Source organism: Pedobacter agri, from assembly GCF_032678665.1.
Classification (GTDB): Bacteria; Bacteroidota; Bacteroidia; order Sphingobacteriales; family Sphingobacteriaceae; genus Pedobacter; species Pedobacter agri_A.
This window is the reverse complement of sequence record NZ_JAVTSH010000010.1, coordinates 1-57,671: the sequence shown is the minus strand read 5'-3', so window position 1 is coordinate 57,671 and position 57,671 is coordinate 1. Positions and strand designations below refer to the sequence as shown.

Annotated in this window: 47 protein-coding genes and 1 riboswitch (1 of these 48 running past the window's edge); of the genes, 31 read left to right on the top strand and 16 right to left on the bottom strand. The window is 38.3% G+C overall.

Annotated features, from left to right (window positions below):
* Positions 1 to 1,215 carry the 5' portion of a PAS domain-containing protein gene (locus R2Q70_RS19045; RefSeq protein WP_316809137.1) on the bottom strand. The gene continues 339 nt to the left of window position 1, outside the view, so only the first 1,215 of its 1,554 coding nucleotides appear in the window; it begins with the start codon at positions 1,213 to 1,215; its stop codon lies off the left edge, out of view.
* Positions 1,216 to 2,042: 827 nt separating this feature from the next.
* Here R2Q70_RS19045 and R2Q70_RS19040 point away from each other — a divergent pair.
* Entirely contained in the window at positions 2,043 to 2,219 is a 177-nt protein-coding gene (locus R2Q70_RS19040) for a hypothetical protein (RefSeq protein ID WP_316809136.1), read from the top strand.
* A gap of 506 nt (positions 2,220 to 2,725) precedes the next feature.
* On the opposite strand, the gene R2Q70_RS19035 is transcribed toward R2Q70_RS19040, so the two are convergent.
* Positions 2,726 to 3,496, bottom strand: coding sequence for a DNA-formamidopyrimidine glycosylase family protein (locus tag R2Q70_RS19035; protein ID WP_316809135.1), 771 nt, complete (start codon positions 3,494 to 3,496; stop codon positions 2,726 to 2,728).
* 61 nt (positions 3,497 to 3,557) lie between these two features.
* On the opposite strand from R2Q70_RS19035, the gene R2Q70_RS19030 reads away from it, so the two are divergent.
* The 8 genes from R2Q70_RS19030 (at position 3,558) to tssD (ending at position 11,492) form a co-directional block, all read left to right on the top strand.
* Positions 3,558 to 3,896, top strand: coding sequence for an MGMT family protein (locus tag R2Q70_RS19030; RefSeq protein ID WP_316809134.1), 339 nt, complete (start codon positions 3,558 to 3,560; stop codon positions 3,894 to 3,896).
* Between the two features lie 229 nt (positions 3,897 to 4,125).
* Positions 4,126 to 4,581 (top strand): JAB domain-containing protein, encoded by a 456-nt coding sequence (locus tag R2Q70_RS19025; protein ID WP_316809133.1) that lies wholly within the window; start codon positions 4,126 to 4,128, stop codon positions 4,579 to 4,581.
* Between the two features lie 670 nt (positions 4,582 to 5,251).
* Complete coding sequence (locus tag R2Q70_RS19020; RefSeq protein WP_316809132.1) at positions 5,252 to 5,827, top strand: hypothetical protein; 576 nt, start codon at positions 5,252 to 5,254, stop codon at positions 5,825 to 5,827.
* Between the two features lie 172 nt (positions 5,828 to 5,999).
* Positions 6,000 to 6,176, top strand: a complete 177-nt coding sequence (locus R2Q70_RS19015; protein WP_316809131.1) for a hypothetical protein — start codon at positions 6,000 to 6,002, stop codon at positions 6,174 to 6,176.
* Between the two features lie 5 nt (positions 6,177 to 6,181).
* Positions 6,182 to 7,246: a DUF932 domain-containing protein gene (locus R2Q70_RS19010; RefSeq protein ID WP_316809130.1), complete on the top strand. Its 1,065-nt coding sequence runs from the start codon at positions 6,182 to 6,184 to the stop codon at positions 7,244 to 7,246.
* 540 nt (positions 7,247 to 7,786) lie between these two features.
* Positions 7,787 to 8,281 carry a nucleoside deaminase gene (locus R2Q70_RS19005; RefSeq protein ID WP_316809129.1) on the top strand — a complete coding sequence of 165 codons (495 nt, stop codon included), beginning with the start codon at positions 7,787 to 7,789 and terminating at the stop codon, positions 8,279 to 8,281.
* Positions 8,282 to 9,419: 1,138 nt separating this feature from the next.
* Positions 9,420 to 10,514, top strand: a complete 1,095-nt coding sequence (locus R2Q70_RS19000) for a hypothetical protein (protein WP_316809128.1) — start codon at positions 9,420 to 9,422, stop codon at positions 10,512 to 10,514.
* Positions 10,515 to 11,087: 573 nt separating this feature from the next.
* The gene (gene tssD / locus R2Q70_RS18995; protein WP_316809127.1) at positions 11,088 to 11,492 is read left to right on the top strand and encodes a type VI secretion system tube protein TssD; all 405 of its coding nucleotides are present in this window, start codon (positions 11,088 to 11,090) and stop codon (positions 11,490 to 11,492) included.
* Between the two features lie 137 nt (positions 11,493 to 11,629).
* Here tssD and R2Q70_RS18990 read toward each other — a convergent pair whose 3' ends face one another.
* Positions 11,630 to 11,857 (bottom strand): hypothetical protein, encoded by a 228-nt coding sequence (locus tag R2Q70_RS18990; RefSeq protein WP_316809126.1) that lies wholly within the window; start codon positions 11,855 to 11,857, stop codon positions 11,630 to 11,632.
* Between the two features lie 540 nt (positions 11,858 to 12,397).
* On the opposite strand from R2Q70_RS18990, the gene R2Q70_RS18985 reads away from it, so the two are divergent.
* The 3 genes from R2Q70_RS18985 (at position 12,398) to R2Q70_RS18975 (ending at position 15,763) form a co-directional block, all read left to right on the top strand.
* Entirely contained in the window at positions 12,398 to 13,093 is a 696-nt protein-coding gene (locus tag R2Q70_RS18985) for a DUF3667 domain-containing protein (protein WP_316809125.1), read from the top strand.
* Positions 13,094 to 13,775: 682 nt separating this feature from the next.
* Positions 13,776 to 13,841: riboswitch (Fluoride riboswitch) on the top strand.
* Positions 13,842 to 13,871: 30 nt separating this feature from the next.
* Entirely contained in the window at positions 13,872 to 15,176 is a 1,305-nt protein-coding gene (locus R2Q70_RS18980; RefSeq protein WP_316809124.1) for a voltage-gated chloride channel family protein, read from the top strand.
* Positions 15,177 to 15,622: 446 nt separating this feature from the next.
* Positions 15,623 to 15,763 carry a hypothetical protein gene (locus R2Q70_RS18975; RefSeq protein WP_316809123.1) on the top strand — a complete coding sequence of 47 codons (141 nt, stop codon included), beginning with the start codon at positions 15,623 to 15,625 and terminating at the stop codon, positions 15,761 to 15,763.
* Between the two features lie 315 nt (positions 15,764 to 16,078).
* Here R2Q70_RS18975 and R2Q70_RS18970 read toward each other — a convergent pair whose 3' ends face one another.
* From R2Q70_RS18970 to R2Q70_RS18960, 3 genes are all read right to left on the bottom strand, one after another.
* Positions 16,079 to 17,185, bottom strand: a complete 1,107-nt coding sequence (locus tag R2Q70_RS18970; RefSeq protein WP_316809122.1) for a hypothetical protein — start codon at positions 17,183 to 17,185, stop codon at positions 16,079 to 16,081.
* 690 nt (positions 17,186 to 17,875) lie between these two features.
* Positions 17,876 to 18,241 carry a glyoxalase gene (locus tag R2Q70_RS18965; RefSeq protein ID WP_316809121.1) on the bottom strand — a complete coding sequence of 122 codons (366 nt, stop codon included), beginning with the start codon at positions 18,239 to 18,241 and terminating at the stop codon, positions 17,876 to 17,878.
* A 67-nt stretch (positions 18,242 to 18,308) separates the two neighbouring features.
* Positions 18,309 to 18,878, bottom strand: coding sequence for a hypothetical protein (locus R2Q70_RS18960; protein WP_316809120.1), 570 nt, complete (start codon positions 18,876 to 18,878; stop codon positions 18,309 to 18,311).
* A gap of 316 nt (positions 18,879 to 19,194) precedes the next feature.
* Here R2Q70_RS18960 and R2Q70_RS18955 point away from each other — a divergent pair, with 316 nt between their 5' ends.
* Complete coding sequence (locus tag R2Q70_RS18955; RefSeq protein ID WP_316809119.1) at positions 19,195 to 20,403, top strand: FAD-dependent monooxygenase; 1,209 nt, start codon at positions 19,195 to 19,197, stop codon at positions 20,401 to 20,403.
* A gap of 645 nt (positions 20,404 to 21,048) precedes the next feature.
* Here R2Q70_RS18955 and R2Q70_RS18950 read toward each other — a convergent pair.
* On the bottom strand, positions 21,049 to 21,519 hold the full coding sequence (locus tag R2Q70_RS18950) for an Lrp/AsnC family transcriptional regulator (protein WP_316809118.1): 471 nt from the start codon (positions 21,517 to 21,519) through the stop codon (positions 21,049 to 21,051).
* 276 nt (positions 21,520 to 21,795) lie between these two features.
* Here R2Q70_RS18950 and R2Q70_RS18945 point away from each other — a divergent pair, with 276 nt between their 5' ends.
* From R2Q70_RS18945 to R2Q70_RS18900, 10 genes are all read left to right on the top strand, one after another.
* Complete coding sequence (locus tag R2Q70_RS18945; RefSeq protein WP_316809117.1) at positions 21,796 to 22,806, top strand: hypothetical protein; 1,011 nt, start codon at positions 21,796 to 21,798, stop codon at positions 22,804 to 22,806.
* Between the two features lie 164 nt (positions 22,807 to 22,970).
* Positions 22,971 to 23,261, top strand: a complete 291-nt coding sequence (locus R2Q70_RS18940) for a helix-turn-helix domain-containing protein (RefSeq protein WP_316809116.1) — start codon at positions 22,971 to 22,973, stop codon at positions 23,259 to 23,261.
* A gap of 325 nt (positions 23,262 to 23,586) precedes the next feature.
* The gene (locus R2Q70_RS18935) at positions 23,587 to 24,345 is read left to right on the top strand and encodes a metallophosphoesterase (RefSeq protein WP_316809115.1); all 759 of its coding nucleotides are present in this window, start codon (positions 23,587 to 23,589) and stop codon (positions 24,343 to 24,345) included.
* Between the two features lie 363 nt (positions 24,346 to 24,708).
* Positions 24,709 to 25,263 (top strand): RNA polymerase sigma-70 factor, encoded by a 555-nt coding sequence (locus R2Q70_RS18930; RefSeq protein ID WP_316809114.1) that lies wholly within the window; start codon positions 24,709 to 24,711, stop codon positions 25,261 to 25,263.
* Positions 25,264 to 25,302: 39 nt separating this feature from the next.
* Positions 25,303 to 25,944, top strand: coding sequence for a hypothetical protein (locus tag R2Q70_RS18925; RefSeq protein WP_316809113.1), 642 nt, complete (start codon positions 25,303 to 25,305; stop codon positions 25,942 to 25,944).
* A gap of 11 nt (positions 25,945 to 25,955) precedes the next feature.
* Positions 25,956 to 27,158, top strand: coding sequence for a DUF4374 domain-containing protein (locus R2Q70_RS18920; protein ID WP_316809112.1), 1,203 nt, complete (start codon positions 25,956 to 25,958; stop codon positions 27,156 to 27,158).
* A gap of 90 nt (positions 27,159 to 27,248) precedes the next feature.
* Complete coding sequence (locus R2Q70_RS18915) at positions 27,249 to 29,633, top strand: TonB-dependent receptor (protein ID WP_316809111.1); 2,385 nt, start codon at positions 27,249 to 27,251, stop codon at positions 29,631 to 29,633.
* A gap of 32 nt (positions 29,634 to 29,665) precedes the next feature.
* Positions 29,666 to 30,868, top strand: a complete 1,203-nt coding sequence (locus R2Q70_RS18910) for a DUF4374 domain-containing protein (protein WP_316809110.1) — start codon at positions 29,666 to 29,668, stop codon at positions 30,866 to 30,868.
* 13 nt (positions 30,869 to 30,881) lie between these two features.
* A complete protein-coding gene (locus R2Q70_RS18905) occupies positions 30,882 to 32,003 on the top strand; it encodes a PepSY-associated TM helix domain-containing protein (RefSeq protein WP_316809109.1) in 1,122 nt (373 codons plus the stop codon).
* A gap of 11 nt (positions 32,004 to 32,014) precedes the next feature.
* A complete protein-coding gene (locus tag R2Q70_RS18900) occupies positions 32,015 to 34,507 on the top strand; it encodes a TonB-dependent receptor domain-containing protein (RefSeq protein ID WP_316809108.1) in 2,493 nt (830 codons plus the stop codon).
* Positions 34,508 to 34,652: 145 nt separating this feature from the next.
* On the opposite strand, the gene R2Q70_RS18895 is transcribed toward R2Q70_RS18900, so the two are convergent.
* Together R2Q70_RS18895 and R2Q70_RS18890 are read right to left on the bottom strand one after the other, a co-directional pair.
* On the bottom strand, positions 34,653 to 35,171 hold the full coding sequence (locus R2Q70_RS18895; RefSeq protein WP_316809107.1) for an RNA polymerase sigma factor: 519 nt from the start codon (positions 35,169 to 35,171) through the stop codon (positions 34,653 to 34,655).
* 221 nt (positions 35,172 to 35,392) lie between these two features.
* Positions 35,393 to 36,022 (bottom strand): nitroreductase family protein, encoded by a 630-nt coding sequence (locus R2Q70_RS18890; RefSeq protein WP_316809106.1) that lies wholly within the window; start codon positions 36,020 to 36,022, stop codon positions 35,393 to 35,395.
* 102 nt (positions 36,023 to 36,124) lie between these two features.
* On the opposite strand from R2Q70_RS18890, the gene R2Q70_RS18885 reads away from it, so the two are divergent.
* A complete protein-coding gene (locus tag R2Q70_RS18885; RefSeq protein WP_316809105.1) occupies positions 36,125 to 36,487 on the top strand; it encodes a helix-turn-helix domain-containing protein in 363 nt (120 codons plus the stop codon).
* Between the two features lie 602 nt (positions 36,488 to 37,089).
* On the opposite strand, the gene R2Q70_RS18880 is transcribed toward R2Q70_RS18885, so the two are convergent.
* Together R2Q70_RS18880 and R2Q70_RS18875 are read right to left on the bottom strand one after the other, a co-directional pair.
* The gene (locus R2Q70_RS18880; protein WP_316809104.1) at positions 37,090 to 37,278 is read right to left on the bottom strand and encodes a hypothetical protein; all 189 of its coding nucleotides are present in this window, start codon (positions 37,276 to 37,278) and stop codon (positions 37,090 to 37,092) included.
* Positions 37,279 to 37,727: 449 nt separating this feature from the next.
* Positions 37,728 to 38,141 (bottom strand): helix-turn-helix domain-containing protein, encoded by a 414-nt coding sequence (locus R2Q70_RS18875; protein WP_316809103.1) that lies wholly within the window; start codon positions 38,139 to 38,141, stop codon positions 37,728 to 37,730.
* Between the two features lie 187 nt (positions 38,142 to 38,328).
* Between R2Q70_RS18875 and R2Q70_RS18870 the strand changes: the two genes are divergently transcribed.
* Together R2Q70_RS18870 and R2Q70_RS18865 are read left to right on the top strand one after the other, a co-directional pair.
* The gene (locus R2Q70_RS18870) at positions 38,329 to 39,096 is read left to right on the top strand and encodes an SDR family oxidoreductase (RefSeq protein WP_316809102.1); all 768 of its coding nucleotides are present in this window, start codon (positions 38,329 to 38,331) and stop codon (positions 39,094 to 39,096) included.
* Between the two features lie 8 nt (positions 39,097 to 39,104).
* The gene (locus R2Q70_RS18865; protein WP_316809101.1) at positions 39,105 to 40,106 is read left to right on the top strand and encodes an NADP-dependent oxidoreductase; all 1,002 of its coding nucleotides are present in this window, start codon (positions 39,105 to 39,107) and stop codon (positions 40,104 to 40,106) included.
* A 336-nt stretch (positions 40,107 to 40,442) separates the two neighbouring features.
* On the opposite strand, the gene R2Q70_RS18860 is transcribed toward R2Q70_RS18865, so the two are convergent.
* From R2Q70_RS18860 to R2Q70_RS18840, 5 genes are all read right to left on the bottom strand, one after another.
* Entirely contained in the window at positions 40,443 to 42,371 is a 1,929-nt protein-coding gene (locus tag R2Q70_RS18860) for an LTA synthase family protein (protein ID WP_316809100.1), read from the bottom strand.
* Between the two features lie 279 nt (positions 42,372 to 42,650).
* Positions 42,651 to 43,406, bottom strand: coding sequence for a phosphatase PAP2 family protein (locus R2Q70_RS18855; protein ID WP_316809099.1), 756 nt, complete (start codon positions 43,404 to 43,406; stop codon positions 42,651 to 42,653).
* A gap of 51 nt (positions 43,407 to 43,457) precedes the next feature.
* Positions 43,458 to 43,868, bottom strand: a complete 411-nt coding sequence (locus R2Q70_RS18850; RefSeq protein ID WP_316809098.1) for a hypothetical protein — start codon at positions 43,866 to 43,868, stop codon at positions 43,458 to 43,460.
* A gap of 76 nt (positions 43,869 to 43,944) precedes the next feature.
* The gene (locus R2Q70_RS18845; protein ID WP_316809097.1) at positions 43,945 to 45,195 is read right to left on the bottom strand and encodes a sensor histidine kinase; all 1,251 of its coding nucleotides are present in this window, start codon (positions 45,193 to 45,195) and stop codon (positions 43,945 to 43,947) included.
* Positions 45,192 to 45,869 carry a response regulator transcription factor gene (locus tag R2Q70_RS18840; protein ID WP_316809096.1) on the bottom strand — a complete coding sequence of 226 codons (678 nt, stop codon included), beginning with the start codon at positions 45,867 to 45,869 and terminating at the stop codon, positions 45,192 to 45,194. The genes R2Q70_RS18845 and R2Q70_RS18840 overlap by 4 nt, the downstream gene beginning before the upstream one ends.
* Positions 45,870 to 46,273: 404 nt before the next feature.
* Between R2Q70_RS18840 and R2Q70_RS18835 the strand changes: the two genes are divergently transcribed.
* The 5 genes from R2Q70_RS18835 (at position 46,274) to mnmE (ending at position 57,480) form a co-directional block, all read left to right on the top strand.
* The gene (locus R2Q70_RS18835; RefSeq protein ID WP_316809095.1) at positions 46,274 to 48,697 is read left to right on the top strand and encodes a TonB-dependent receptor domain-containing protein; all 2,424 of its coding nucleotides are present in this window, start codon (positions 46,274 to 46,276) and stop codon (positions 48,695 to 48,697) included.
* Between the two features lie 353 nt (positions 48,698 to 49,050).
* A complete protein-coding gene (locus tag R2Q70_RS18830) occupies positions 49,051 to 50,133 on the top strand; it encodes an efflux RND transporter periplasmic adaptor subunit (protein ID WP_316809094.1) in 1,083 nt (360 codons plus the stop codon).
* 24 nt (positions 50,134 to 50,157) lie between these two features.
* On the top strand, positions 50,158 to 53,328 hold the full coding sequence (locus R2Q70_RS18825) for an efflux RND transporter permease subunit (protein ID WP_316809093.1): 3,171 nt from the start codon (positions 50,158 to 50,160) through the stop codon (positions 53,326 to 53,328).
* Positions 53,321 to 54,754 carry a TolC family protein gene (locus R2Q70_RS18820; protein ID WP_316809092.1) on the top strand — a complete coding sequence of 478 codons (1,434 nt, stop codon included), beginning with the start codon at positions 53,321 to 53,323 and terminating at the stop codon, positions 54,752 to 54,754. Before R2Q70_RS18825 ends, R2Q70_RS18820 begins: the two co-directional genes overlap by 8 nt.
* Positions 54,755 to 56,121: 1,367 nt before the next feature.
* On the top strand, positions 56,122 to 57,480 hold the full coding sequence (gene mnmE / locus R2Q70_RS18815) for a tRNA uridine-5-carboxymethylaminomethyl(34) synthesis GTPase MnmE (RefSeq protein ID WP_316809091.1): 1,359 nt from the start codon (positions 56,122 to 56,124) through the stop codon (positions 57,478 to 57,480).
* Positions 57,481 to 57,671 lie beyond the last annotated feature (191 nt).

The following is a 57,671-nucleotide window of genomic DNA, read 5'->3' as shown; positions in this document are numbered from 1 at the left end:
AATTTGTGATTCATCTCCAGGTACCGTCTGCCTTGTCTGTCCTTCAAAGGTTAGTGTATGATCCTGATGTGCTTCTTGGAAGTCTTCAAGCATCTCCTTAATAAGGATATTCATGTCAATTGATTCTGCATCCAACACCAATTTGCCGGATTGTATTCGTGACATTTCAAGTAAACTGGTAATGATGTTTTGTAACCTGTCGATTTGTTTGCCAGACTTATTTACCATTATGGGTATTTTTGGATTTATGTCAGCAGGCAACAATTTTAAAATCGTTTGGTTATATCCCTTTATGGTGGTGAGTGGCGTTTTAAGTTCATGACTAGATACGGACAGAAAATCGTCTTTCCTATTCTCTGACGCCCGAATCTCTGAAATATCTTCGATTGCAATCAAAATTCTATCTTTAAAACTGCCTTCCAATTCAATTCTATGGGCATTGAGCAGCATGAGTTTTCTGCCAATATGGGGAAATTCGTGATCAACCTCAAAATCCAGTACAGGGTTATTACTAGGTAGTATTTTCTCCAAAAGTTCTCGCAATTGTTTGATATCCCATTGCCCATTTCCCAGATCATATAATGATCGGCCGATGGTATCCCGTTTTTCGACCTTAAAAGTTTTATAGAAAAAATCATTGGCTGATATAACCTTGTATTCAGGATCCAAAACAATGAGCCCCTGACGGATAGTTTGTATAATACTATCTAGGTACTCCCGATTTTCGTTTAATTCTCTGGTTCTTTTTTCAATTTTAAGCTCGACCTGCTCCCGTTCATGCTGTAAGTTTTCTTCTGCATTTTTTCTTCTGGTAATGTCATTCTGTACACCGATAAAGTGTGTGACCTTGCCATCATCCCCTGTTATTGGGGAAATATAAAGTTCATTCCAGAACAACTCTCCACCCTTCCGGTAGTTTCGAAGTTCTACAGTAATAGACTCGCCACCTATAACTGCTTTTCTAATGCCGTCTCTTGCCTTCTGATTACGTTCGTTTCCCTGAAGAAATCGGCAGTTTCTGCCGATGACTTCTTCACGAGCATATCCTGAGAGTTTTTCGAAAGCTTTATTGCAATATATAATTGGATTATCGAACTGCGTGTTATCTGTGATGATAATGCCTGAAATTGATGAATCCAGTGCGGACTTTAGCAGTTTAATATTTGCGGGATCATTACCAGATAAAGGTAGATCATATCCTTGGTCTATGGTCAAAGTGTAGTAATATTTTTAGGAAGTGTTTATCTATAACATTTACAAATGCCCAATTGTTTGCTATATTGGAAAGTAAAAATGACTTATTATATTGTATAATTTGTTTAATGAATTTGATCGGATTAGTAGCACACATGCGTAATTAAGCTATTGATGAGGCGTTAAATAGAAATCTTTTCATTATCTGCGGCATCACAAAAAATAGTGAATATTATTAGTATCAAAAATATACTTACATTCTTAAACATCCTACCATTATGAGATGCACGTCCAAAGCTAAAGTCATAACTATTAAAATACGAAATACCTATAATTTGGGGCGGATTATTTTCCGGTAGCTGTAATTATTGTATTAAACTTTCAGTAGAAGAAATATATATAATGGGGTGGGAGATATCTTTGTTTATAGACCTCTATAAGTCTGTTACTTCCTTGGTGCTTATTCCGTAATCTTCATCAAAAATTTATCTAAAGGGAAACGATAGACATTTAAAGACTTAAATAATTGAATTGGTGTTCTTTTCTTATGTCTTACCTAATATAAACCGATGGAATCGCAATTACTCGGCATTAAGATTAGGAATAAGCTGTGAAAACTAAAATCTGCTGTGAAAGCAGTTCAAAGCTTTGACTTTTCTAAACTAGAAGATTATATTAATATGGAGAAGGTAGAATCTGCACCTGCTTATCAGGGTTTTGAAGCTAGTAATTAATAAGATAAACAACGAAATTGAGAAAAGTGAATTAAACTTGCAGAACCACCACCACCAGCTACCTGGGGAACTCGAACCCTTACTCCTAAATCATCCTTACTATACCCAGGAAGTGTGGCTGCAAAACAAATTGAGGCAAAAAAATCCCATCTGAAATCAAAAAATATCAGCTTTGAAGATGTCAAAGGCCTTCCGAATGTAAAGCCCTTAACAGATGCGTATGCTTTAGAGGAGCAATTGCGTGAGAAAGCAACTTCCTTTATGAATGCACGCGAAGTGTATGATACCTGATGGCCATCATGCAGAGGTAGTAAGCGCATATTACCGCTATAAAGGCAGAAAAACTTTGGATCCCATAGGAAGGAAGATGATTATTGTGAAAAAAGCTGGAAGGCATTTGGTGCCTGCTTCAATACCAGAAAAAGTACATTTATCGTAGTCCAAGACTTGACGGTCAAAAGCAGGCACGGTTAGAACCTGAAAGACTGAAGGAAGCACTTAGAAACTTAAAGCGCTAGGCTTTGCAACCAATATGGTTGGCAACAACGAAATTCACCTTGACTTTAAAAGGTCTAGAATCATTTATTTTCCCTACACCCAATAGGCCTCAAGTAAAACCATAAAGGATGGCCGTGGATTAAATGCATTATTAAAGCAATTATCCGAGTAGTAGATTATCAGCGAATAAATTAGTTGCGCTTTTGAGCAACTTAATTTTAGCGAAATCCGTTGGATGATCAATCACTTCATTATGAAAAGAAGCACGCTGGGTTCATACATACAGTGTTTGTTAGCCATTATTCATACCGCTTCTGGCTTTCGACATAATAGGTTTTACGTGAACCTTTCTGGGAAATAAGTATCTCTTCGCCTTTTTTTGTTGTTTTCGTCTTCGGTAGGTGCACTTTTAAAAAATCCCTGTTCTCCCCAATAATCAGATCTTCGCTGGCATTCATCAAATTTTTGATTTCTTCTGTCAGCACTTTATGGATGGACTTGGCTAAAACTTCAACTTGCTTTTCAGGGATAACATTGGCAATCGATAATGGGGAAATCCCGGCATCGTAAAGAATCTCATCAGAATAACTGTTGCCAATTCCTCTGACTATTTTCTGATCCAATAGGACCGTTTTGACATCAGTTTTCTTTTTAGCAAGTACGTCTTTCAACCATTTTGCATTAATTTCCAAAGCATCAGGTACAGCTGACTTTTCAGGGTTTAATGTTGGGGTTGCCTGTTTCTGCCAATCTGTTAAGAATAATATATTGTCTTTAAAATCAAGTTGGAGTATTGGGAACTTAGTTTCTTCGTCCTCATTAACTAATCTAATCTCTCCATGTAACATTAAATGGAGCCCTAAAATATTTCCTCCTGCAAACTCGAAGCGTAATTCCTTGCCTTCCCGGAACACCTGTTTTAACGAATGACCTACAAATGCTTCCTTGAGCTCCTGCTCAGAAGACTTGCATTTACGATCAACGTGAAGTTTCAAATCGATTAATTTATGGTGCGCTAATTTTTGTTCCAGGCGCGTAGCCATAACGGCTAAATCAGGTAATTCTGGCATGGTGATTTGTTTATGCTACTAAGCTAATTAAACCAAATAAAGCAAACGATGTTTTCTTAATATGTCAAATCAAAACCTCCTGAAATCAAGTTCGGATTTTTATAGCAAAGTATATGAGCTTGTAGCTTTGATACTATACGGTCGGGTTACAACTTACCGAGCGATTGCAAAAGCTTTGGGATCGGCCAAATCGTCCAGATTGGTTGGAATTGCGATGATTCATTCCCATGAGTTACGTCCTGATTTACCTGCGTATAGGGTTGTTGACCGCAATGGTCTATTAACAGGTAAACATCATTTTCAGGTGGATTTACCATGGAAGAGCTGTCGAAACAGGAAAAAATTAAAGGCGTTCATGATCAGATTGCTGATTTCTCGTTGCTTTACTAGGATCCGCTGAGCGATTTATAAAACCAATTGACGAAATTCTAGAATATAGGGATAGGTTGTCAAGGTCAGGGAGGGTCATTTAATCACTGTACAAATTTAGGCTTGAAGGTTGACACACAAGGAGAAATTCCGGCATAAACCCTCCTGTAGCCTTTTCCCTCTTTCCCATTTATTCCGTTGCTTCTCTTGCTTTGGCAACCCTCAAACCTTTGTCTGCACCATAATTAATTCAAAATATTATGGAAAACTCACTTTTTAACCTTGCAGAAATCGAAATCAGCTACAAACCAAAATTCAAACCTGTTGAAAGACCACAGATCGACAGCGCCAGTAAGGCCTATAAGATACTACTCAACAACTGGGATCTCAACAAAATCGAACTTGTTGAAGAATTTAAAATCATATTGCTTAACCGTAGAAACAGGGTGCTGGGAATTGTCAATATCTCTCAGGGTGGTATGTCTGGGACAATTGCCGATCCCAAAATCATATTCGCTGTTGCACTAAAAGCATGTGCATGTGGAATAATTCTTTCCCATAGCCATCCATCCGGAGAGTCAAGCCCAAGTGAGGCAGATATCAGATTGACCAGAAAACTTTCTGAAGCAGGTAAGTTGCTCGACCTGCAAATACTTGATCACATCATTGTTTGTAGCGAGGGGTATTACAGTTTTATGGATGAAGGTATGATGTAAATCTCAAAGCTTCTGCAGCCTGCTGCAGAAGCTTATTTTTTATACATTCATCTCAGAAAATTTCCAATGGCGGGATCCTATTTTCTGTCCGGAAATATCATTTTAGCAATAAATATGCATCAAAAAAACGGGAGAACAGCTATCGCCATACTACCGTTCATCTAAATTAACGCCCTCAAACTCGAAGATAGATATCCAGGACATTCTTTCAAAATTTTTTATTCAAGTTTGATCTGGAAACGTGATACGCACTGTTTTGCATTGTATATTTCTCGCTCTCGCTCTGGGACATTCTTCTTATACTAAATTTTCCATTTGAAATAAAAACCTGTAGGCATTTTGAGTAGCAAATTTCTGAACAATCCCTTTGCCGGAAAGACCAGGCCCTAAAGGGTTTGCCGAAAAAAAATCTTCCTTTTTCGCTGCGCTCCAAAGCGTATTTGTTTTTCGCAAAGTCTTGCCTTGCAAACTGGATTGTATCAAGGAGCGGTGGCTTAACAAAAAGCCAGGAGGCTCCTGCCGACTGATTTTGATGCGTAAAATAATAAAGCCATGAACCCTTTAAAAGACAGAAGCCCACCGACCGCCCGACGCTTCGAGCGAAACGAAAACATTGCCCCAGTGGGGGAGATTATTAATCGAATACTTTTAAAATATTAACAAAAACATCATGAAAAATCAAAATAATGCATCAGCAAACGGAAAAGCAGAGTTTATAGACATCAAAGGTGCAAAGAATCCTTTTTATCAGCCGATGGCAGGGAAAACAAATCCAAGTGCGGAAAATAAAACCGAAAAAAATGAAGCCAAAGGCCCAATCGATAAAGCAGGTCAAGCCAAAGAGAGCACAGACGAGCAAAACGCTACTGGATCAGTGTTGCAGTTGCCCCATGCTAAGCAAGAGGATGGCGAACTAAAAAAAGCGGAAACTACATTTGAAAAACCCACCCTTAATTTGGAGGGAACATTAAAACTGGTGGAAGAACTTCACCGCCGCATGGTGCAACGGGGTCGCCTTGTGCATACCATTGACAACCTCGACAAATTCGAGATTGAGCAAAAGGAGGAAGCCGAAGACACAACCTCAAATTATTATCAGGGCTGCGAAATGGAAATCACAGATGATAAACGAAACAAGTTTTCAACGAAAAACCCTGTGATCATCAAGGCCGTTGCCCTATTCGTACGCAACCTCTGTACGAATCGCCTGGCTGAAATCGAAGCTGAAATCACAATCCCCGTTTAATCACTTCTTTCCCTGCCCAAACTGGACATGGATTAATAATCTAAAAACGATGTACGCCGCATTCTTTGAATTACTCGATCAATTGTATTGCAAAGGATATGCAGAAAATCTGTAGGACTGTGATCCATTTTCTTACTACCACCAATACAATCAATACCAAAACTAAAATACCATGAAAACAGAAGAGATATTTTTTATTGTTCGCATAGAAGTCGAAACAAATCACCACAACGTAAACATTGCCTTGGAAGAAATGGAAAAAAAATCCCGCTTTTTAATGACTGATACACCAAACGTAAGAGTAACAACGGCAGAAATACTCACCACAAAAACCAGAAATAAAAAATAATAGAAATGGCTCACAACATATATTACAACGGACAAACTCAAAGGCACAGTTTCTTTTCTGTTCAAGAAAAAGCCTGGCATGGCTTGGGGACAATTATAGAACAACATCCTACCAGCGCAGAGGCTTTACGATGTGCTGGCTTAGATTATAAAGTGGAAAAACGCCCGCTTTTCACGCTTGATAACGTTAATTTTGATCTGCAAAATGCGCACGCAGGTGGTATAGATCACGATCTTCGCGTTTCTAACTACTTTGCGAATATACGTACGGATACTGAAGAGGTGTTAGGGGTGGTCGGAAAGGATTACCAAATCATTCAAAATATCGAAGCGTTTTCTTTTTTTGACAGCATTGTTGAAAATGACAATAGCATCAGGTATGAAACCGCCGGTGCTTTAGGTAAGGGAGAAAGGATTTTTATTACTGCTAAACTTCCTGAATACATCAGAGTAGGTAAGGACGATTTGATCGAACAATATCTTTTTCTGACGACATCCCACGATGGTTTTGGAAGTATTTCTGCTGCTTTTACTCCTGTTAGGGTAATATGTCAGAATACCTTGAATGCAGCCTTGCGCAATCAAAAAAACACCATAAAGATCAGGCACACGGCCAGTGCTTTGGAAAAGCTTAAACAGGCCCATCAATTGATGGGTATAACCAGCCGTCTTGCTGAAGAAATGGAAAACCTTTATACCCATTGGACAAAAGTCCAAATAAGCGATAAGCATGTCAAAAGGCTTATTGAAATCGCGATGGCGCCAAAATCCGAATCGCTAACGTCTTTGATGGAGGGGAATAGGGATGAGCTTTCCAGTCATTTTATCAAAACCGTGGAAACTGTCGTGGAGTTTGCATTCAGCGCACCATCACAGTTGGAGAAAACCACAAGAGGAACGCTTTTCGGTGCATACAATGCAGTTACGGGATATTTTCAGAATGTCAAAAACTACGCAGATACAGAAACAAGATTTAAATCGATTATGACAGGAAACGCATTTGCTAGGGCGCAGGTAACCTTTGATTTATGTAATGAGTTCGCGAAGTCCGGTGCAAGTATGCTCAAATAGTTGAAAAACATTTTGCCAAACCACTAACACTATTATAGTGTTAGTGGCTGATGAGTCGAACATATCGGGCGCCCTAACGGGCCTTAAGTGCTGGTGACCGCTCGGCAAGGATTCAACCTCTTCTTCATTCTAACTTATGAGAGTACCGCTTGCTACAGATAAGCCTAGCAGATCTAGATTCTTATCACCTTCCGGTGCACTTGACGAGACACGATCACAACTCTTTTGTCGAGGATTTGAAGAAGATTGCCGATTGGAAAATTTCAAAATAAAGCACGCTGTGATTACCTGTTTTCTATGAGGAAAATCATACAGATTAGCTTTCAATTTCATTTATCTTGTTTTAATAGTTTACTGGATAAACCAGAGTTGATTGACCCCGTTCCGCCAGAAATAAATTTAACTTAAATTATTACTGGTATTTCAGTTAATTTTTTGGCAAAGAGGGGTCAGTCAGATTGGTTTTTCCAATCAATTATCTATTATATTCGAAAACACCACATTTTCAAACTTCTCCGTCAATGAACTGTTTACTAGATTATGGAAATACATGAAAAATTTATGCAAAGGGCGATTGGATTAGCCGAAGCCAATATAAAGACCATGGATGGCGGTCCCTTTGGGTCAGTGATAGTGAGGGACGGGAAGGTTTTGAGTGCGGAGCAAAATACGGTAACCCGTGATTGCGATCCTACTGCCCATGCTGAAATTAATGCCATACGTGCCGCTTCGAAAAAAATTGGAAAAGCAGATTTGAGCGGTTGCATCCTGTATACAAGTGCTGAGCCCTGCCCGATGTGTCTTAGCGCGATCTATTGGTCGAATATTACTCAGGTATATTATGGGAATACCAAGCGGGATGCAGAGTGGGCTGGATTTGGTGATGAATTTATAACTGAGCAGTTGGGAAAGAAAATTGAAGATCAGAAAATAAATTTTGAGCGAATATTGGCCAGTGAAGCGATTAAAGCCTTTGAAAAATGGATAGCATCGGAGCCGGATTTTAAGGAAAAAATAAAAGATGGATCAATGTAAACTTGACGTGTTACATTGTGTAAGCGTATGAACTTTGAAGACTTGATTGGGGGAAATCAATGTTTAGAAACTCTTGAGTTGCAAGAAAATTGGGAATTGGCCCCTTATCATATTTAAGCTTGCAAATATCATTTTTCTGGAAAGGACCAGTTCCAAAAAGTTTCACAAAAACTTAGTCTTATCGTAGCACGCCAAAGCTTATGCATCTTAAGTAAGGCTCGACTTGACCCAGAATCATTACGATTAGGGATGAGTTGAAAATATAGCAAAAGAGGGTGGTAAGTCCAATGCTTTTGAATGATAACGTTTAACGCTATGAAAAATGAAGGGTAGGGATAAGAATGCAAATATTGCTTTGATAATTCTGATAGCCCTTTAATATATGTGTCATTTCCTACTCTAACGTCTTTATCAATCAAACTTTGGCATTAAAGATCACTTGTTTTCTCATTTATTTGTTCGTTTTTACCTATTGCTATTGGTATTTAAATGCAAGACTTAAAATAAAAACCATATTGATTGGATACCCAATATTCTTGCTAGTGAGTATTTATCCTGTGAAAATCTGGCTTGATTACATACGGCCAATTTATAATGAAGCTTTCACGGTAAGCTGGCTGAAGATTATCTTGATGTCAATCGCTTCATTTACGCTTTTTAATCTTGCATATGGGATGATAAAAGTTATGGTAAATACCCAAATTGGCTTCCACCAAAAACATAGAAACCCACTTAAAAATCCCGTGAAAATTTTTCTTGATAATGCAGATACTATTAAGAACGGCTATCTCGTTTTCTTCTATATTGGCGGGATATTGCTGGGAGGAATTGTGTTTTGGAAGTATTAAAAATAATTTCAGGTCAGAAAGAAAACGAGCAAATTGAAAAAGTGGCCTCCAAAAGTAAAATTGGTGTTTAACTTATTCGTTAATATAGTCGAACTATATCTATTGTTATAATAGCGTTCGTCGACAGAAAAAAGAATTTTACGAACTCTCGCCAGTGCTAACCTATAAAAAGACATATGCTGTGGCGTTAATATCAGGTCAAAATCAGGAAGGTAGAAATTTTAAGGCATTCCTGTTGGTGTTAGATTTGGCTGATAAGGAATGTGACAAGTTATTTAAAAAATTAAAGTATGAAGATGTGGTATTGTGTAGTTACCGTTTTAATTTTGGGTGTATTGGTGGCCGCTGCATTTAATTTTTCTCAATACCGCAAGACAGCGATAGATGAATTGCCGAAAAGCTTTCTGCAATATCAGTCGCTGGATCGTTCGGAAGTAATCACATCCTCAAAGGTTTCGATGAGACTAGTTATAGAAAGTACAGCGGATATTCAATATTTTATGACAGCATCTAACGAGCTTATTGTGTATGCAGTTCCGAGGCCTGAAGAAAATGTTTTTTCTAAATTCAATGAGCAAGGCGAGGTAACGGACTCCTTAATCATACATGGCAAACCGTCTGATATCGCCTTTATTAACGGACTTGTTATCAATAAAGGAAAACATCAGTATTACCAATGGAGCTTTGATGGAAACAGCGAAGCAAAAAACATTGTCATGCAGAATGAAGATTTTAAATGGAATTCGACTCGTCAGCAGGAACTTTTGGAAAAAGTTGTACATACTGCCAAAAGTGTTTATGTTGAGTATGATTCGGATAGCCCTGCGCCACAAAAGATGGAAGGTGATAAAATTCAGATAGTACCCTCCATGAGAACTTTTGCAAAATTAACCTATTTTGACGGGGGAAATTGTTATCAGTTTTTTACAACACTAAACGTCTATAAACAATTCCCTTATGCTGCAAGTGAGGAACTGTTGCTGAATAATATTTTTAAGCGGATTAACACAAAGGTAAGCGGGGACAAGGAAATTATCCAAACGCCATTTATCCGGTACCGTTACTTTCAAAAGCTTAAAAGGGAAAAGGTGCGCTTTCCGGGAGGTGGGGGTAATACGCCAGGTTATGATAAAATTCTTTTTCACGGCAACCTTTTTACCGACTTGGTGTATAAAAATGACACTTTACGAGTGAAGGAGTTTATGTATCTGGAACAGGACCGGGCTTCTTCATCGATTCAAATAGCTGGCAAAAGTCTGGGTACATTCACAAAAAACAAAGTCCGGCCGATATTCTTTATCGAGGCTTATATGTACTATAGTCACCCTAACTTATCTTACGCGTTATTTACTAACAGTGATAAAAAGCTTTATATGATTAAATAGGTAAAAGAAAAATGGAAAAGCAATAGTTGTACTTAGCCTACTTAGCACTTATGCAATATGATATTGATTGACTATAGTTATATAATCTGTTTTTATTGCTAAAAAACGATAAGTATGCTATTGATTTAATTTTTAATCCAACTTTTCAATCCACTATGCCGCTGATATAATTATATCTTTTAAACAAAATCTGTCGCCAAATTTCCTGGATTTTAGCTGAACTTTGTAAGTGCATTTGTTTAGGTTTTCTTCAAACTAATCATGCAACAACAGTTCAGTACAAATGCGTTGTTTAATAGATTGGCTACTACGAAATGTTAATCATCCTATCATGAATGTTTATGTAAAATGATGGCTTCGAACTTTCTTCGAATAATAAATAGATTAGTTAAAACCAAATTATATCTGAAGAAGTTAAATTAAGCAATACAGAAAACTTAGTACCTATATATAAGTTACCTATGATAAAGTTATAGCCTTCGCTACCTGTCTTCTCCTATTTGTCTCAGTATCCGATGCTCAGGGAGAATCGAGAATAAAAATTACTATGGTTATCATGGCTGGTGAAAAAATATGACGACAGTATTGAACAGTGTATCAGCATCTATCTCAAGATATGATGAAGACCTTACAACTACGCCAGCATCAGCCAACACAAACGATACGGTTGCAACCAAAACCCCTCTGGCATTAACAAACTACAAAAGCGGTGTATTTTATCTTAATCTGGATGCGAAAAACCTGCCTGATGAAATACTCAAACTAATGGCTGCTAAAAAAAGTAATTTTGATGGGGAAATTACTATTAGCGACAGCTATGGGAAATTGCCTACCAGAATTATAAAATTTTTTAAGGCATCACTATGTAGCTTTTCAGACCAATACTCTTCATCATACTATGGCGATTCCATCGGCAATATAGCAATTTCATTAAGTTGTAGTTCAATCTCAATAAATGGAATTATCATTGAGCAGTAATAATGTTACTGTACTGCGAAGAGATGTTTACACGTATATAATTCAATGTGGAAAATGTCGGTACAAAAGGATCTATCAATTCCTTCTGGTATCAAATAACTCTATTTTAAATACTTGAAAGCTACTTAAAATGAACCTTATTTCTCCAAGATTTCAAATCCTCCATACATCGTCATATCGGCAGTATGCCTGATTAATAGATTCAGTTTTAATTTCTGTATAATCTGGTTGGCATAATCAATTCCGTTATGGATATTAGTAATACCCCTCACTTCTATGCCTGACTTGAGGATTTTAAATTTACTAGGCTCAAATGCATCAATAAATTTCTGTAGTTCAGGATTCACGTATTTGCTGCTGCTCATATCATAATTTATAAGTAATACGATATGGCGGCAGATTTGTTTTAAAAATAATTGGCATTTGTCGTCCTCTATCTCTGAAATGATTAAGTATTTGCTTTGTTAGTATCACGGAAGACTGATGCGTAGGTTGCATCCTGCACCAGTTCTGGAAAGTTTTTTATACAAGAATTTTTATTTCGAGCAAATGATCATTTAGCAGGTTTTGATCTGCTTTAATTTGAAAACATTTTGCATCACCTCCCATCTGATCATCAACATTATTATCGAAGCATATTGTCTACCATATTTCAAAAGTATCAGTAGGTTTTACTTTCCAATTCTTTGTAAGCAAAAAAAAATCGGTTGGTGTCCTGATTATTTGCTTTATATTTGCTGTATTAAAAATGATAATCAAACCAATATCAAGAATATGGGTTACAGCATGAAAAGGTTTCATAGACAATGACTGTTAACTCGACCAAGCTAAATAAATTCTAAACAACTAATCTTCTAATCTTCATTCAATTACTACAAGTGAACTGTGTAAGCTGTCATAGAGAAATGGATTCAAAATACTGTCCGGACTGTGGACATCCATCGAGTATTAAAAGAATAGACCGCAAATACATCATCCATGAAATCGAACATGTGCTGCATTTTGAACGTGGGATTTTGTATACGATTCGTGAACTCATTTTGAATCCTGGCGAAAATATCCGCAAATATTTATCTGAGAATAGAAGCAGATTAGTGAAACCTATTATATTCATTATCGTAACTTCATTAATTTATACAATTTTGACCCATTTGTTTCATATTGAGGATGGATATGTAAAATATCATGAGGTTAATGATGGAACGGTAAGTACCGTGAGCAAAATAGTAAAATGGATTCAAGAACACTATGGATATGCAAATATCATGATGGGTATTTTCATCGCTTTATGGTTACAGCTTTTCTTCAGAAAGTTTAATTACAATTTTTATGAGGTTTTAATCATGTTATGCTTTGTTATGGGGATGGGAATGCTCATATTTTCGGTATTTGTAATTTTGCAAGCAATAATGCACTTTAATGTAATGAGCTTTGCTGGTGCTTTTGGAATTTTTTATTGTGTTTGGGCAATCGGACAATTTTATTTTAAAAGTAAAGTATCAAGCTACATTAAAGGATTTTTTGCATACATTTTGGGAATGGTTACTTTTTGGATTTTCCCGGTAATAATTGGAATAGTTATAGATGTTGTAAGTAAATAATATTTAAGAATGAAAAATAAACTTGGTTTCAACTTTTTCTTTGCAATGATTGCTTTTACACTTGGATTAGCATTAATTCGCGAATTTGATTTCAGGACTCTTAAATTCAATAATACGTTGCTCGGCATTTTATATTTAGTGGTCTTTATCATTTCAGTATATTTAATATTCAAAAGTGAAAACAATAAAACTAAAATATAGACTGTTTTATTTTCGAATGAATAAAAAGATGATTTGATTCCTTGGATTTTTTTGGGTTCAACCATCGCTCACAAAAAATTAGCTGCACGAGATGACAATGCCCTGGTAAGCGAAAACCTACAAATTCTAGAAGTCGAGAACTTTTGCTCTTTTGTTTGGATTGTTACAAATAATATGCTTGTTAAAGGTTGAGTTGCAAGTAGCTAAAAAGAAGTAAAAGTTTTAAAATAAGCGATTAAGATCAATAGCTACTTCATTGTCCGGCTGATAAATGATTACAAATAACTTATTGATTGAGAATTGCTTGTAAGGGTGACAAATCAATCTTGTCAGTGTTCGGACATAAATATCGTTATCAAAATATGGAGGTTGTTTCTAAGGTAGGCCATCTTCTCCATACACACTTGATCCAAACATCTACAAAACTCCTCAAGTGGATGTAAAGTCGGGTAGATATTGTTTTTTTTCTTATCTTTGCGTATGAAAAGAAGGGAATGGTGTCTCCCTTACCCAACCGCTTTAAAAAGCTAATGGCGCCTGATTGAATTGAATGTACAACATTTAGTCAGGATATATTATGCGTCATTATCAAAAAACGAAAGGGCAGAGATCCCTTATTAAAGCAAATTCTTTTTTCAGAGCTTATCCATCCCTTTTTTACATCATCAAATGGTTATTGATCAGCCTTGCTATTGGTGTCTGTATTGGAACCGCGTCCGCATTATTTCTAAAAACATTAGGCTGGGTTACGGAATTGAGAGAAAATCACCTTTGGTTAATTGCCCTTCTTCCGATTGCGGGGTTTGTAATAGGATATATTTATCACAGGTTTGGTAAAGAAGTAGAAGCGGGTAATAATCTTTTGATTGATACTATCCACGATCCAAAAGAAATTATTCCTTTTCGGATGGCGCCTTTCGTTTATCTAGGGACACTTACAACCCATCTATTCGGAGGTTCTGCAGGAAGAGAAGGGACAGCAATACAAATGGCGGGATCTATTGCAGACCAGTTTACAAGGCCGCTGAAGCTTTCCCCACTCGAAAGAAAATTCTTAATAATTTCTGCCATTGCCGCAGGTTTTGGTTCCATATTTGGAACGCCATTGGCCGGGGCGATTTTCGGACTAGAAGTCTTTCTGATTGGCAGACTCAAATATGATTCGATTTTTCCGGCATTTGCAGCCTCCATCACCGCGGATTTAGTAACTAAACTCTGGAAAACTGGGCATACACATTATCATATCCCGATCATTCCTGATATTTCTTTTTTAAATGGTCTTTATGCCATAATTGCAGGGATAGCATTCGGACTCTGCTCCGCTGTTTTCAGCAAAACTATTCATCGCGTGTCCAGACTTTTTAAAAACAAAATTTCTTATCCACCGTTACGTCCTTTTGTTGGGGGGATTTTAGTTTCAACAGCTGTTTGGGCTTTAGGGACCACGAAATATATCGGTTTGGGTATTCCCACCATCGAAGCTTCCTTCGAACAGCAATTGCCAGCTTATGATTTTGCATTGAAAATGATTTTTACCATTGTCACATTGGCCGCAGGGTTTAAAGGTGGTGAGGTAACCCCCTTATTTTTTATCGGTGCTGCATTGGGAAATGCATTGGGTTACTTTATTCCTTTGCCTGTGGGACTTTTGGCAGGAATGGGCTTTGTAGCTGTTTTTGCTGGTGCCACGAATACTCCGTTGGCTTGCAGTATTATGGCAATAGAGCTTTTCGGAAGCAACTGCGGTGTTTACATTGCTATTGCCTGTGTAGTTGCCTATTTATCCTCAGGTCATAACAGCATTTATGGTAGACAAATGATAGGTGAACCAAAACACAATAGGTTCGTAGGCTTCACCGGAAAAAGATTAAATGAACTATAAAATCGAAATCATGAACACTGAAAATTTATCTATTGTAAGAATATATTTCAGATTTGGACAATCAGTTACGGGACAAGGCTTTTCGAGGAAAATCTGGAGTCATAATCTTAGCGACTACCTTTTAAAAAAGGCGAAGCTAAGTGCTATCAATCAAGCCATAATTTTACTGCAAAAAAAGGATATTTGAACAATGGCCGTATTCAATACCATACTTCCGAAATCCCTTCATCTGATAATTCTGTTTGTTTAGAACTGATAGATGAATCCAATAGATTAATGTCCTTTTTTATTGAAAATAAAAAAGAGTTACAGCAAGTCTCTTTGATATTAATGAATGATAAGTTTATCGATAAAACCTCAATTATAGGAGGATAATTGAATAATGGTAATTTTGAGAAAAATCAATCTGAAGATTCTACTCATTGACAATATTACTGAAAACGGCTTTGGCCCTCCAAAGAACTTTGGTTGAACACGGATTTGGTGTTGATGGGGCGGGAAGTGGTGGAGAAGTTCTGATGACGGCCTTTAAAAAATATGGTCTGGTCAATCCTGATGTGCAAATGCTCGGGATGGGAGGGATTTGAGCCCGCAGAATTACCATAGGATATGTCATACCTAAAAACATTGCCATGCTTTTTTATTCGCAGTTGGATAAACAGATCATATTGACACCATCTTCCTGCCAATGAATTTGTTGTATAGTGTTGCTTTTATGCATTGTTTGACAATTGGTAGAAAGGGGGCAAATTAATTGGTTTGTGCACTAAGTGCACTTCGAAGTACATTTTATTTAGATATTAAAAACATTCCAATCAACTGCATGTTGATTTACGGATGCTGATCCATAGCCTAGATTTCTACGAGCTTTGTTTTCCACTTATCAGCACGTTTTACTGGACTTAGTTCAATTTAGGATAAAAATCATTGATATTATTGGTGTAGATGCAGTAATCCACGGCTGAATTCCAGAATTCAATATTTTTTAGTTCAGGAGCGCCGTCAGGTACAAGCATGATTGAACGTTTTCCTTCGATTGTTCTCTTGTCGGAAATGCGGTTATCTAGGGCAGTGTCGAGATAATAGAGGTAATCATACACAAACTCGGTGTAACCCCGTTTAGAAACCTTATCATAACTGGAGATTTTTACCTGCTCGTAATGGTGGCTCAGTGCCTTTTGAAATTCAACCGCATTTAAAGGTTTACCGTTTAGCATTGGCATTACATTAAACTGTCCATCAATGAATATCCATTTCTTTAGGTCTTTCAAGTAGACCTCTGTGGCCACGTGGCCAGGAGAGCTTTTTCTGTACTCAGCATCCTTGGTCTTCAGGTAGAGTACCCTGGATGGAAATCCATATGCGGTAAGCTGATCCCGAAGCACGATGGCATAGGCAAAACAAGGGAACCGTCCACCTGCCTTAGCCTCATTTAGAATCGAGATGCCAGTGATGCCCTTAGGCGTATTCCCACCGTCGTGCTTCCACTGGTGGTGAGTCCAGTTAAGTATCGAAAGAACGTTTTCAGTATCGCTCTTGTTGTCGTCGATGAGGTGTGCGATCGGATAGTAGGTTCTTAAGGAATCGAAATAGGCATGGTCCTTTTCCTCGAAAAAGAGTTGTACATCTTTTCTTTTAAAAGCATTAGCATATGATATCTTGTCCCAGCGATAGGCTGAGGCGGTAATAAAGGTATGAGCGGGTGGGGAATCTCCAAGCTTCACGTAAAATGATTTTGTCTCTCCAGGCTTAATGCTGAATCGAAGGCTATCCTTATCGGTTCTGAAAGCAAAACTTTCATGTTTTCCGTAGAGTGCCAAGCGCAAGCTATCGCGTTCAATTTGAGGGGATATCCGCCAGCGATTTTCGTACCAATCATTCCCGATAGATATATCCGCACGCTCGGAAGAGGCAAGTAGCAACTGTTTCTTATTGAATTTTTGCTGACTGAAAGCCTGATGAGCAACGGCTAGAAATAAAATTGAGACGGATAAAATGGATGTTTTCATGAGCTTGATCTAATCTCCGAAGTTAATAAAATACATAAACCAAATCACTCGTCTTATAAAGAAGTTACAGAGTTAGTGTTGAAAGGTACTTTTTCCCTTTGAACATCTTTGTTTGGGTATTTTCTATTTCGAAAAAGCGCTATAGGAGTGGCTAAGAACTCGTGAGGTAAAGATGAATATAATGTAGTGGCAGATACCTTCGTTTTTTTGACTTTTTTATTTGCCATAATTGGTCAATAAAAATTGTAGCCAAATGACAAATTTACGTTAAGGTCGATGAATCAAGAAAGAATGCTTCGATTATCCATAAATGAAATAATGTAAATTATTGCTAATCTTTGTTGCAATGTTATGGCAATGAGGGGGCAGTTGGATCGGTCTTTCTTATTATGAAACATTATAGAATATTGCAATTTTTGTTAAGTATTTTATCGCAGTACCAAGGTATGCTTGGATAAACCAGAGCCCATGGACTCCTTCTCGCTGGAAATGAATTTGCTATAAAGTTTTGCTTTTGCGTATTTTAGAGAATTGGCATAAAGTGGTGGAATTAATTGCTTTATGCAATTAATATTAATATGTTTTTAATATTCAAAAATTTGTTACAGTTGGTCAGTTGACTACGGAATTTGGAGGTCAAAGCTACCGAAATCTTCACCTTGTGAATAGGAATCTATTAATTATTACAGGCTAATGGTTAAATGCCCCAAAGTGCCAAAGAATTCCTGATGGATCATGGAGAAAGAATTCCCTTCCCCAATGTTCTGTTCGAATCGGAGTCAACTTTACCTCGGGATATTTTGATTTTAAACCAAGGATAAATAAATCATGGTAAGTCTTATCTAAGTCTTTTACTTCAAGAAATATCATGGTATTATTTACCCAGTCTTGGACAAAAGCGTCTTGAAGGTAAAATCCAATTTTATTATGTTGAAAGAAGGACATCTTAAATCCAAGCTTTATCTCGCTAAATCCAAGGTCCTGATAAAATTCTCTTGACTTTTGAAAATCTTTTGAGCCGATGAATGGGCGGATTGAAATTGCATTGTACTCCATATATTTGATTGGATTATATTATTTGACAAATATATTTCACCATCTCAGTAATTACACTTGATTGAAATCAATAAAAACTTTTGCCACGGAGAATTATTTCCCTAACCCTGCTAATGGTTTCGGGAGTAATTTTGAGATAAGATGCAATCATTTTCAGCGGAAATTCTTGTAGTAGCTGTGGTCTGGTATCTAAAACATAGATGTACTTTTCTCTCGGCGTTAATGCATTATCGAATAATGCGATTCTTGAAACAGCCGTATTTATGATTTTGTTTAACTGTAGAAAGGATAGCGATTGTCCGATCAGATAATGAATGGATTGAATGCTAAGCTCAAGAACGATACCTCCAGAATATGAAGTGATAGTACTGTTTGCAGGTTGCTGGGTAAGAAAGCTTCCGTGGTTTAAAACCCACTCATTTTCCGGATGAAGATCTATTATGATTTCAACTTTTTCTTCATTTTTAATATGCTGATAGAGTGAACCTTTTAAATTGAAGAATACAGATGCAGCAATATTGCCTTTCTGAAGCAATATTTCATTTTTATTAACATACCGAAGCTTAATCTCCTTTTCAAAAAGTAGCCTTTCCCAGTCATTAAAAAAGCCAATAGTATTTAATACATCTGAATACACATCGCAATTTATAAAAAATCAGTTTTTAAAAATCATAAAAGATATATTTTCTAATCTTTTCAAGATTCATCGCTATAAACTAGATAGTCAATGATAGTTTGCTTTATTGAAAAATTACATAAAGGGTTAAATCAAAAACTGTGATGCTCATAAAAGTCAAACTTAGCAAATAAAAGCCACCGGAGTCCAATTGCTTTTGAGAGCGGAACGGGTCGGATATCATTCCAATTCGCAATTGACCCAGGGAAAACTATTGCATCTCTGTTTTGTTTAAAAGCATGTTTGGGTGAGCTAACCTTGAATATTAGACATCAGCATGGAAAAAACGAAAAAGATACTTATCTCAGGCGCTAGCATTTCAGGACTGACGCTTGCTTATTGGCTTATTGAATACGGTTTTGAAGTGACTGTCGTCGAAAAGAATCAGGGACTTCGTCTTGGCGGACAAAACATTGATGTCAAAGGTCCTGCATGGGAGATTGTACAGCGAATGGGACTGGACAGAAAGGTTGTGGCAGCCACAACCACCGAAGTGGGTATCCGTTTTGTAAATACCCGGAACAAAACTGTTGCAGAATTTCCGAAGGATAATGCGCTGAGCATGACCCAAGAAATAGAAATCCTTCGGGGAGATTTGGTTGAGCTGTTATACGAATCTGTTGAAGATAAGGTAGAGTTCCTATTCGGAAATCATATTACTAAAGTAAGTGAGACGTCTTCAATGATAGAGGTCAGCTTTCAACACGGTGAAAAAGCCGGATACAGCCTACTGCTAATTGCAGAAGGTATCGGCTCGCACACCCGGCAGCTTGTTTTTGGAAAATCCATAAATTTCAAATATCTCGGACTTTACAGTGCATACCTTACAATCAAAAAAGTTAAATCGGATTCCCGCTGGGCAAGATGGTGCAATACCGAACGGGGTATAGTATTCCTTATTCGTCCGGACAACCATGGTAAAACAAGGGCATGCGTATTTTTTCGCTCTCCGGAACGCGGCTATGAAAAACTCAGCATAGAACAGCAGAAAAAATTTCTTATTGATAAAATCAAAAGCGTAGGTTGGGAATCTGATCGGATCGCAAAAGAGATTGAAACGGCTGAGGACCTTTATTTGGAAAGGGTGAGCCAGGTGAAAGCAAAATCCTGGTATCAGGGGAGGGTTGCGATAACAGGTGACGCCGCCTATTGCGCAACACCCATCTCTGGGAAGGGAACCGATGCTGCCATAGCTGGAGCATATATTCTCGCTGGAGAACTTGCTATCGCAGAATCTTATGAGCAGGCGTTTTTTAACTATGAAGCCCTGATGAGACCCTATATAAATAAGATACAAAAGCGACCACCCGGAGTTCCAGATTTGGTTTATCCGACATCGAAGTTTGGAGTCGCCATTCTCAATACCCTATTTTCCATTGTTGCTAGTCCGCCGGCTAAATTTATTACTAGTCTCTTCGGTAAAAATAAATCTAAACCGAGAAAAGAAATTGACTTGAAGGACTATTCCAAAATCATAAGGAATTAGTCAATATGTTCCCTAATGACTCCCTCGATGAATACTTTAAAGATAAAGGGCAATTGCAGTATATAATGAGCTTTGGGTGAGTAGCGATTTTTCAGTTCAATATAGATATCCTCAGTGGAAAAGCCTTGTAGGTGGGATAATCCACTATTCGAGACAAGAGATTCGCACGGAATATACACATTTTCAAATCTTACCGTAACCGCTATTTTCAGGATAGTGGGGACCTTAAGCAGTATTGGAACAATACCTTTGAAACCCGCATGGTTAAACTCAACCTGAATTATAACTTCTGGGGCACGATCAAAAACACCAGAAAAAGCAATGGGGCAGAGGATGAGAAGAAACGCGGAACGATCAGTGAAAACTAGACAAATCCGACCTTTAAAGGCTGTATATTTTTTTCAAATAGGCTCGATATCCTTCACACCAGGCTACAGAAAATAGAGCATCTACATATTCAAAAAGGGATGGAGAAATACTTTCCTAAACTTTTAAGGTGCATATCAACACCTTACTATGGCATTAAGAGATCATCGGCAATTTAATTTTTGGTATGCCTAAAGACTTGCAAGAGTAAAGGGAATGTTCATGCCCGGAAATGAAGCCGCCGATCTTAATTTCAGTATATACCGATGAAAAGGGTTATTAATAAATCTTATAAGCAGTAAGCCTTTTACTTTGCGATAAGACTAAAAAGCTTTGGATAGTACCCACCTGTGGATGTATTGCAATTCGATCTCTTAGAAAATCATTATAAGCAATCATGTCTGAAGTGGCTATTTTGAGCATAAAGTCAAAATTTCCCGTGATATGGTAGCATTCCATTACCTCTTCATGCAAATTCATTTCCTGCTTGAAGTGCTCGATGTCGCTTTTGCTGTGCGATTTCAATTGAACGAGAGGAAAGGCAACAAAAATGCTTTTGATTTTTTGCGGATTTACCAGCGCAACATACCTATCTATAAACCCTTCTGACCTTAGTTTTTTAACTCGCTCGACAATATTTGTTTTGCTCCGATTAAGTTTTCCGGCAAGTTCCTTGTAAGTAAGCTCCCCATCGAGCTGGAGCAGGTTTAACAGTTCAGCATCAACTCCATCTAATTGATATTTATTCATTTGGCAAGATTATGACTGGTTAGACAGCGCAAAACTATTAAAATGTAAATGAATCGGTGTAGGCGAAAAATTAAATCCAGTTATTTTATACATAAATAATTGCCCTATGGCCTCTAACTGGGAAATGATATTTTGTCGGCGGGGATTTTTATTTAATTAAAGCCAATATAATTTTGTTTAACACGCTGTAAAAGTAATTTTGACCATTGTGCACTATATGTTTTTTGATTGATTTTTTACTGCTGACTTTTGTTCCAGTCAAATGAAAAATCTATTATGGGGAATCAACAAAATCATGTGCCCAGTCAGGAGCGGTTTGAAACTGACAAACTCACTCATATCGTTTCTGGTGCGGGTTATGATCAGCGTGCTAAGAATAAATTATTGCGCATTCAGACTCGGGTTAGCACACTTTTAAGTGTTCCTTCAGATTATCATATTCTGCTTTATGATCTTAACCAAATCGGAGGAGTAAATATTTTTCGAGCACTGAAGCTGAATGGAAATTCCCGCTGCGGTTTTGTTGATGCCGGCTCGCGGTCCTCCCTTGCGATATCGAATGCAAGAGATTATCATGAGGTAGAAATAATCGGTTCTTCCAGGGAGTCAAATTATAGTTATGTTCCAAATGCTGACTGGATACCTTTCGACATTTCTTTTCTTCATTTTACCTCAACCAACGAAAAAGAGGGGAACAGGAAAACCAGATTTCCTAAGATTAAAATTCCGCTATTACTGGATATGTCTTCAGATCTGTTTTCAACCAAGGTGAGGGTGGAGGATTTTTCAATGATATATGCTGTGGGCAATAATCGGATTATACCGGATGATTTGTGTCTTGTTATTGTTCAGAATCGCTTTTTAACCAATCGAGGGTATAGTTTGCGCGCGGAACCGGGTTTGGTAGGAAAGGGAGGACAATTCGTTCAGGGGATTTTTGCGTCGATGTTCCTATTTGACCACAATTTGCGTGAACTGGAAAAAATGGGGGGAATAATTGAATATAAGAAAAGATTTGAAGCACGCTCTGGAATGCTATATAAGGAAATTGAGCGCAATTCGAAATTTTGCTGTTCAGTTAACCCGCAGGACAGGGCTGCGACTGCAGTCAGATTCTCCCTTATAGCTGCCGATGACATATTACCGTTTGCGGTGCGTCTGGATACCGATAATTTCAATGTTATCATCCGGTGTTTTCATGGTGAATTCTTGGTACTAGTTGAAAAGTTTTCACAACAGGAGATGCTGAAGTTGATATGCTTGATGCAGGAGTTCGAATTAAAATAGTTTTTACAACCCAGTCATCATAAATACATTTTGCTGTGATTTTTGAAAAGAAATTAAATTTTATAGTAGTTAATCGTTCAGTTAATGATGAGAATAGGCCGGTGGATGCCGGCCATTCTTGGTTCCATAAATTCCTAGAAGTAAACAAGCTGATTTAATAAAATATGAAAATAGACGTTATAACAAAAGAAGACCTGGCTGATCTCAAAATGCAGCTCATCGAGGAGATCAAAATACTTTTGCAGCCTCAAAAAAACCTGCATAAACAGTGGCTTCGCAGCGCGGAAGTGCGAAAGATGCTGAATATTTCGCCTGGAACTTTACAAAACCTGCGTATCAACGGGATGCTTCCCTTTACCAAGGTTGGGAGCATTGCCTATTATGATATAATAGATATTGAAAAAATGATGCAGAAAGGAGGTTCAAATGTTCAACTTGTTAGAAAAACTAAGTGATTTTTTAACTGTAGCAAAAAAAAATTTTTTGTTGGAACGCACCCATTTATGTCTCTATACGTCGATATTGATAATGTGTGAACAACAAAAAGCCGGGAATACTATAGAAGTGAGCCGAAAAAAGCTAATGTGCTTATCTCAGATTAAATCCAATGCAACCTATCACAAGTGCATCAGGGAACTGGTGAACAATAAGTACATAACCTATTTGCCATCCTATCATCCAATTCATGGTAGCCAAATTGTTATATTGTGAGCCAGGGAGCAGTGTTTGGATTGCAACCGAATCCATTTAATATTAGATAATCTTTATTCCTTCGTCAATATGATTTTTCAATACGCTTCGGATTTACATTTGGAATTTCCGGAAAACTATGATTACCTCATGCAAAATCCTATACAGCCTCAAGGAGATATCCTGATATTAGCTGGAGATGTCGTCACCTTTTCACAGCTTGAAAAAAGAATGGATTTTTTTAATTATCTCTCTGATCATTTTGAGCAGGTTTATTGGCTGCCGGGCAATCATGAATATTATTATAGTGATATCTCCAGATGCCAGGGAAGCGTTAATGAAGAGATAAAAGATAACATTTCTTTGGTGAACAACGTAAAGATTTCTGTTCCAGGCTCAGACCTCATATTTTCTACAATGTGGTCCCATATCAGCCCAAAAAATGAGCGGGAGATTGGCGAAAGTATTTCTGATTTTTATGTGATTCGTAATAACGGCGGCATTTTCAGACCTGCAGATTTTACTGGTTTGCATACACAAAGTGTGGAATTTATCGAAGACCAACTTTCTCAGCAAAATGGACAAAACAAAATTGTGATCACTCATCATGTTCCTACACTAATCAATTATCCTGCAAGATTTGTTGGAAGTACACTAAACGAAGCATTTGCAGTAGAACTTAGTGGAATGATTGAGAAATATCAACCAGCTTATTGGATATATGGACATCATCATGAGAATATCCCTGCTTTTAAAATAGGCCAGACATTGATGCTTACCAACCAATTGGGCTATGTAAGAAGAATGGAACACGGTGGGTACAGTCCGTCCAAGATATTTGAAATCTAGCTGAGCAAAAGGGGTTTTTTCTGCAGTTTTGCAGAGAAGACCTTCAACTTATTATTTGACTGTAGATTTCGGCTTGACCATGCTGTCCCGTAGCCGATTGACCAGTATCAAATTATATACGAATTATCTTCATAGTGTTATTAATCAATTTGTTGAGAGGGACAGTTTGAACCGAAACACTTTGACCCTGAATTTTGAAATGAGTTGATCACTGCTAGCAAAATTTCCAATATCGCTACAATAAATTACTAATCGAGCATATAATTGTCTGCTATTTATAATTAATCTAAATTGATTATATTTGCCTGCACCAACATTTTGATAAATTTGATGGTGCCGCGAAAACTCCAAGCAATCTCTGTAATGAAAATTGATCATGATAATTTTAAAAAAGTATATCTGCTTTATTGGGAGAAAGTTTTCGCGGTCTGCTATAATAATATCAAAGAAATTGAACCTGCCAGGGGCATGGTACAGGATATCTTTCGGTCCCTATGGGAACGAAGGTCTGAGTTAGAATTGGAAAATATAGAACACTACCTTATTCGTTCGGCCAAATTTAAAACCTTTGAATTCATCCGCAACAAAGCTACAAGGCAAAAGCATACCGAATTTCATATGATGGATTGCCGTACAAATAGCAACTGCACAGAAGAGCAGGTATTATTTAATGATTTAAAGGAAAAAGTCGATGATTTGGTAGATACCTTACCCTGTCAATGCAAAAGGGTTTATAAAATGAGCCGGGAGCAGGGAATGAGCAATAAAGAAATTGCTGACTTATTAGCCATTTCCGAACGTGCGGTAGAATATCATATCACCAAAGCAATGGGTAAACTCAAAGTAGGCCTGATTAATATTCAACTTTTCATGCTTGTTGTTACGGCAATTCAGCAGTTACGCTACTTCTTAATATAAACGATAATTTATTTATGTTTGTTATTGGGAGATAATAGGATGAGCTCGACACATGTTGATAAAGAACTTCTTGAAAAATACCACTTGGGATTTTGCACAGCTGAAGAGAAGCAAAGAGTGGAAAAATGGTTATTTAGTGCAGAAACAGATGATCTAATGCTGTCAAAACCCGAAGCCAAATTTCATAGAGATGAGATGTGGGTTAACATCAAGACTATAATGGATACGGGGAATCCAGCTAAAACAAAAAAGTATTTCATGTGGAAAGGGGCTATCGCTGCTTCCATTGTATTTGTCATTCTTAGTTTGGGTATGTATTTTCTTTTTATAAGAAGTGTGAGTATTGCGCCGGAGTCTTTCTCCTACCATAATTCCATGCAGGCAGGGGTAAAGCATGTGGCAGCTGAAGAGTATAATATTTCCATCGGACCACAGACCAATGCGCAAATTCATACAGGCGGCGTTATCGATCTTTCAGGCAGCATACTGATCTCACCAAAAGAAGACATCAGCCTTACTTTTAAAGGGACGCAAAAAAAAGTTACATTAAAGAAAGGACAAACTTATATCATTCTGAATAGCGAAATAGGTGCAAAAGGTATTATAGTAGTGAATGATAGAAATCTTTTGGATCTCCCGCCAATTATGCAAAAACAAATTTCTTCTCAATTTGGTATTTAATTTTACGCTGGATGATTCACTTTAAAGATTTCTTGCTTTGCATTTTGTTAACTATGTTGTTTTCTGGTTGTGCCAAAAGGGACAAAAACATATCAGGTAAATATAGTTTTTACATTTTATCGAAGGGCAATAAAGAGTTGATTATAACAACAGATAGCCTAAAGGGTGGAGTACTAAAACCAGAAAACGAAGGTGTATTATTGGATGGTGCGGATATGGATAGAGATATTATTGTTAAAGATGGATTTATTTATCATCTGAACAGAAAAACGGCTCAGTGTTCCAAATCTGTTTTAAGCACCGATAGCTTAACTATCGATGGGCAATTACTTATAGATGGCTTTTCTCTTGAAAATTACAGTTGGGTAGGGAAGGATAGTTTACTCTTGGTTGGTTTAAACAGCAATAAATATAATCAGGTAACTTACCGTTTGCTCAATGTGAAAAATATGAATTTGCTCCGGGAAGGTAATCTACCAATACCTAAACCATCTGGTAAGTTTAAATCAATTTCTGTAGGTTTCACCAAAATCAAAGGCCAGTCTATATTTTTAGGCTACACCTATCACTTTCCGGTTAACACATCCGATTATTCTACTAGTGACACCATGTATGTCTCGCGTTTGAGTTATCCTGATATGCGTTTATTGGGTACCGATAAAGATTCACGGTCAACCTACCCCGGTGGGTTGAATGCCGTACAAAACTATTCCTTTACTGATGAACAGGGTGATTATTATTTCATGACCTGCCCCGGGATTGCCCTTGGAAACCGGCCAGACCTACCAACAGCAATTTTTAGAATTAAAGCAAACGATCTTCACCTGGATAAGAGTTACTTTTTTAACATTTCTGATTCAAAAATCGCAAACCATGCCTATGGCATGTGGAATTTGGGCAACAATGAAGTGGTGATCAGGTCCGAACGAAAAGATCTTTTTACTGGTTTGGGAGACCATTATAGTGCCGCTCATTTTGAATTTTATGTGTTAAATTTAAAAACAAAAACAATCAGCAAGCTCAATCTCCCGCTGGATAAAGGTACTAGACGGGAATGCGTAATGGTTAAAGACGGCATTGCCTATATTGCTGTTAATTCGAGCAAAGAGGGTAACTATATCTGGCTGTACAACATTAAAACAAAATCTTTAAAAAAAGGGCTTCAGCTCGCTGGAGACACTGATTTTATTTTACGTATTGATCAGATGAAATAATCTTCTCATTTTATTTTAATTTTTTTTTATTTCGACCTTCGGTAAAACAGGTTTTGTGCTACTACTCTCCAAATGCACAACACTAAAATCATGTTATACGGAAAAAATTTACTCTTACTCTTACTCACCCTCGCTTCATTCGGTGCTTTATCACAAACCAACTCCTCCATCTCTGGGACCATAAAAGATAAGAATGAAGTGGTCAGTGGTGCCACTATCCAATTAAAAGAAATCAAAGCCGGTGCAACCTCTGACCAATTCGGCAATTTTGAGATCAAGAATGTTCAACCAGGCACTTACACACTGCTGGTATCTTATCTGGGTTACATTAAACAAACAAGAAACATAGCCGTACAGGCAAACCAAAGCCTCAAAATAAATTTTTCTTTAGAGAAAGATCAAAATCAGTTGAATGAGGTCGCTGTAGATGGTAAAACAAAAACGCAGCAAATAAAAGAGTCAGCTTTTTCGGTGAACGCTATCGACACTAAAAAGCTGGCAAATACCACTGCTGATTTAAATCAGATTCTAAACCGAAGTACAGGAGTTCGGATAAGGGAGCAAGGCGGTCTGGGTTCCGATTTTAAGTTTTCTATCAACGGACTATCCGGCAAGCAGGTGAAATTTTTTATCGATGGGATTCCAATAGATGTCATGGGTACAGCCATGTCCCTTAACAACATCCCGGTAAATCTGGCTGAACGTCTGGAAGTTTACAAAGGTGTGGTACCTGTTACCTTAGGCGCCGATGCCATGGGTGGTGCAGTCAACGTGGTCACTAATCAAAAAGCAAGTAATTATCTTGATGTGAGTCATAGTTATGGCTCCTTTAATACCAACCGTTCAGCATTAACGGGTCAGTTTGTAGATAAAAAGACGGGTATTATTGTTAAAGCGAGTGGTTTTTATAATTCATCTGATAACAACTATATCATGAAAAACGTGGAAGTCGTTGAAGGTGGGACCCGTATCGGAAATTACATTGTCGATCTAAATGGTGCTGAATTTGTGACTAAGGATGTAAGGCGTTTTCATGATAACTACGAATCCTTATCGGCCCAGGTGGAAGCAGGTGTGACCAATAAAAAATGGGCTGATGTTTTGTTTCTGGGTGCCGGTTATAACCAGGCCAATCAGGATCTGCAGACAGGCTTCGATCAAAATATCGTGTATGGTCAGGTAAGGAGGGAAAGTAAAGCCAGAAGTGCTACCTTACGTTATAAAAAGGATAACTTATTTACTGAAGGCTTAACTTTAAGTGCCTTTGTAGCCAGGTCAAAAGATAAATATTTAACCGCTGATACGGTAAAACGCACTTATAGCTGGGATGGAACCTATTTCGATAAAGGCTACTCTGAAATGGGGGGGATTTTAGCATTGGCTCACATCATCAGACCACGTACCTATGCGATGGGCAATCTGAGCTATGTGATTAATGATCAGCATTCTTTGAATCTAAATTATACCCTGGACCATCTGAAAAATGAGAATTATAATGAACTGTTGACAGACCACGATGCAACTCCGGGTGTATTGAAAAAGCAGATCGCCGGCCTTGCCTATCAACAGGATTTGTTAGAAAAAAAATTAGTTAACACCGCTTTTGTAAAATATTATCACCTTGGATTAAACCGGCCCAAATACATCAACCAAGTGTACACTTTGATGGATACCACCTTTAGTAACCTGGGTTATGGCGTTGCAACGCGTTATAAAATAACGCAAAGTCTTGGAATAAAAGCCTCTTTCGAACATGCTTACAGACTGCAGGAAGCTGAAGAAATGTTCGGCGACGGACTCAACTTACAGGGTAACCCTGATCTGAAACCTGAAAGCAGTGATAACATCAATCTGGGTGCGTATTATAGCTTTAAATCAGGGAAAAATTCATTTTTTATCGAAGCATCCGGATTTTACCGTGATGCAAAAGATTTTATTTTTCCGGTGCCGGATGAACGTTCTAAACTGCTAAAAAACAGAAACCAATCCAGTGTACGTATTACCGGCTTTGAAACAGAAGTGAGGTATGCCTATGGTCAGTTGCTTAATTTGAATGTCAACTTAACCTATCAAAATGCCATCAATACGACGAAATCCGGCTCAACAGAATCTTACAATGTCGAAGGGACGTACCTGAATAAAATTCCCAATCAACCCTGGTTATTTGGAAATGCAGACTTTAGTATTGGTCAAAACGATCTGCTAGGCAAAAATACGCGATTGCAATTTAACTGGTTTACCCAATATGTCAACTGGTTTTACCTTACCTGGGAAGGTAAGGGGAATCCGAACGGAAAGTCAGATATCCCTACACAATTTATCCAGAATGCATCCCTGAGTTATTCTCTTCAGCAGGGACGTTATAACATCTCTGCGGAATGCAGAAATTTAACAGATCAGTTGGCTTATGACAACTTTAGGTTACAAAAGCCGGGCCGATCATTCTCAGTAAAATTCAGATATTTCATCCAATAATTAAATGCAAATCACCACATATAAGTTCTAAAATGAAAAAAAATACCTACCAGATTATAAAATTTCTAAGCCTTGCTTTAGTGACTGTTTTTACAATAGGTTGTGAGAAACGTAACGAAGGCATAACACAAGAAGGCACCAAATATTCTGCAGTTCTATGTGTAGGCAGCTGGCCAAATACGGCATATTACATTGCCGGTATCCAGTCATTGACCAGTGGCACGCTAAGTTTAGCTGGTAATGGCGCCGAGATGACCGGGAAAGTATATGCCCAGGATGTCATTCAAAGAGATGGATTTTACTACCATGCTAATGCAAACAGCGGACGCCTTGGGAAATACCATGTAGAGAACGGCGCGCTTCTGATTGACAAGGAAATCCCTTTCTCCTGGTTGAACTGGAGTTCATATGCATGGGTGGATAACAACACGTTAGTCATTTTTGGAGATGGAAATAATGAGGCCCGTTATGCGGTAGTCAAAGTGGATAAAATGACCATAAAGACCGGAAAACTTTCTTTGAACGCAATACCCAAAGGATTCGATGGCTATAATATTGGCTTTTCAGAATATAGGAATGGAAAACTATTTTTAGGTTATGGTTATGCTTCCATGGACTGGAGTAAGTATCCGGTGATGCCTGTTTATCAGGAAGCTTTGATAGCAGTGATTGATTATGCAACTATGACGGTTGAAAAGTCTCTTTCTGATACACGCACTACTGGTCTGGGTGGACCAAATGTTTATGCACCATCTTCTTTTGTCGATGAAAACAATGACCTTTATTTTATCAGCGATCCGGTAAATGTTTACGATTATAAATCGCCTTCGGTAATGTACCGGATCAAAAACGGCAGTACCGAAATCGATCCGACATACTTTTTCAATTTTTCAGCAGCTACCAACAAAGAAATGGTTCCTGCAATGTGGTATATCGGCAATGGAAAGGCCATTGTACGTTCACGTATTGCCGGCCAGTCAATTGATGCCGACCATTATTTCTGCATTATAGACGTGAAAACGGGTGGTTTTATCAAAAAATTAGACTTGCCGGCTGATAAGGGTGAGCGTATGGTAAACGGCGTTATTGTCGAAGATGGAAAAGCGTTTATAGCGGTAAATGCTGCCGATAGGGATTACATTTGGGAATACGATCCGGCAACCGACAAGTTAACCAAAGGTTTAGAATTTGTAGGCGGTATAGACTACATCCTGAGGATTGAAAAATTAAAGTAAGCGATTGCAGATCATGACATTTAAAAAAATAAATGCCTGGTTGCATTTATGGCTTGGCCTTGCTTCAGGTATTGTAGTATTCGTATTAGGTATTACCGGCTGTGTATTGGTTTTTGAGGTAGAAATTAAGGACTTAACCAATTCCTGGTTCAATGCAAAGCCCGCTTCATCTACCCAGGCCATATTAAAGCCATCCATTCTTTATCAGGCAGTGCAAAGCGCATTGCCTGGTAGAGAAATCGAATCGGTTTGGTATCATGGTGAAAATAAAACCGCACACTTTCGTATCCATGAAATGGATTCGGTCATTTATGTGAACCCTTACACAGCTGAAGTAGTTGCGATTGTCAAGGAACATGATTTTTTTCAGTTTTTTAAAGATGGACATTACTACATGTGGCTTCCACAAAAAATTGGTCATCAGGTTACGGGCTGGGGTACGCTAATTTTCTTTTTGCTAACCATTAGCGGGCTCATTTTATGGTGGCCAAAGAAATGGAACAAAAGAAGCCGTGAGCAAAGTTTCAAAATTAAATGGTCAGCCAGGTTTAAACGCCTAAATTACGATTTGCACAATGTACTGGGGTTCTACTCCCTTATCGTTGCTTTGATATTTGCTTTTACAGCATTGATGATGAGTTTTGCATGGTTCAATAATGGCGTTTTTTGGCTAGCAGGCGGGCAGAAAACAGAGCGGGTAAAAGCATTATCTGATACAACAAAAATAATTCCAACCAATGTACTGCTTCAGGTGGACAGGGCCTGGACAAAGGGGGTGTATGAAATTGCAGAGCACCACCCATTTGAAATTATATTGCATTATCCTGAAACCCCTTCGGATGCCCTTTATGTATGCACGGATATGTATCGGGGAACCTGGCGGGATGTATATCTCGATCAATATACTTTAAAAGAACTTCCGGCATCAGCCAAAAGATTGAGGGATGAAAATTTAGCGGCCTGGATTAGAAGGTCAAATTATGGAATACATGTTGGCGCTATTGGTAATTTGACTACCAAAATTATTTTCTTCTTAGTGAGTTTAATATGTGCCAGTCTACCCATAACAGGTTTTTACATCTGGTGGGGTAAGAAAAAGAAATCTAAAAATAAGAAGGTGCAACCAGCACCATAAAGTCTAATATTATGAACGATTCATTACACGTTGCAACAGGTGAAAAACCTGTTTGGGGAAAGCTTTTGCCTTATGTTTTACTGTTTTTAGCCAGTTTTTTATTTACTACAAAAACATTTCCACAAGCAGAAAATAGCATTACCGGAACAGTTATCTTGGCCGATGGAAATCCATTGGAATATGCCTCGGTTGCACTTCAAAACGGGGAAGGAAAGGCAATAAAAGGGACGCTAACCGATTCATTGGGAAAGTTCAAATTTTCGGCTATGGCGCATGGCAGTTATAGAATTCATATTTCAAGTATGGGCTTCATTTCTCACCATAGTCAGGTTTTTAACCTATCTGAGCAGCGCAGCGGCATACATTTCGGTCAGTTAAAGCTCCTTGAAGATATCCAGACTTTAGATGGAATTACTATTTCGGTCAGGAAAAATGTTATTGAGCAAAGCATGGATAAGATGACCATAAATGTTGAAAATAGCATTTTATCAGAAGGAAACACAGCCTTGGAATTGTTACAACGGGCACCAGGGGTAAAAGTAGACGAAGATGGTAAGATATCGCTCAAAGGCAGGCCAGGAGTAACTGTAATGATCAATGGCAAACTTACGTTTTTATCGCCGGCCGAGCTGGCAGTGTTATTAAAGGGAACCAATTCATCCTCTATTTCCAAAATAGAGATAATGGATAATCCATCAGCAAAATATGATGCTGCTGGTAATGCAGGTGTTGTCAACATCGTGATGAAGAAAAACCAGGGAAAAGGATTAAATGGTTCAGTTGCTATTAATGGCGGTGCGGGCAGGAAGGCGCGATATGGGTCCGGATTTACTTTAAACTATAAAAATCGCTGGTTTAATGTTTACGGAAGCTACAATTATGCCTATCGAGGCGAGACAGAATATTTAGATTTCAGTCGCAGATTTTATGATAATGGCCAGATCAACGGGAATTATAATCGAATTTCAAATCAGCATACTAAAACAAACGAGCCTTTGAACACTAATAATTTTAGATTGGGGGCTGATTTTGATATCAATAAATCCAGTTCGATAGGGGTTCTGGTAAATGGCAATGTCGGAAAATACCTGCACGATAGTAAAACTAGTAATCAGCTAAGTGCTTTCGATGGTCGTTTGATTAGTCACTTAAAAACGACAAACTATGACAAACAAGGCTGGGAAAATATCACCTATAACCTCAATTATCAACATAAATTTAACAAGGAGGGCAAAGAATTTACTGCGGATGTTGATTATGCCAATAATTCATTTACTTCAGACCTAAATCTGGATACCTATACCTCGGCGATGACTGGAAATCAAAATGAAGTCTTCACGAGCAGAAAAGGTTATGTACCGGCAAAAACAGATGTATATGTTGCCAAAGCAGATTATGCAGACCGATGGGGAAAGGCGTTAAAGTTTCAAACCGGGTTAAAGAGTTCCATAATCACTTCGGATAACAATTTGGTTTATCAAAACCTGAATCAAGGGATTTATGAATACGATGCCAGCAGCAGTAATTATTTTATATACAAGGAACAAATTCACGCAGCCTATCTAAACTTTGGTCAGGAATTTAAAAGCTTTAGCGTTCAACTCGGTTTGCGTGGCGAATATACCAACACCGTGGGCAATCAAGTGACCAGCAATCAAACGTTTAAACGAAATTATTTTCAATTGTTCCCAAATATTGCTATTGCTAAATCTTTTCGAGATAATAATCAATTGCAGTTTGCGATGAGCAGGAGGGTGCAGCGGCCAGATTACAGTGATTTGAATCCATTTCGTGTTTTTAGAGATCCATTGCTGTATTATGAAGGAAATCCGAACCTTCGGCCGGAAGTGACCCAGAATTTCGTCATCAGTCACGTGTTCAAAGGAAAATATACAAGCGCTCTCAACTACAGCAAAACAAAAGATGTGATGACCTGGATTACCGGTCAGATTGACGCAATTAATACAACTTTTGAAAGTCCTCAGAATTTGAAAAATCTTATTAATTATGGCTTCAGTTTCACGGGGCAGACTGATTATTTTAAATGGTGGAGTGCGACTAATTTCTTCAATGTTTACAGAAACGAATACAATGGCGAAGGGGAGATTGGCGTTTTTTCAAACAGCATGACCAGTTTTAGTTTCAATAGCCAAAACTCGTTTAAAGCTGGCAAGGGATATTCATTTGAACTGAATGGATATTTAAATTCAAAATCAGTATATGGCACAGGAATTGAAAAAGCCTATTATGTAATTTCTATTGCAGGACAAAAATCGTTATTGAAAGATAAAGCAAATGTCAAACTATTATTAAATGATGTTTTTCAATCGAGCCAGTTTAGGAAGATTACCCGTTACCAGAATATTGATATGAATAGTCATGTAAATGTTGACGGACGTCGATTAATCCTTTCATTTTCATATCGGTTCGGAAATCCATTCGCCGTTAAGGAAAAAAAAACTGGAAATGACGATATTCAAAATCGCGTTAAAGGGAATTTTTAATTCTATACGGTCATTAACTACAGCTAAAATATTGTTAATTGAAGAACGACCGCTTTTCTTCTTAAAATAACCAATAATAGAAGGTATAGAAAAATAACACAATATTCTGTATTTGACCACTTCGCATCTAAATGTCTTGCCCAGTTTAATTGCATTGACTACTACGGTAAATCTGCAATTGTTTTTTTAGGCGTTTGCGGGCCTCGTGGATATGAGTTTTGACCGTGCCTATAGGCAAATTAAGCTCTATGGCAATCTCATGATACTTATATCCCTCCACGTAACGGACAAAAGGGGCTGATAGCGTTTCAGGTAAATTACCGATTGCTCGTTTGATGTCACGCATCGCAAACCTGCCATCGACCTGGTTATGCGTTGCGCTATGCATCAGATGAACTGAGGTAAGTTCTTCTTGCTGAGAGATTACAGACTGAGTTTTTGTAATTTTACGGTAGTCATTAATAAACGTATTGCGCATAATGGTATATAACCAGCCTTTGACATTCGTACCCTCTTTGAATCCTGCCGAAAATCTAATAGCCTTTATCATAGTTTCTTGAATGAGGTCATTGGCATCATCACTATCCTTAGTGAATTTTAAAGCAAAAGTGCTGAGCATCGTTTTGTGCTCATTGATCATTTGGGCAAATTGGAGCTGGTTCATATCTTAAATATAAAGTTTAGCCGGTTACCTCAGGCCTTGTATAGGACAAATGACAATTGTATTTGTTTGAGTTGAAAAAAATCAGCAGCGATTAAATTACATTTTATTGCATTGCGCACATATCATCATTGTTATAATTTGAATACTATCACAAATAAGAGGTCACATGTGCGTATGGTTAAAAAACCCATTTAAAGATCAATAGTTAGTTATGTTATAAATTACTTTATTTTGGTTGAAAATTCATCAATTGCCAGACGTACCTTATGCATGGATGCAAGATGATCATTGTCAGCATCACGGTAACCCAGCGATAAAATCACCGTCGCATGAAGACCTTTTTCAGATAATCTTAAAATCTGATTAAATTTTTGAGCATCAAAGCCTTCCATAGGGGTCGAATCTACTTTGACTGCAGCGGCTGCTACTAGTGCTGTTCCAAGCCCAATGTAAGCTTGCTTTTCTGACCATAATGCATGTTGTTCTGGAGTCTGGGTGGCGAAGTGGGAAATAATCATTTCCTTTAATCCATCAAGTGCCCCACTATCCAAACTCCTTTGTTGTTCCATCATTGTAATATAATCGTTTATATATCCTCCTGTAACTTCATTTAAAGAAGCAAAGACCAACAGATGAGAAGATGAATGAATCTGTGCATTAAATGAACCTTCCGCTAACTTCTTTCTGAGTTCTGTATTAGTAATTACAAATAGGCGGTAGGGCTGTATACCGCATGAAGATGCGCTTAGATTTATTGCTGCAATAATTTGGTCAATTTTGTTTTCACTTACCACTTCATCCGAGTATTGCTTAACTGCATAACGCCATTTTAAATCATTGATTAATTCCATTTTTTTTTAATTATTTTGGTTGGCAAAGATAAACTCGTAAAGTGTATATTTGTCACCAGGTGACAAAAGTTATGGTGACAAAGGAGTAACCAGGTGAATGATATGAAACAAAAATTTGATTTGGTAAAGGCATGCAGTGATAAAATACTAGCCATTAGCGATACCATGGAAATTCTAAGCGGGAAATGGAAAGTATCAATTATTGCATGTCTGTGTTATCAACCAATGCGGTATTCAGTACTATTGAAGGAGGTTAAAGGGATTTCGGGAAAGATGCTTAGCAGAGAATTAAAGGATTTGGAAATGAATCAATTGATTGAACGCAAAGTACTCAATACCGCGCCTTTTGCTATTGAGTATCGGATAACTGAATATGGCAAATCGCTTGAGCAATTGACCAATACTATCTCAGATTGGGGACTCAACCATCGTCGACGAATCATTTCTGGTATGAAATTGGCATAGGGCCAATGAACACGTCAGATATTGTCTTTATTTATCAGCTGCGATAAGCTATACTTGATATTGACGCTGAATATTACTAACTCTCTTTCATCACAATATGCTAAAATTTTGCTCACTGTGTATAAGCGATGTAAAATCTAGTATCGTATTCCATCATTGCTGTTCCCGGATCTATCTATAAAAGTGTTGATTAAAGCAGTCTGAAATATGGATAGATCAAATATGCTAGATTGAATAAATAACGTCACAGATTTCGATTATGTTCTTTTCCTGAACTCAAAGGGCAAAAATTAATATATATAGAAATAAGCTTATACCATATTCTTTTGGACGTGCCGGTCCACTTTATCGGAGATTTCGTTAAGACTGATCAACTTATTTCGGAATTTAGGGTAAATGTGTTCCGGTTTAGACTGACCAGCACAAAAGGCTAACAAATAATATGTTAGTGATAAGTTGTCTCTTTTGTTAGAGTGGTCAATTTGACACGGAATCACTTGGTCAAGATAGCCGAAATCTCCAGGTTGAACCTTAATTAAACTTGAGTTCCAAATTTTTGAAAGAGATAAATTGAAAAGGAATTTTACTGCTTAAGAAAATAGTTAATCATCCGAAAGGTTAATTACCCATTTTTTCAGTGTCACTTTCCTCGCTTTCCGCTTAGCTCTAATTTTTTTCTTTTTGTCAATGACTTTTGGGATTAACTTTTCTTTCTCTTTTCGCAATTTCATCAATCTACCTAGTTCATCATATTCTGTCATCTTAGTGTCTAATTCTGCAATTCGCTTCAAATCGGCAATAAATTTATCGCTTATCCGAACCTTTGTCGACCCGTAACAGGGCAGGAGATTTAAGAATCTTTTGCCCTGTTTTTATTTTCCTCTAAATTTTACTTATTAGGTAATATACTGAAAATTTCGGTCATGATCGCACATCAGTGCACAAATACCAAACTCTGGGAACAAAAGCCGGGTGCACAGTTTGCACCGCAATCAGGTGGCTACTATCCCTGAAAGCCCCAACCTGGTGCCAGGTTCATATTCTTAAATTCATAACCATCTATAGTGCCTGAAACCTTGATGTTTCCCCACTTGCACTTAATGTCCTTTGGATCTGGGATAACAATGTTATAGGTTCATGCGCCATGATTTGGAATGTAATTTAGCGTTAGTTCATTGTTTTTTTAATCGTTCTTTCAAAAATTTTTCTCTGTTAAAGAATAATGAGTTGGAGCAATTGGCTAGCTATTAATTAATAGTGCAACTTTTTGTTTCCTAATAAATGCTTCCTTATCTTTTTTAACCTCTTCGAGCATTGCTTTTCTTTCTATTGGCAATGAAAAATGTTTATCAGCCCATAAGTTGATTTCGATCATTAAAGGAAGCATATCAACACCTTTTTCGGTTAGTTTATATAGTACTTTGGCTTTGCTCTCTGGGTGGTCATGCTTTGTGATTATTCCATTCGTTTCCAGGGTTAGTAATCTCGAAGCCAAAATATTGGTCGCTATTTTTTCATCCGATTTCAGGAAGTCGCCATAAGTGCATTCTTTGGCAAACATCAAGTCCCGTACGATGAGTAATGACCACTTGTCTCCCCAAATGTCTAATGAGCTGCTAATAGGGCAATCAGACCTTTTTTTTGTATCCTTCATAAAATATTTATAAAATCACTTGCAAATTAAAAGTTGTTTATATATTTGAACTTGCAAAACGCAAGCAAATTTAAATAATTAAATTATAGAAGCAATGGAAACAACTGGAAATACATTATGCATCAGTTGTATAACTGTTACAATAGGTGCAGCGATATTTAAATAGCTAAAAATAATTCATAGCAAAATGGATTTAAAAGGAAAAACAATACTCATCACAGGCGGTGGTTCGGGTATAGGACTGGAAGCGGCAAGACAATTTTTGGAAATTGGGGCAAAGGTGATCATCACGGGCAGAAATCAGGATAAGTTAAATACTGCAAAGCAGTTGTATCCAGGTTTAATTGCCATACAAAGTGATGCAGGTAATGAGGAAGATGCCCTGTTGCTTTTCGACAAAGTTAAAGAAATTGGCGGGATTGATATACTGTACAACAATGCAGGTGTTGGCATTCCGCCTACCAATTTAGGGATAGCAAACGACCGGCATGTCAACGGAGCCGTTTATGAAATGGAGGTCAATTACTTTGGAATTATCCGGCTGAACAATATTTTTATGGAAATGCTTAAATCAAGAAAAGAATCGGCCATCATCAACACCACTTCCATCTTGAGCATTGTGCCATCAATGATAGAAGCTACTTATTCGGCATCAAAGTCTGCATTGGCTTTCTACACCAAATCGTTAAGAGGGCATCTGCAAATTTTGAACAGCAATGTAAAGGTTTTCGAATTGATGCCTCCGCTGGTAGATACGGAAATGGTTGCAGACCGCGATGATAAGAAAATAAGTCCCGAAAAATTGGTGAAGGAACTGATAAAGGGGTTGGAGAAAGACCAATATACCATTCGTGTTGGCGATACGAAGTTGATCTACGTATTGAACCGACTTTTCCCTAAATTGACATTTGAATTGATCAATCCAAAAAAATCAGCAGCAGCGTTAAAATCATAACCATCAGAATGAAAGCTTATACCATTAATAAATACGGAAAAACAGAGACATTACACCTTAACGATTTCCCTGTTCCGCAGGTTAAAGATAACGAGGTATTGATTGAGGTTCATGCATCAGGTTTAAACCTGTTGGACGCTAAAATAAAATCAGGGGAGTTTAAACTGATTTTACCTTATAAACTTCCTCTGGTATTAGGACACGATGTTGCGGGTGTGGTTACCAAGGTTGGTAAAAATGTAAAAAAATTCAATCTTGGCGATGAGGTTTATTCGCGGCCTGCTGATTTTCACATTGGTACATTTGCAGAATTTATTGCCATCAACGAAAAGGAGGTTGCCCTTAAGCCCAAAAAACTAACGATGGAGGAGGCGGCGTCAATTCCATTGGTAGCCCTGACCGCTTGGCAGGCGCTGGTTGAAAAAGCAAACCTTAAAAAAGGACAAAAGGTTTTCATTCAGGCAGGCTCTGGTGGTGTGGGAACAATTGCTATTCAATTGGCCAAACACCTGGCTGCTACAGTTGCCACGACGGCCAGTGAGAAAAGCTTTCCTCTACTTAAAACACTTGGTGCAGATGTACTTATTGATTATAAAACACAGGATTTCGCAGATATACTAAAAGACTATGATATTGTTTTGAATAGTCAGAATACGAAAACGCTTGAAAAATCAATCCGCATTCTAAAACCTGGAGGAAAGGCAGTTTCCATTTCTGGTCCGCCAACACCAGAATTTGCAAAAGAAGCAGGCGTGCCATGGTTTGTAAAAATAATCCTTAAACTTATTAGCAGCGGTATCCGCAAAAAAGCAAAAAAACAAAATGTTGATTATACTTTCTTATTTATGAAGGCAGAGGGTGAGCAATTAAGTAAAATCACTGCGCTTGTAGAGGCTGGTACTATCAAACCGATCGTAGACAAAGTATTTTCATTTGACCAAGCCAATGAAGCGTTGGCTTATGTTGAAAGTGGACGTGCTAAAGGGAAAGTAGTGCTGAAAGTGAAATAAAAGCTGCTAAATCCCTATCTACCAAAATTTTCAATACCGACTATTTTATCCCCTTATGCATGGACCCTGTCGCTTTTTTGGAAATTTACTTCAAAGAACATTTAAATGTCGAATTAATGGGCTTTCGGGTCTTAGCAGGATTTTTATTGTGCTTTCTGCTAGTAATCATTTAGTTATGTTTTACTGACCTGTTTTTTTGCCCGACGTCATTTAATGAACTAAAATTTCATGATGGAGCATTAACAATTAAGGAGATATAGTTATGGCTTTAAAAGTTTTATTGTTTATCTAATAAGTCGTAACGTAACAAAAGCAAAGTTATACCTGAAATGAGCATTATTTTGAATTCATTTGATATCCACCATTTGAATAGAGGTATGAGGCTAATTGGTAATTAGCAATGGCTTCATTTGTTAACCAGTTTTCTGAAAGAATTGATTTTGAGCTTCCTGTTTTAAAATTCGGAATAAATGTGCTCAACTTTTTATTCGGATCTAAGATCACTAGTTTGTTGTTTTTGATGTATCCTAAGCTTTGGTAAGTGCTAATAAATGCTCTTTGCTGTTCATCTTTCATTCTAAAAACATCCTGACCAAAGAATTTACTTTGGTAACTAAAATTCAGCAATCCAAGTATTGATGGACCAATATCAATCTGTGCAACAAGCTTTTCGAATTTTCCAGGTTTCACATGTTCCGGAGCATAGATAATCATTGGGATGTGGTATTTGTTAACCGGTAGCTCAACCTTTCCGGCACTTGATGCACAATGATCTGCAACAATTACAAAAAGTGTGTTCCTGAACCAAGGTTTGAGTTTTGCCTCTCTAATAAATTTACCAATGGCATAATCTGTATATTTTACGGCTCCTTCTCTACCCGTATGAGAAGGAATATCGATTCTTCTCTCTGGATAGGTATAAGGTCGATGGTTAGAAACAGTCATGATCTGTGCAAAAAATGGCTTTCCCTTTTTGTAATCTTTATCAAATTGTTTAAGTGAGAGCGTAAATAGATCTTCATCTGCCACGCCCCAAGTATTTTCGTAATGAATTTCCTTTTCGCTCAAGGCATTCCGGTCTGTTACTTCATATCCGTTCTGTGAGAAAAATTCATTCATATTATCAAAGTAACCATATCCGCCATAAATAAATCTGCTGTTGTAACCTTTTGATCGGAATACACTACCTAATGTAAATAAGTTTTTATTGTCTTGCCGTTTGACAATAGACTGCCCTGGTGTAGGAGGTATACAAAGTGATAAGGCTTCCAGGCCACGAACAGTTCTCGTTCCAGAAGCATAAAGATTTGTGAATAATAGACCTTGTTTCGCAAGTGAATCCAGATTAGGTGTAATGTTTTGAGTATTCCCATAACAGCTCAAGAAGTCCGCACTCAAACTTTCTACGCTAATCATGATAACGTTCATTCTTTTCTCTGCTGAATCACTATGGATATTTCTAATTGTGTTACAGTCTTTTTCATTACAAGGTATAAACCCAAGGTTTTTTCTAACAATCGATAATGATTCTTCAAGAGGAATTGTTTTATAAAAGGTATTGTAATCTAACTGGTTGTGCCAAAACGCAAAGCCGAAGTCGTACATTCCATTTCCAGAGAGCTCATTCACGTATTGGTTACCACTGTGATTTTTCCAGCTATGGTTAACCAGGAAATAGGAGGCAATGGGAGCCATAAGCATTAATAAAAAATATTTAGAGCGTGTAGCAAAGTGCATAGGAACGCCCGCAGATTCCCATATTTTCGCCCTTAGTAAATAGGTAACTAATGCAGAAACCATAACAAGAATTGTAACTAAAGTATTTATGGGGTATGATTGTCTGATATTTCCAATGACTTCAGTGGTATAAACCAGGTAGTCAACAGCAATAAAATTATATCGCACAGAAAATTCTTCCCAAAAAATCCATTCTGAAATCGAATTGAAGATAAGTGTAAACGCCACCACAAATAAATACACTATTAGGATGAGCTTATTCAGTTTTTTACCATACCATTTCGAGGGGAAAAACCACAGGTAGATCAACAACGGCAAAATTACATAAGAAGCGACAGATAGGTCATACAGGAAGCCAATTAAAAAAACTTTTAAAAGATTAAGGATTGACCAATCAAAAAAACTGGCAGAATAGATAAGCAGTGAGATGCGGGTAAGCAATGAAATGCTACATAGTAGGATTACGGCTAAAAGTATCGGCCCAAATCTGTATTGAAAAAGTGTTTTTCGTTTTTTTAAGCTGTTCATTTTATTGTTTACCTTTTTTGGCCAAAGGCCAAAGTTATGTTTGAATTCTGAAGAGAATCTGAATTTTCTATTGCTTCAACATTGCTGCAGATTTTGCTTGCATCCATTTACACAGCATTATTCCATAGGCCTGAAATTCATTGTTAGGCTTTCGATCAAGTTTGTAAATGCTCTTGTTGCGGAAGAGCTCAGTTTTAATACCGCCTATCATACCGGAAATGTGGTGATGATAGCACAGGATCTTGCCAATCAGCTAAAAATGATGATCGGACAGAACAATTAAAGTCTGTAGCTGAATTTATAACCTAAGTGGTGGTTCTCATAGATAGGGCTAAAACTAATGTTTTGATGATGCCCAGGTACACTAAGTAATCTTTTTATGTTTGGATAGAGGAGGTAACCGAGTTTTGTAGCCGCAATTCCAAATCCAGCACCAGCAACTACATCACTAAACCAGTGTTTATTGTTGTACATTCTCAATGTTCCGGTTGCTGCAGCTACAAAATACCCAGCATAGCCGATCCATGGAGACTTGTATTTGAACTCCTGGTAGAGAAATTCTGCGGCAGCGAAAGCCGACGCGGTATGTCCGGATGGAAACGAATTATATCCTGAACCGTCGGGGCGTATTCTGCCGATTCCCTTTTTAACCAGATGGGTTGAAATTCCCATGATCGTTGCTGAAGTAATATAAATCATTGATGCGTCAAACATGTTATGTTTGCCTTTAATGCCTGCAAGATTCAATCCGTAAACTGCAAGTGCAGGTGCAAATTGTGCATAGTCATCCAAGTGGTAGGCAAATCTTGGGTAATCTTCGCGAAGCTCAGCCTTTGTGCTGAGATCGAGCGCTTTTAAGGCACCCTGATCATAAATGCTAGCAAAACCATACCCGATAAGAACTGCAGGAGCAATAAAATGTACTACCTTAAATTTCTCTGGCTTGATTTCTTCTGAAGTATTTCTTGCGACATTGGGGTTTAGCCTAACTGTCGAAATGGTATCCTGTTGCTGCGCAAAACAAGTTGCTGCCATTATTACTAGAAGCAGGCTACCTGTTACTTTGTTTTTCAACCTCATGAACGGCTAAAATTTTACCGGATTTCCAATCGCATCAAATAAGAGGTCCTTGCCCTTTACTTCGGCCTCATAAATTACTTTACCATTCGCCTTTGTAATTTTTGCTGTTTCAGCAACTTTTTGATCTTTTAGCTTCTTTTTAACTACCGAGGGAAGCGCTGCAAATTTGATTTCTACTTCCGACTCGACAAAGTCCCCATTTGAAGTGTAAGCTTCACTCGTTTTTTTCTCATTTAAAATAAATTCAGCTTCAAAATTTTCATTTTCCTTACTCCAGCTTACTTTCGAAAGTTTGGGATGTGTTTTTGAAAAAGCCGATTTAACAGCAAAGGGGACTTTATTGGTATTGAGTTTTTGGGCTTTGATAGCTGTTGTAACAATTATCAACAATGCAATTACATAACTTATTTTCTTCATGGTTTATAGATTTTACTATAAAACTAGCAGTAGATTATGTAGCAATTCTGTAGTGATGATTTAAAGAGCGCATTATTTAAAATTTAATTAAAAACTGGTGATGGTTGCCAACATAGACATAGCTGATCGAATATCCATATAGTGTACAGATCTGTTTGCTGATGGCAAGACCAAGCCCTGTTCCTTCTGATGCTGCAGATTTGGAGAACCTCTCGAAAAGACGCTGCTCCAACTGACCAGTTTCTCCGGTATTGCTAATTTGAAGCTGATTGTTCGCTAAGGAAACAACAATTTCTCCACCCGGAATATTATGACGTATGGAGTTGGCTAGAAGGTTGTTCAATAGAATATCTGCCAGATAGCTACTCATGTTAACTGAACAATATTCTAAGTTTGAGGTTAAAGTTAAACCTTCCATTTCTAACAACTCATTAAAGAGTGCAATTTTATCTGCCAGTAGCTTTGATATGTCAATTTGCTGGATTTCTGGTATCAGGTTGTTTTCGATTTTTGCAAGCAGGAGTAAAGATTGGTTAAGTTTGATCAACCTGCCATTGGCATAATAGATATCTTTCAAGATTTCTCCCTGTGAGTCTGAAAAAGTACCGGTTTGCAGCAGCGAATCAAGCTTAGAGTTTACAATTGCGAGTGGTGTCATCATTTCGTGAGAGGCATTATCCGTAAAGCTTTTGAGTTCTTTATAATCCTGACGAACCCGAGAGGCCATAGCAACAGCCGATTCATTAAGTTCATTAAATTCATCTATATTGGTTGGTAACGCATCGATCTCTTCCTTTTGTGTCAAATTGAATGCTTTCATCATATTTAGCGTAGCATAAAATGGCCTCCATATACGACGTAAAACAAACCGGTTAATTAATAGCAGCGTGATCAGTAGCAAGACGGTTACGGTAATGGTAATTAAAAAAATCAACTGTACCAGATCTTCTGATTCTACCCTTGACTTACTGATAACGACCTGATAGTTCTCTTCGTTGACGACTACATTTGTTACCAGGCTTCTTCCTGGCTCATTTTCCTTTTCAGTTTCATCATAAAAGTTGTCAAAGATAAAGTCACGTTCAATTTTTTTATCCCGTTCTAGCAAACGATAGGTTACTTTTTGGTGGAGAAAATCTCCTGGATCTGGAAGTCTGCCATAATTTTTAACGTAAGACTCAATTTCTTTTTCCTCAATAACCAGGTCTTTATCAAGGTTTCTGGTTAGAATGAAATGGATAGCAACGTAATAAATTACCCCAGTAATAGTCAATATGATAAAGGAAGTAATCAGGTTTGCCCTATTGTATCGCTGCGCTAATTTCATATGCGCTCCAGTTTGTAACCTACACCATACATTGATTTGATGTAATCTTTAGCCCCGGCTTCTACCAATTTTTTCCTCAGGTTTTTGATGTGGGTATAAATGAAATCAAAATCATCCAACATATCAATTTCATCGCCCCACAAATGTTCAGCAATGGCATTTTTGCTAATAACTTTTCCTTGATTGGAAATAAAGTAGATGAGCAGGTCGTATTCCTTTTTGGTAAAAACGATTGCATTTTCATTAATTTTAACTTCCATTGCCAAAAGATCAATACTGATTTCATTGAATGATAGGAGGTTACTTCCGCTAAAGTTTTTTCTTCTTACAATAGCCATTATTCTGGCTTTTAGTTCTGAAAGATGGAAAGGTTTAACCAGATAATCGTCGGCGCCCATTTCAAGCCCATTAAGTTTATCATCTAGCGCCTGACGTGCTGAAATGATCAATACGCCTTCAGTTTTGTTCATCTTTTTCACCTCCGAAAGAATTTTTAATCCATCTCCTCCCGGAAGGGTAAGATCGAGTAGGATACAATCGTAGCTATAGAGCTTGATTTTCTCAATTCCGTTCCAATAGTCTGTAGCTACTTCACACAAGTTGCCTTCTTCTTTCAAATAGGAAACGATACTTTCCCTTAAAGCTTGTTCATCTTCTATAACCAATACCTTCATCAATGTAAAATAACGATTTAATTCTGTAGGAAATTAGTACTGATAAGATATTAAAAATTGTTTCTGCTGCAATACGCGTTGTACCTGCTAGCGTCTAAATTTCAAAAGGTTCTTTCAACATTTCGGCATTGGCTGGTATAACACCCAATAAAAAGTATGGCAACTGTTCTGATAGCTGTTGCCAAATTTCCATCAGCTCCCTTAATCTCAATTTTTGTAAAAAAAATGCAGTTGATGCCGCGAAAAAATGCCGATAGTATTTTATAAAATTTTACGCATAACAATTCAACTTCTAATTTTCAACAGATTTGCTTTTTAATTATGTAGAAAATTACAGAATCAGCTTACATATTTAATTTCTAATGCGCTATTATTCTCTATCTCTTATTTTTAATTTAAAAGCAATGCTTTTTATCAGGAAAGAAGTAGTTTTTGTTTTTCTACTGTTGTTTGTGGTGTTATGTGCCAATGCAAAGCAAGCGAAAGTTACCCTTTCCGGACTTGTGAAAGATTCAAAAACAAAGTCTTCCATCGAATATGTAAATATCACAGTTAAACAGAAAACAGATCAGAAGTTTGTAACAGGTACAATTAGCGATTCGTTGGGTCGTTTCAAGCTAGTAGATCTTTCATCTGGGAGTTATATCCTGGAATTTAGTATTGTAGGTTATCAGAAAAAAAGTAAAGAGGTTACGATAGGTACACTGAATGCATTTTTAGATTTGGGGGAAATTATTCTTTTAGAAGATTTGCAGACATTAAGTGCAATTACAGTAGTTGGATCGGGAAGTGCAGATGGTTTATCTAATAAGATGGATAAGAAGATATTTACGCTTGGTAATAATGTGGCGCAGTCTGGTGGTTCTGTTTTACAGGCTATGCAAAATTTACCAGGGGTAACCTTGCAGGATGGTAAGATCCAGCTTCGGGGAAATGATAAGGTTGCAGTTTTGGTAGATGGGAAGCAGAATGCGATGACAGGTTTTGATAGCCAAACTGGCTTGGATAATATTCCAGCGTCTGCAATTGAAAAGATTGAAATCATTAATAATCCATCTTCAAAATATGATGCGAATGGAAATGCCGGGATCATCAACATCATTTATAAAAAGAACAAACAAGAAGGATTTAACGGAAAAATTGGACTAACTACTGGTCTTGGTTCACTTTGGGAACGAAGAGAAAATCTACCATCCATCCGGCCACAATTTCAGGCAACGCCAAAAATCAATCCTTCGCTTTCATTAAATTACAGAAAAAATAAATTAAACACATTTTTGCAGGGCGATTACTTGTACACGCAAACTTTAAATAGGAATGAGTTTGCAACCAGAACTTACAACGACGGAACAATAATCAATCAACAAGTAAAAAGAAACAGAACAACAGATTACACTACCGTAAAATCAGGTGTTGACTGGAATCCAGATGAGCAGAATTCCTTCACTTTTTCTGGCTATTTTAATCGGGAAAAAATAATAGACCGTGGTGATATTCCCTATTTCAACGGAAATTTTTCTCAAAGATTAAGATTGTGGCAGTTTTTAGAAGACGAAGTTAAGTATACAGTTACTGGCTCAGCCAACTACCAGCATAAATTTGCTCAACCTGGTCATTTACTGAATATGGGCTTTAATTATACCTGGCATAGGGAAGATGAAAAATATTTCTTCACCAACATTATGCCTACTTTTACTGGCGAAGATTCTTTTGCTTTGCTATCAGATGAACATGTAGCAGATTTTAATTTAGATTACATCAAACCACTAAAGCAAGGAAGAATTGAAATGGGCTTAAAGTTCAGAAGGAGAACCATACCAACAGATATGCAATTTTTCCCTGGACTAAATTCGCCAATTGATGTAAATGCTGGCGGATGGGCAGATTATAAGGAAACTATTCCTGCGGCTTATGCGAATTATGTGCTGGAAACCAATCATTTCGAAATGGAAGCCGGGTTAAGGTTTGAATATGTTAAGGTACAGTATGATGTAAATCCAAACCACAATACCTATCAGAGTGACGGCTACGATTACGCTCGTCCGTTTCCAAATCTTAGGCTAGCCTATAAAATTGACAATAACAACAAACTTTCCATATTCTACAACAGAAGGGTGGATAGACCAAATGAAGTTGATATCCGTATTTTTCCAAAATATGATGAACCAGAATTGTTAAAAGTTGGTAACCCGACCCTGCGCCCACAGTTTACCAATACTGTAGAACTAGGCTACCGGTTAAACTGGAAAAAGGGAAATATCTATTTTTCACTTTATCACAAAATGATCAATGCAACAATTACTCGAATTGCAACGCAGGTTCCAGGCAACACCATTTTGTATAACATTTTCCAGAATGCTGGAAGGAGCTACCAAACAGGAGGCGAGGTTGTTTTTCAACAGGAACTTGCTCCTTGGTATGCATTTAATACAAGTGCAGCAATCTATCGTAATCAAATCAATGCGTTCACGATAACCAATAGATATCCTGTGCCAACGATCTATAATATGCCTGAAGAAAGTACTACATCTGGGAATTTTAAGCTCAATAATATGTTCAAGCTTAAAGGACAGACACAGATCCAGCTTTCGGGCGTTTATCTGGCTAAAGATATTATTCCACAGGGAACAATTGGCTCAAGGTTTTCAGTGGATTTAGGTGTTAAAAAACAGATTCAAAAAGGAAAAGGTGAATTCTTTTTGAATGGAACGGATATCTTGGGTACACTCAAAACAAAAAGAAATATTATAGGCAACGGTTTTAGCTATAGCAGTATAGATTATTTAGAAACACAGGTTTTTAGGCTAGGTTATGGTTATAAGTTTTAAACTACTTTATCATCACAGCTTTAATCAAATCGTCGACAAAAGGATTTACGTTTTGCACCGCAACTGACCCTTCAACAGGGCAAGAGATTTAAGAATCTTTTGCCCTGTTTTTATTTTCCTCTAATTTTTTACTTATTAGGTAATACGCTGAAAATTTCGGTCACTAAAGCGGTTTATCTTGTTCGCATCAATCCCAAAAGCCAACTTCATTATAACTTCATAATTCGATGGTTATTTCGCATAAGAATTAAAAGGCGGCAGATGCCGTTCGATCGGAAATATACAATTGAATATCCGTTCTGCCTTAAATTCTGAAAATATAAATCAATCAGATAAAAAATCCCAGTAAAACGATGAAAACGACTATCGTGTATTTTGGCCTGTTTGCGTTGCTCTTAGCAAGCGGGTGTAATCAGGAAAAAGAAGAAAAAGAAGAAGTGGCTACCTATGCCGCAACTGCTCCCTTAATGATGGATACTTCCTTTACCAAAGAATATGTTTCACAGATTAAATCGGTTCGGAACATCGAGGTGAGGGCACAAGAGAAAGGTTATCTGCAAAATATTTATGTTGATGAAGGTCAGCAAGTGAAGGCAGGCCAGTTGTTGTTTAAGATTATGCCTAAAGCTGCACAATCAGAGTTACTGAAAGCACAGGCGGAAAAAAAATCGGCTGAGATTGAGTTAGAGAATACCAAATTACTTTCGGATAAAAATATCGTATCAAAAAACGAACTGGCGCTGGCGAAAGCGAAATTGCAATCGTCAAACGCCGAAACTTCGCTGGCTAAATTCCATCTTTCAAATACCGAAATCAGGGCGCCATTTGCAGGCACCATCGACCGTATTCCTTTAAAGTTGGGTAGTTTGGTTGATGATGGTGCATTGCTGACCAGCCTTTCTGATAATAGTCAGGTTTTTGCTTACTTCAATGTTTCAGAGCCGGAATATTTAAACTATCAAAGCGCTGCAAAAGCCAAAGGACAACAGGAAGTGGGTTTGCTTCTGGCGAACAATGAATTGCTAAAAACCAAAGGTAAGGTAGAAGTGATTGAAAGTGAGTTCGACAATGAAACCGGAAACATTGCTTTCAGGGCGAGGTTTAACAATGCCGATAACCTGCTTCGCAACGGTGAAACCGGTAAAATTCAAATGGTTGTTCCACTGAAAAATGCGATGGTTATTCCACAGAAAGCCACATACGATATTCAGGATAAAACTTATGTTTTTGTAATTGATAAAAACAATAAGGTACATTCCAGGGCCATTACCATTGTTGGCGACCTGCCGGATTTATATATCGTAGGCGATGGCCTCACTACCGGCGACAAAATATTACTTGAAGGCGTACAGAAAGTTAAAGATGATGACAAAATCGCTTTCAAATTTCAACAGCCCAAAGAAGTAATGAAACAATTGAGACTGAAAACAGAATAATCCCAGCACCTTCATATTTATATTATGTTTAGCAAGTTTATACAAAGGCCCGTCCTTTCTATAGTGATATCGCTTATAATTGTTTTTCTCGGGGTTTTAGCCATCAACTTTCTTCCGGTTACACAATTTCCTTCCATTTCGCCGCCTAAGGTGAACATCACGGCTGAGTACCCGGGCGCAAACAATGAGTTATTAATTAAATCGGTCGTAATTCCGCTAGAGCGGGCACTAAACGGCGTACCGGGCATGAAATACATCGCTTCGGATGCTGGTAACGATGGTGAAGCTTCCATTCAGGTGGTATTTAATTTGGGTACCGATCCCAATCAGGCATCGCTGAATGTTCAGAACAGGGTAGCGGCAGTAACCAACAAACTTCCACCACTTGTGGTTCGTGAGGGCGTTAAAATTACCCGTGAAGAATCGAGCATGCTAATGTACATTAATTTGTATAGCAAGGATCCGAAAATGAACCAGAACTTCCTGTACAACTATGCTGATATCAATCTGTTATCAGAGTTGAAAAGGGTAGATGGGGTTGGTTTTGCAGATATCCTGGGCGACCGAGATTATGCGATGCGCATCTGGTTAAAACCTGACCGCATGCAGGCTTACAAAATTTCAGTTGATGAAGTGATGAAAGCACTGGATGAGCAAAGTTTAGAAGCTTCTCCAGGTAAAACGGGCGAAAGTTCGGGTAAAAGATCGCAGGCTTTTGAATATGTATTGAAATATTCTGGTCGTTACAATACCAAAGAACAATACGGCAACATCGTTCTTCGTGCCAATGCTGCGGGCGAACTACTTCGTTTAAAAGACGTGGCCGATGTTGATTTTAGTGCTGCGGCATACAATTTATACTCCACCTTAAACGGAAAAGCTTCGGCAGCAATTGTACTGAAACAATCTTACGGCAGTAATGCCAGTCAGGTTATTAAAGATGTTAAGGCTAAAATGGCTGAAATTAAATCTACTTCTTTTCCAAAAGGGCTGGATTATGAAATCAGTTATGATGTTTCAAAATTCCTTGATGCATCGATAGAAAAGGTTATCCATACCCTTGTTGAAGCATTTATCCTGGTGGGTTTAGTGGTATTCCTGTTTCTTGGTGATTGGCGCTCAACGCTTATTCCAGCCATTGCTGTTCCGGTTTCACTGATTGGTACGTTTGTATTTATGCAGTTCTTCGGGATTACGCTGAACCTAATTACCTTATTTGCCCTCGTTCTGGCGATTGGTGTGGTGGTGGATGATGCGATTGTGGTGATTGAGGCGGTGCATGCTAAAATGGAACTCGACAGACGATTATCTGTTCTAAAAGCCACGCAACAGGCCATGAAAGAAATTGGCGGGGCCATTATTGCGATTACCTTTTTAATGGCTTCGGTATTTATACCAGTGGCCTTTATGTCGGGACCGGTAGGGATTTTCTATCGCCAGTTTTCCATTACAATGGCTACGGCAATCATCCTTTCAGGTATTGTCGCCTTAACGCTTACACCAGCCTTGTGCGCCATTATGCTTAAAAACCATCACGGTTCAAATCATAAAAAATCGGTTATCGACTGGTTTCTTGATCGCTTTAACAATGGGTTTGCCAAGCTTTCAGGGAAATATGAATGGATATTAACCCGTGTGGTTACCAGAAGGCTATTCACTTTTGGTATTCTGATTGCCTTCTGTTTGGGTGTTTGGGGATTGAGCAGCAGTGTTCCTTCAGGTTTTATTCCAAATGAAGATCAGGGTATGGTTTACGCCATTATCCAAACCCCTCCGGGATCTACTTTAGAGCGTACCGATCAGATTGCAGAGAAACTGCAAAAAATGTGTGAAGACATTGATGGCGTGAAATCTGTTTCCTCACTGGCCGGTTATGAAATCCTGACGGAGGGTACAGGATCTAATTCAGGTACCTGTTTAATTAACCTAAAAGACTGGAGCGAACGTAAACATTCGGCTGCCGAGATTATCGAAGAACTGGAAGAGAAATCAAAAAACATTCCGGGGGCAACCATCGAGTTTTTCCAGCCACCAGCGGTTCCGGGTTATGGTGCGGCAGGTGGTTTCGAACTTCGCTTACTGGATAAAGCGGGAAGTGGCGATTACAAAAAAATGGAAACCGTGGGGAATGATTTCGTAAAAGCACTTAACCAGCGCAAGGAGCTTTCATCGGTGTTTACTTTTTACAGTGCAAGTTTTCCTCAGTACATGCTTAATGTAGATAATGATATCGCACAGCAAAAGGGCGTGAGCATTGATAACGCGATGAATACTTTATCAACCTTTGTGGGTAGTAATTATGAAACCAGTTTTATCAAATACGACCGCCAGTACAAAGTAATTGTTCAGGCTTTGCCGCAATACCGGGCGTTGCCGGAGGATATTTTAAAACTATCGGTTAAAAATGACCGTGGTGAAATGGTGCCTTTCTCGGCTTTTATTAAAATGCAACGGGTTTATGGCTTATCAGAAATTACAAGGCATAACATGTACAATGCTTCAGAAATCAGCGGACAAAGTGCGCCGGGTTACAGTTCGGGAGAGGCCATTAATGCCATTACCGAGGTTGCTGCGAAAACATTACCAAGGGGATTTGGAATTGACTGGGCAGGTATTTCTAAAGATCAGGTATCCAGAGGGAATGGTGCCATTTATATTTTCCTGATCTGTTTGGGCTTTGTTTACCTGGTGCTGGCCGCACAGTATGAAAGTTTCATTTTACCACTTTCGGTAATTCTTTCGCTGCCTGCAGGTATTTTCGGCGCATTTCTGTTCTTAAAGATTCTGGGTTTGGAAAACAACATTTATGCACAGGTGGCGATGGTGATGCTGATTGGTTTGCTGGGTAAGAATGCGGTGCTGATTGTGGAGTTTGCGGCGCAGCGGCATAGCCAGGGTTTGAGTATTGTAAAAGCAGCGATGGAAGGTGCGATGGTGCGTTTCCGTCCGATTTTAATGACCTCTTTTGCCTTTATTGCCGGCCTTATTCCATTGATGATTGCCTCCGGACCAGGAAAAATCGGCAACAGAACCATTGGTTCGGCTGCCGCGGGCGGTATGCTTTTCGGAACCATATTCGGTGTGGTGATCATCCCCGGATTGTATTACATTTTTGGTACCATCGCTGCCAAGCACAAACTCATCAAAATAGAAGAAGAACATCCATTAACTGAAGAAGTAGAAGACAATGTTTAAGTTTAATCGATATAAAATTGTTGGTTTGGCGGCGCTGTGCGCTGTATACAGTGCCTGTAAAGTGCCTGAATTTGCCCAACGAAATGAAAATAAAAATGTTCCTGCAAGTTTTGGTCAGGCTGCAGACACCACCAGTACCGGAGCTGTGCAATGGCGTAACTTTTTTACCGATCCGCATCTGATCAGCCTGATTGATACAGCATTAAAAAACAACCAGGAATTAAACATCACTTTGCAGGAAATTGAGCTTGCGAAAAATGAAATCAAGGCCAGGAAGGGAGAACTTTTACCTACTGTTGGATATCGTATTGGTGCAGGCGTGGAAAAAGTTGGTCGTTATACCAGTGCAGGAGCGGGTGATGCATCGACCGAGATTACTCCGGGAAAAGGCGTTCCGGATGTGCTGCCGGATTATGCTTTTGGTTTACAGGCGAACTGGGAAGCTGATATCTGGCATAAACTTCGCAACGCCAAACAAGCGGCGGTTACCCGTTATCTTTCCACCGTTGAAGGTAAAAACTTCGTGGTTACCAATCTGATTTCAGAAATTGCCAATTCTTATTATGAACTGCTGGCGCAGGATAACCAGCTGGAGATTGTAAAGCAGAACATCGCGTTACAAAGCAATGCACTGGAGCTGATGAAAATTCAGAAACAGGCCACCCGGGTTACAGAATTAGCAGTTCGTAAATTCGAAGCGGAGGTTTTAAGCTCTAAAAGTCTGGAGTTTGATATTCAACAAAACATCACGGAAACGGAGAATAAGATCAATTTTTTACTGGGTCGATTCCCTCAGCCAATCATCCGCGATCGTAATGCCTTTAATAACCTGGTTCCGCCAACGGTTCAGGCCGGCCTGCCCTCGCAATTGTTGGCCAATCGCCCCGATATAAAACAGGCGGAGCTTGATTTAGCAGCTTCGAAACTGGATGTGAAGGTAGCCAAAGCACAGTTTTATCCCTCTTTAGGGATTTCAGCGAGCATTGGTTATCAGGCTTTCAATCCATCTTATCTGTTGAGGACACCTGAGTCGATCATGTATTCACTGGCTGCAGACTTAGCCGGTCCACTGATTAACAGGAATGCGATTAAGGCTTCGTATGCAGCAGCAAATGCCAAACAGTTGCAGGCGGTTTACAATTATGAACGCAGTATTTTGAATGGTTATATCGATGTAGCAAACCAGTTGTCGAACATCAGTAATTTGCAAAAAAGTTATGATCTAAAATCAAAACAGGTGGCCGCTTTAACGCAGTCGATTGATATTTCAAATGATTTATTCCGGGCAGCCCGGGCAGATTATTTCGAAGTTTTAATGACACAACGTGATGCTTTGCAATCGAAACTTGAACTGATTGAAACCAAAAAGCAACAACTGAATGCCGTGGTGAATATTTATCATGCACTGGGTGGAGGTTGGAATTAATCGGGTTTGCTGATATGACGGGTGATTATTTATTTTTCATACCGTCATCTCAACCGTAGCGGAGAGATCTTTTTAACCAGGTTCTGGAAGTGGGAGGGGGAAACTCCCCTCCTTATTTTCAAGGAGGGGTGGGGTTGGTTGATTGAGTTAACCTCTTAACTAGATTTTTATGTGCCTCATCGGCGGCGGCCTCCTACTTTTCCCTTGATGGAAAAGTAGCAAAAGATCAAGGCTTCCCGAAGACTCGGGACAGGAGGATCTGATGTTGGTTAAGCTCGTCGAAACTTTATTGGCAACAGCGGACTAGGTCGGATGGAAAATCCGACTTGCCGCTGTTTTAGTTACTGAATAATGAGCGTTTGGGCACAAGTTTCAACTGCTTTCCCTTCCATCATCTCCTATGCCGTGTAGCATGGAGCAAGAAAAACCTATGCCGTGTTGCATTGTGCCTATGGAAGTTGGTCATTTGTTTTTCGTAACGTCATCTCGACCGCAGTGGAGATCTTTTTTACCGTCATTGCGAAGGAAGCTTTTCAGCTGACTTTGGCAATCTACTCTTTTGCGCCGTAAGTATTTAATTTTTAAACATATAGGCATTTAGAATATATAGTTTTTCTGTAATCCCTTATGTCATTGCGAAGCCTATTTTTCATGGGGCTGTGGCAATCTTACCGTTTAAGATGTAAAACCATTTTCAGGTTTTGAACCATATAGGCATTTAGAACATATAGTTTTTCTGTAAACCCCTACGTCATTGCGAAGCCTATTTTTCATGGGCTGTGGCAATCTTTTCGTTTACGAGAGGTGTCCAATCAACCGATGTCGTCAGGTAATGTTTTTCATATAGCGATTTAAGGCGATCGCTATCCCCCTTTGGGGGAGCCTGTCCCGATCCTTCGGGAGGCGGGGGAGGATTGCGTGAATATAATTCGCGGAATTTTGCACCAGTTTCAACTGCTTTCCCTTCAATCATCTCCTATGCCGTGTTGCATTGTGCCTATGGAAGTTGGTCATTTGTTTTTCGTACCGTCATCTCGACCGCAATGGAGAGATCTTTTTCACCAGATTATAAAACGATGGGGGAAAACTCCCCTCCTTATTTTCAAGGAGGGGCGGGGGGGGTTACTTTATTTTATGTGGCCCATCAGTTGTGACCCCCGTGCAAACGGAAATCTTAAGCGCTTGATGCTTCAATTTATTATATATTTTGGGTTAATAGAGCCTTTCGCTTTTAAGTCATGCCATCATGACAATTACGTTTTCTCTCTTGAAGCCCACTTGTGAAAAACCATAAGGTGATAAAAAATTACCTTATGTTCACGATATACCACTGAAATAGCTTTATTTTTGCGGTTCGAAACATAAACATGAACAATCAAGATACCATTATTGCTTTGTCAACCCCCTCTGGTTCAGGTGCCATCGGCGTGATCCGCCTCTCTGGTCCGGATGCCATTTCACTCACCAACAGTGTTTTTGCAGGAAAGGATTTAGAGAAACAGGCCTCGCATACCTTGCATTTCGGCCTGGTAAAAGATGGAAATCAGATTGTTGATGAGGTGGTGGCTGGATTATTTGTTGCGCCAAAATCGTATACCAAAGAAAACGTAGTGGAGATTTCCTGCCACGGATCAAACTACATCATTCAGCAGATTATCAATCTGTTGATCAGCAAGGGTGCCAGGGCTGCAAAGCCTGGAGAATTTACCCTGCGGGCATTTTTGAATGGTGCTTTTGATTTAAGTCAGGCAGAAGCGGTGGCCGACCTCATCGCGTCCAACTCTAAAGCTTCACATGATGTGGCCATGCAGCAGATGCGTGGTGGTTTTGCCAATGAGCTGAAGGCTTTACGGGAACAGCTGATCCATTTTGCTTCCATGATCGAACTTGAACTTGATTTTGCGGAAGAAGATGTGGAGTTTGCCAACCGCGAACAACTGACCAATCTGGTGAATAAAATTAATCATGTTTTGCGTCGCCTCATCTCTTCTTTTGAGATGGGTAACGTGATTAAAAATGGTGTTCCGATTGTGATTGCCGGCAAACCAAATGTTGGTAAGTCGACATTGCTGAATGCTTTATTAAACGAAGAAAGGGCAATTGTTTCAGATATTGCCGGCACTACCCGTGATACGATTGAAGATGAATTGACGATAGGCGGCATTGTTTTTCGTTTTATTGATACGGCGGGTATCCGCGATACGGCAGATATTATTGAAGCCCTGGGTGTGGAACGTACTCTGGAAAAAATGAAGCAGGCTAAACTGATTATTTATATGGCGGATGCGGCTCAAAGCATTGCCGAAATAGAAGAGCAGGTGAGGGGATTGGCCCAATTGCAAATTCCTTATCTGATTTTGGTTAACAAGGCAGATTTGATCTCATCTGAACAACGTAAGGCTTTTGAAAACCTGAATGTGGTATTCATTTCTGCTAAAGAAAAATTGGGTATCGATGCATTGAAGGATACTTTGCTCGAACAGGTTAATCTGCACCACATTAATACCAGTGAGACTCTGGTTACCAATATTCGCCACGTGGAAGCACTGAAACAAACTGAAAATGCTCTGCAAAGGGTGTTAGATAATGTAGACAATCCAGTAACTTCTGATTTTCTGGCGATGGATATTAAACAGGCCCTTCATTACCTCGGCGAAATTACCGGAACGGTGACTACCGATGATTTGCTGGAAAACATATTCACGAAGTTTTGTATCGGTAAATAGTTAGGACAATTCAAGCATAACTGCGACAAGTTATGACAACTAAATCGCTAATTATTAATTAATTAGCGATTTTTTTTATTTCTGATATTTTGCTACTTAGCACAGTTTTGCATAAATTTGGTACATATATCGTTACGTTTTAAAAATTTAAAATTTAAATCTGCGTTGTATGTTTAATGTGAGAAATTAGT

Bases quoted from the DNA above. Each gene is read 5' to 3' on its own strand.
- R2Q70_RS19035 (WP_316809135.1), bottom strand. From the start codon at position 3,496: ATGCCAGAATTACCTGATTTAGCCGTTATGGCTACGCGCCTGGAACAA.
- R2Q70_RS19030 (WP_316809134.1), top strand. From the start codon at position 3,558: ATGTCAAATCAAAACCTCCTGAAATCAAGTTCGGATTTTTATAGCAAA.
- R2Q70_RS19025 (WP_316809133.1), top strand. From the start codon at position 4,126: ATGGAAAACTCACTTTTTAACCTTGCAGAAATCGAAATCAGCTACAAA.
- R2Q70_RS19020 (WP_316809132.1), top strand. From the start codon at position 5,252: ATGAAAAATCAAAATAATGCATCAGCAAACGGAAAAGCAGAGTTTATA.
- R2Q70_RS19015 (WP_316809131.1), top strand. From the start codon at position 6,000: ATGAAAACAGAAGAGATATTTTTTATTGTTCGCATAGAAGTCGAAACA.
- R2Q70_RS19010 (WP_316809130.1), top strand. From the start codon at position 6,182: ATGGCTCACAACATATATTACAACGGACAAACTCAAAGGCACAGTTTC.
- R2Q70_RS19005 (WP_316809129.1), top strand. From the start codon at position 7,787: ATGGAAATACATGAAAAATTTATGCAAAGGGCGATTGGATTAGCCGAA.
- R2Q70_RS19000 (WP_316809128.1), top strand. From the start codon at position 9,420: ATGAAGATGTGGTATTGTGTAGTTACCGTTTTAATTTTGGGTGTATTG.
- tssD (WP_316809127.1), top strand. From the start codon at position 11,088: ATGACGACAGTATTGAACAGTGTATCAGCATCTATCTCAAGATATGAT.
- R2Q70_RS18990 (WP_316809126.1), bottom strand. From the start codon at position 11,857: ATGAGCAGCAGCAAATACGTGAATCCTGAACTACAGAAATTTATTGAT.
- R2Q70_RS18985 (WP_316809125.1), top strand. From the start codon at position 12,398: ATGGATTCAAAATACTGTCCGGACTGTGGACATCCATCGAGTATTAAA.
- R2Q70_RS18980 (WP_316809124.1), top strand. From the start codon at position 13,872: ATGCGTCATTATCAAAAAACGAAAGGGCAGAGATCCCTTATTAAAGCA.
- R2Q70_RS18970 (WP_316809122.1), bottom strand. From the start codon at position 17,185: ATGAAAACATCCATTTTATCCGTCTCAATTTTATTTCTAGCCGTTGCT.
- R2Q70_RS18965 (WP_316809121.1), bottom strand. From the start codon at position 18,241: ATGGAGTACAATGCAATTTCAATCCGCCCATTCATCGGCTCAAAAGAT.
- R2Q70_RS18955 (WP_316809119.1), top strand. From the start codon at position 19,195: ATGGAAAAAACGAAAAAGATACTTATCTCAGGCGCTAGCATTTCAGGA.
- R2Q70_RS18950 (WP_316809118.1), bottom strand. From the start codon at position 21,519: ATGAATAAATATCAATTAGATGGAGTTGATGCTGAACTGTTAAACCTG.
- R2Q70_RS18945 (WP_316809117.1), top strand. From the start codon at position 21,796: ATGGGGAATCAACAAAATCATGTGCCCAGTCAGGAGCGGTTTGAAACT.
- R2Q70_RS18940 (WP_316809116.1), top strand. From the start codon at position 22,971: ATGAAAATAGACGTTATAACAAAAGAAGACCTGGCTGATCTCAAAATG.
- R2Q70_RS18935 (WP_316809115.1), top strand. From the start codon at position 23,587: ATGATTTTTCAATACGCTTCGGATTTACATTTGGAATTTCCGGAAAAC.
- R2Q70_RS18930 (WP_316809114.1), top strand. From the start codon at position 24,709: ATGAAAATTGATCATGATAATTTTAAAAAAGTATATCTGCTTTATTGG.
- R2Q70_RS18925 (WP_316809113.1), top strand. From the start codon at position 25,303: ATGAGCTCGACACATGTTGATAAAGAACTTCTTGAAAAATACCACTTG.
- R2Q70_RS18920 (WP_316809112.1), top strand. From the start codon at position 25,956: ATGATTCACTTTAAAGATTTCTTGCTTTGCATTTTGTTAACTATGTTG.
- R2Q70_RS18915 (WP_316809111.1), top strand. From the start codon at position 27,249: ATGTTATACGGAAAAAATTTACTCTTACTCTTACTCACCCTCGCTTCA.
- R2Q70_RS18910 (WP_316809110.1), top strand. From the start codon at position 29,666: ATGAAAAAAAATACCTACCAGATTATAAAATTTCTAAGCCTTGCTTTA.
- R2Q70_RS18905 (WP_316809109.1), top strand. From the start codon at position 30,882: ATGACATTTAAAAAAATAAATGCCTGGTTGCATTTATGGCTTGGCCTT.
- R2Q70_RS18900 (WP_316809108.1), top strand. From the start codon at position 32,015: ATGAACGATTCATTACACGTTGCAACAGGTGAAAAACCTGTTTGGGGA.
- R2Q70_RS18895 (WP_316809107.1), bottom strand. From the start codon at position 35,171: ATGAACCAGCTCCAATTTGCCCAAATGATCAATGAGCACAAAACGATG.
- R2Q70_RS18890 (WP_316809106.1), bottom strand. From the start codon at position 36,022: ATGGAATTAATCAATGATTTAAAATGGCGTTATGCAGTTAAGCAATAC.
- R2Q70_RS18885 (WP_316809105.1), top strand. From the start codon at position 36,125: ATGAAACAAAAATTTGATTTGGTAAAGGCATGCAGTGATAAAATACTA.
- R2Q70_RS18875 (WP_316809103.1), bottom strand. From the start codon at position 38,141: ATGAAGGATACAAAAAAAAGGTCTGATTGCCCTATTAGCAGCTCATTA.
- R2Q70_RS18870 (WP_316809102.1), top strand. From the start codon at position 38,329: ATGGATTTAAAAGGAAAAACAATACTCATCACAGGCGGTGGTTCGGGT.
- R2Q70_RS18865 (WP_316809101.1), top strand. From the start codon at position 39,105: ATGAAAGCTTATACCATTAATAAATACGGAAAAACAGAGACATTACAC.
- R2Q70_RS18860 (WP_316809100.1), bottom strand. From the start codon at position 42,371: ATGAACAGCTTAAAAAAACGAAAAACACTTTTTCAATACAGATTTGGG.
- R2Q70_RS18855 (WP_316809099.1), bottom strand. From the start codon at position 43,406: ATGGCAGCAACTTGTTTTGCGCAGCAACAGGATACCATTTCGACAGTT.
- R2Q70_RS18850 (WP_316809098.1), bottom strand. From the start codon at position 43,868: ATGAAGAAAATAAGTTATGTAATTGCATTGTTGATAATTGTTACAACA.
- R2Q70_RS18845 (WP_316809097.1), bottom strand. From the start codon at position 45,195: ATGAAATTAGCGCAGCGATACAATAGGGCAAACCTGATTACTTCCTTT.
- R2Q70_RS18840 (WP_316809096.1), bottom strand. From the start codon at position 45,869: ATGAAGGTATTGGTTATAGAAGATGAACAAGCTTTAAGGGAAAGTATC.
- R2Q70_RS18835 (WP_316809095.1), top strand. From the start codon at position 46,274: ATGCTTTTTATCAGGAAAGAAGTAGTTTTTGTTTTTCTACTGTTGTTT.
- R2Q70_RS18830 (WP_316809094.1), top strand. From the start codon at position 49,051: ATGAAAACGACTATCGTGTATTTTGGCCTGTTTGCGTTGCTCTTAGCA.
- R2Q70_RS18825 (WP_316809093.1), top strand. From the start codon at position 50,158: ATGTTTAGCAAGTTTATACAAAGGCCCGTCCTTTCTATAGTGATATCG.
- R2Q70_RS18820 (WP_316809092.1), top strand. From the start codon at position 53,321: ATGTTTAAGTTTAATCGATATAAAATTGTTGGTTTGGCGGCGCTGTGC.
- mnmE (WP_316809091.1), top strand. From the start codon at position 56,122: ATGAACAATCAAGATACCATTATTGCTTTGTCAACCCCCTCTGGTTCA.